A 57,269-nucleotide genomic window follows, 5' to 3' on the forward strand; every position below is an offset into this window, starting at 1 on the left:
CGCAGCACGACGATCTTGCCACCGTCGGGCATCTGCGATGCCATGTATTCGCCCGACACGCGGCCGAAGCCGGGGTTGTCGCCCGCGACGTAGAGATCCTCGATCCCTTCGACCGACAGGCCGCGGTCCACGACCGTGACCCAGGCGCCGCCTTCGGCGACGGCCTGCACCGGTGGGGTCAGCGGATCGGATTCGAAGGGCAGCACCACGAGCGCGTCGATGTTGCGCGTGGCCACCATGTCTTCGATGTCGTTGACCTGCTTGCCGGGATCGGATGCGGTGGCCAGCACGAAGTCGAGGTTGGGATAGACTTGCTCGAGCCGTTCGACGGTTTCCTGCGCGTGGAAGTTCATGCCGCCGGCCCAGCCGTGGGTGGCGGCCGGGATCGACACGCCGATCACCTTGGTTTCGCCGTCCTGCGCCAGCACCGCGCCTGCGGTCAGCGTCAGGGCCGTGCAACCGGCCAGCATCATTTTCATATAGGACATTTTCGTTCCTCCCTTGGGTAAGCGGGGCGTTCAGCCCTTCGCCTTGGCTTCTCGCTGCAGAATCACGGCGAGAATGATGATGACCCCCTGGATCGCGCCATTGAGATAGGGCGACACCAGGTCGGTCAGATTCAGGATGTTGTCGATCATGCTCAGGATCAGGACACCGATCACTGTGCCCCAGACGCGGCCGAAACCGCCCTTGAGGATGGTGCCGCCGATGATCACGGCGGCGATGGCCTCAAGCTCCCACAGCACGCCCGTTGAGGCCGAAGCAGAGCCTAGGCGCGGCACGTACATGATCGTCGCGACGCCGACGAGCATGCCCAGCATGGCGTAGGTCATCAGGCGTGTGCGGTTCACGTTGACGTTGGAATAATGCGCCACGTGTTCGTTCGATCCGGTGGCCGCGCAGTGACGGCCAAAGCGTGCCCGGCTCATCAGGATTTCCCCGACGATGACGGTCAGGCCGAAGACGATGATCGGCCAGCTGATGCCAAGCAGACCATCGAAATAGACCGGTCGGTAAAAGGTGCGCAGCCCGAAATCGAGCGACAGCGTGCCGCCATCGGCAAGCCATGTGACAAGGCTGCGGTAGATGCCCATGGTGCCCAGCGTGACGATGAACGCCTCGATCCCCAGCGTGGTGATCAGGAACCCGTTCAAGAGCCCCGCAAGAATGCCCGCGATCAGCGCGACGGCCATGCCCAGCAGGATGATCGGGATGCCGATGCCCAGCGTTGGCAAGGCGGCGTTCATCACCAGGATCATCAGCCCCGCGATGAAGGCTGCCATGGACCCGACCGACAGGTCCAGCCCGCCCGCGGTGATGACGAAGGTCATGCCCACCGCGATGATCCCGATGAAGGCCGAGCGTGCCAGCACGTTGGTGATGTTCGCCGCACTCAGGAAGTTCGAGTTGAGCAGCGTGCCGATCACCAGCAACACGACCAGCGCGATCACCGGGCCGAGCACGCTCATCGACGGCAGGTTGCGGGATTTCGGCGGGCTCACGGTTTCGGTCGTCATCATGCCACCCTTTCGGTGCTGTCCGCGCCGACGCCCATGGCGTGGCGGACGATTGTATCTTCCGAGATCGCGTCCCCTTCGAGCGTCGCGGCCAGCCGCCCCGTCCGCATGACAAGCACGCGATCCGAAAGCCCGATCACTTCCTGCATCTCGGACGAGATCACGACGATGCCGTGCCCCGCATCGGCCAGCTGGCGCAGGAAGGTATAGATCTGTTGCTTGGTCCCGATGTCGATGCCGCGGGTCGGCTCGTCGACGACCAGGATTTGCGGATCGGACTGCATGACCTTGGCCAGCAGCAGTTTCTGCTGGTTGCCGCCCGACAGGTTGCCGACACGCACAGACCGCTGCCCGGCGCGGATGTCGAAATCCTCGATAGCCTTGTCGAGCGCACGCTCTTCGGCGCCGCGGTCGATCAGCACGCCGCCAAACTTGTGCAGCGCCTGCAGCGTCAGGTTCTCGCGCAGGCCCTTGTCGAGCAAGAGGCCCCGCAACTTGCGATCCTCGGTCAGGTAGCACAGGCCATGCGCCAGCGCGTCGCCGGGTTTGGCGATGGTGACAGGCTGGCCCGCAATCTCGATCCGTTCGGCGTTTGCGGGACGCAGACCGCACAGCCCCTCCATCGCCTCGGTCCGGCCCGAACCGATAAGTCCGGCGATACCAAGGATTTCGCCCCGGTGCAGATCGAACCCTATGCCGCTGGCGTGGCCCGGCACATCGAGGCCCCGCACGCTCAGCATCACCTCGGCCTCTGCCGGGGCGGTCTTGTCCGGGTAAAGGTCGGACACGTCGCGCCCGACCATCGCGGTCGCCATCGCGTCTTCGGAAATCTCGTGCACTGGCCCGTCGTGCACCACCGATCCGTCGCGCAGCACCGTTACGCGGTCCGCGATCTCGGCCACCTCGCCCAGCTTGTGGCTGGTGAACAGGATCGCCGTGCCGCTGTCCTTCATCGCGCGCACCTGTTCGAAAAGCACGCGGGTTTCGGTGCCGGTCAGCACCGCGGTCGGTTCATCCATGATCAGCACCCGCGCGTCGCGGCTCAGCGCCTTGGCGATCTCGACCATCTGTTTGTCCGAATTCGACAGCTTCGACACCAGCGTATCGGGATGCACCTTGCAATTGACCCGGTCCAAATATTCGCGGGTCAACTGCCGCATCCGCGTCTTGTCCAGCAGCCACCCGCGCCGCAACTCGCGACCCAGAAAGATGTTCTGCTCGACCGTCAGCTGTTCGGCCAGGTTGAACTCCTGATGGATCATCACGATCCCGGCCTCTTCGCCTTCGTGCAGGGTGTCGAATGTCACCTCCTTGCCGTCCAGCAGGATGCGCCCCGACGTGGCGGGCTGGTAGCCTGCAAGAATTTTCATCGTTGTGGATTTGCCGGCCCCGTTCTCACCGATCAGGGCCAGAACCTCGCCCGCCCGCAGCTCCAGCGACACGCCGTGAAGCACTTCGACCGGGCCGAAGGATTTCGTGACATCACGCAAGGCCAGGACGGGCGTGGTCGTCATATCGTGGTCCAGGCAGAGTTGTCGCGGGATGAGGCCACGCAGGCGCGTATGAACGACATCCCCTCCATCCCGGCCTTGATCCCCGGCAGCTTGCCCATCACCGCGTCCCGGGCTTCTCCGCCCTGTACCGCGCGGATCGCCGTCGCGGCCTCGGTGTAGATATTGGCGAACCCTTCAAGATAGCCTTCGGGGTGACCGGGCGGGATGCGGCTGACGGCGGTGGCGGGATCGGTCGCCCCGGCGCCGTTGCGGGTAATCCGGCGGGTGGGTTCGCCGTGCGGGGTGAACCACAGATAATTCGGATCTTCCTGCGCCCATTCCAGGCCGCCCTTGTCGCCATAGATGCGCAGGCGCAAGCCGTTTTCGCAGCCGGGGGCCACCTGGCTGCACCAGAGCATGCCGCGCGCGCCGCCTTTGTACCGCAGCATGATATGGGCATTGTCGTCAAGCTGCCGCCCGGCGCCAAAGCTGTGCAGGTCGGCCGCCAGTTCTGCACCCGTCAGACCGGTCACGAAGGACGCGAGGTTGTAGGCATGGGTGCCGATGTCGCCGATGGACCCGCCTGCGCCCGACCGTTCGGGGTCGGTCCGCCATTCGGCCTGCTTCACGCCCTCGGTTTCGACCGCATCGGTCAACCAGTCCTGCGGGTATTCGGCCTGAACGATGCGGATCTTGCCGATGTCGCCACCCGCCACCATCGCCTGCGCCTGCCGGATCATCGGATAGCCGGTGTAGTTGTGGGTCAGCACGAACAGCGCATCCGACGCCGCCACGGCCTGTTCCATTGCCTGGGCATCCTCCAGCGTCGCGGTCAAAGGCTTGTCGCAGATGACGTGGATGCCGCGGTCAAGAAAGGCCTTGGCCGCGGGGAAATGCACGTGATTGGGGGTGACGATGCTCACTGCCTCGATCCCGTCGTCGCGGGCGGCTTCGGCCTCGGCCATCTGCTCGAAACTGCCATAGGAACGCGCGGGATCGAGGCCGAGTGCCTCGCCGCTCGCCTTGGCCTTTTCGGGTGTCGAGGACAGCGCGCCCGCGACCAGGTCGAAATGGTCGTCGATGCGGCTGGCGATCCGGTGCACCGCGCCGATGAACGCGTCGTTGCCGCCGCCGACCATGCCAAGTCTGATTCTGCTCATCCGCCCAACCCCAACAGCTTGCGATTCGTTGCCTCGTCGATATCGCCGCCGGCGAAATCGTCGAAGGCATGCGGCGTGACGCGGATGATGTGATCCTTGACGAACTGCGCGCCTTCGCGGGCGCCGTCCTCGGGGTGCTTGAGCGCGCATTCCCATTCGACCACGGCCCAGCCGTCGAAATCGTTGGCGGCCATCTTGGCAAAGATCGCGCCGAAATCGACCTGCCCGTCCCCGGGGCTGCGGAAGCGGCCCGCGCGGTTCACCCAGGGCTGATAGCCGCCGTAGACGCCCTGACGGCCGGTCGGATTGAACTCTGCATCCTTGACGTGGAACATCTTGATGCGGTCGGCATAGATGTCGATGTTGTCCAGGTAATCGAGGCACTGCAGCACGTAGTGCGACGGATCATAAAGCATGTTGCAGCGCTTGTGCCCGTCCAGCCGTTCCAGGAACATCTCGAACGTGACGCCGTCGTGCAGATCCTCCATCGGGTGGATTTCATAGCAGACATCGACGCCGCAATCCTCGGCATGATCCAGGATCGGCCGCCAGCGGCGGGCGAGTTCGTCAAACCCCATCTCGACCATGCCCTGCGGGCGTTGCGGGAACGGGTAGATGAAGGGCCAGGACAGCCCGCCAGAGAATGTCACATGCTGCGCGATGCCCAGGTTCTTGGACGCGGTCAGCGCCTTTTTCACCTGCTCGATCGCCCAGTCGGTGCGCGCCTCGGGTTTGCCCTGCACCTCGGGGGCGGCAAAGCCATCGACCCAGGCATCATAGGCGGGATGCACGGCGACAAGCTGGCCCAGGATATGGGTCGACAGATCCGTGACCTCGACCCCGTTGTCGCGGGCCTTACCTGCCCATTCGTCACAATAGGTCTGCGAGGTGGCAAGTTTGTCCAGATCGACCAGCCGCGCGTCCCAGACCGGAACCTGCACGCCCTTGTAGCCGCAGTCTGCGGCCCATTTGGTGATCGCCTCCCAGGAATTGAACGGTGCCTCGTCGCCAGCGAACTGTGCCAGGAACAGGCCCGGCCCCTTGATGGTTTTCATGGTATTCCTCCCTCCCGCGTCTCAGACGTATCGATTGACGATATTTTCCAGCTTTTCCTGCTGGCCCGAGCGCGGCTCCGGATTCAGGTTATCCGCCTCAACCCGTGCGGCAACCGTTTCCAGATCACTCGCCAGCATTTTCTTGGCGGCGTCGGTGTCCCATCCGGCGTAGCGGGCGCGGCGCGGCGCCTCGAGCGCATCGTCCTCGAGCATGCGCGCCGCCGCCTTGAGCCCGCGCGCGCAGACGTCCATCGCGCCCGCATGGGCGGCGATGAGGTCGGACGGGTCCAGCGACTGCCGCCGCAGCTTGGCGTCGAAGTTGGTGCCGCCACGCCCGAAACCGCCAGCCTTTAGTACTTCGTAATAGGCCAGCGCCACCTCGGGCACGTTGTTGGGGAACTGGTCGGTGTCCCAACCCGACTGGTAATCGTTGCGGTTCATGTCGATGGACCCGAGGATGCCCAACTCGCGCGCCAGCGCCAGTTCGTGTTCGAACGAATGGCCTGCAAGGATCGCGTGGCCCTGTTCGATGTTGACCTTGACCTCCTGCTCCAGTCCGAACCGCTGAAGGAAACCGAATACCGTCGCGACGTCATAGTCGTACTGGTGCTTCGTCGGCTCCTGCGGTTTCGGTTCGATCAGGATCTGACCCTCAAAGCCGATCTTGTGCTTGTAATCGACGACCATCGACAGGAAGCGGCCCATGTGATCCAGCTCCTGCCCCATGTCGGTGTTCAGCAGCGTCTCGTAGCCTTCGCGGCCCCCCCAGAGCACGTAGTTTTCACCCTTGAGGCGGTGCGTGGCATCCAGACAGTTCTTCACCGTCGCCGCCGACCAGGCATAGACATCCGGGTCGGGGTTGGTCGCGGCGCCCGACATGAAACGACGGTGCGAAAAGAGGTTCGCGGTGCCCCAGAGCAGCCGGGTCTTCGAGCTTTCCATCTTCTGTTCGAAGAGGTCGATGATCTCGTCGAAATTGCGTTTGCTTTCGGCAAAGCTGTCGCCCTCGGGTCGGATGTCGTGGTCGTGCCAGCAGAAGAACGGCACGCCCAGGATGTCGAACATCTCGAACGCGATCTCGGCCTTGAGGCGCGCGCCCTCCATGGTTTCGCCCCACCACGGACGGTCGAAGGTCTGGCCGCCGAACGGGTCGCCGCCGGGCCACGCGAAGCTGTGCCAATAGGCGACGGCAAAGCGCAGGTGATCCTCCATGCGCTTGCCCATGACCGTTTCGTCAGGGTCGTAGTGCCGGAACGCCAGATCTTCGGCGTCGGGGTCGTAGCGCAGCTTGGCGATGCCGTTGAAAAAGTTGCTCATCTCGGCGGCTCTCCTCTTGTCTTATGGTTTGGATTGGGATGACGCGGCCCAGACCAGGCCACGACGCAGGATTTCACGCGCTTGCGGGTGCGACAGCTCGGTCGCCTCGTGCCCCAGCGCAGAATAAAAGACCCGGCCTGCACCGAACCGGCGGGTCCAGACCACCGGCATCACGGTTCCGGCGGTCTCGGGCGCATGTTGGCCCGAAAAGGTCGTTGTCGCCAGCACTTCGTTGCCGGGATCGACATGCATGAAATACTGTTCGGAGTGGTAGTCGAAGCTGTCGATGCCCTGCATCAGCGGGTGATCGGGCTGCGTCACCTCGACCCGGTAGTCGATGAAATCGCCCGGATGCGCGACCCACTGGCCGCCGACCATGAACTGATAGGCGGGCGCATCGCGAAACGCGTCCCCCATGCCGCCGTGAAAGCCGCCCAGCCCCACGCCGCCCCGCACCGCGCTGCACAGCCGGTCGATGCCGTCGCGGTCCGACGCGACCTGCGTGACCATCGGCACGATCAGGCTGTAAGCGCTCAGGTCATCCGATGTCAGCACGCCGGTGCCCTGGACCGAGGTGACCGCCATCCCTTCCTGTTCGAGCAAGGCCGATACGACCGCCGCGCAGGCTTCGGGATCGTGTCCTTCCCAGCCGCCCCAGAAAATAAGCGCGCGCGCATCGGTCATGTCAGCTCCGTTTCCAGCGCCTGCGGCCGTGCGCAGGTGCTTGTGACGTTGATCGTGGTCTTGCTGTCTGCCGCCCGGTGCAGCGCGTCGATGATTTCAAGCACGTGCAGCGCCAGCGCCCCGCTGGCCCGGTGGTCGCGGCTGTCGCGGATTGCGGACGCCATGTCGGCCAGCCCGATGCCGCGCCAGTTGTCGGCGCCATAGGGCCTGTCGGACGCGGGAAGCGCGGTGCCGTCGCCCAGCGTCACCTCGCCATCAAACCGGTTGGGGTCGGGCAGGCGCATCGACCCGCCTATGCCATAAAGCTCAAGCGGGCTGTGCCAGTGCGCTGCGACGTCAAAGCTCATGGCGATCTGCACCAGCGCGCCGGTCTCGAACGCCAGCAGGCCCAGCAGATGGGTGTCTACCTCGACCGGGACGGTCTGCCCGGCGCGGTCCCCGGTGGCGATGCGCCGTTCGCTGCGCGGACGGCCCGACATCGACGCGACCTCGCGCACCGGGCCCAGCAGGTTCACCAGCGCGGTCAGGTAATACGGCCCCATGTCCATCAGCGCGCCGCCGCCCGGATGGCTGTAGTAGAAGTCGGGGTTGGGGTGCCAGCGTTCGTGGCCCGCGACCATCATCGTGGCACTGCCGCCGATGGGGCGCCCGACCCGCCCGGCATCCAGCACCGCGCGCGCCGTCTGGTGGCCACCACCCATAAAGGTGTCGGGCGCGCAACCGATCCGCAGGCCCCTGTCATCCGCCAGCCGCACAAGCGTCTGCGCGTCGCTCAGCGAAGCCGAAAGCGGCTTTTCCAGGTAAAGGTGCTTGCCCGCCTCCAGCACCTGCCGGCCAACCGGCGCATGGGCGGCGGGGATGGTCAGGTTCAGCACGATATCGATGTCATCGCGGGCCAGAAGGTCGTCCACGGACAGGGCGGGCACGCCCCGCACCTTGGCCACAGCCTCTGCCGCCTCGGGCCGCACGTCCGCGACGGCGCGCAGCGACAGGCCGGGCAGGCGGGCGATGTTGTCCAGATAGATGCCGCTGATCACGCCGCAGCCGATGATGCCGATGCCCGTATCGCTCATGCGGCGGGCCTTTCGATCCGGCGTCCGTCCTCATCGAACAGGTGGAAGCGGTCGGGATCGGCGCGCAGCTTCAGATGCTCTCCGTCCTTCAGGCGGATATGCCCCGGCAGGCGCACGGTCATTTCGCCCACGCCGTCGACCCGCACATAGGCGATGGTGTCCGACCCCAAGGTTTCCACCACGCGGGCCCTGGTTTCCCAGCCGTCGCCATCGGTGACCTCGACATCCTCGGGGCGGATGCCCACCGTCGCGATGTCGGGTCTGCCCACGGCCTTGCCGGGCAGAAGGTTCATCTTGGGTGATCCGATAAAACCCGCGACAAAGACCGAGGCGGGCGTGTCGTAAAGGTCCATCGGCGTGCCAATCTGTTCGATGCGGCCCTTGTTCATCACCACGATCTGATCGGCCAGCGTCATCGCCTCGACCTGGTCATGGGTGACGTAGATCATCGTTGAGTCGATGGACTGGTGCAGCTCGGCCAGCTCCACCCGCATCTGGGTGCGCAGCGCCGCATCGAGGTTCGACAGCGGTTCATCGAACAGAAACACCTTGGGGTTGCGCACGATGGACCGCCCGATGGCGACACGCTGGCGCTGACCGCCCGAGAGTTCGGATGGTTTGCGATCCAGGTAGTCCTCAAGCGCCAGGATCCGCGCCGCCTCGGCCAGCCGCCTTTCACGCTCCTCGGTCGGCACGTTCGATATGCGCAGGCCAAAGTCGATGTTCCGCGCGACGGACATATGCGGGTAAAGCGCGTAGGACTGGAACACCATCGAGATGCCGCGCTTCGACGGCTCATCCTCTGTCACGTCGGTCCCGCCGATGCGGACCGTGCCGCTGGTTGGCCGTTCCAGCCCGGCGATGAGCCGCAAGAGCGTGGACTTGCCGCAGCCAGACGGGCCGACCAGCACGGTGAAGGATTTGTCGGGCACGTTCAGCGACAGATCGGGGATGACCGTGAGGCTGCCGAAGGACTTGGTGACGTTCTCAAGACGGACTTCAGCCATGCCGGGCCTCATAGGTAAACGACAGGAAATCGGCGTAGCGGCCCCGGCCCGAGGTATCGTGGGCACAGATGCCGACGAAGGCGCCGGTAAAGTTGTTGCCGGGGCCATTGCCCGCCTCGTCGGAAATCGCGGACTGGTCGAGCGTGACGCCCGCGTCGGTCCAGTCGCCGTCGCCAAGGGCATAGCGGAACCGCAGCGTCGGCCCGTCAACATCGCAGCCCAGCCGGACCGGGCCGATGCCTGGCAGCGGAACCGGGGCGATCGGATAGTCGATCCGCGCGTCGGGCCAATCGGCAGCGCAGCTGTAGATCGTCAGGACCCGTGCGCCATCCTCATCCGCGGTGACGGCAAGGTAATGGAACTTGTTGCGCCCGTACCAGGCGATGAGGCCCGCGAAATGCTGGTAATCGCCGGGCGTCAGCGCGATCTCGGTCTCGGCGGCAAACGCTAGCGCGTCTTGACGGCGGGCGACCAGCGCGTGTTCGAATTGCGAACCTGGGCTTTCGCGCCCGAAGATCCGCAGCGCGCCGGGGCGTTCGGTGGTCGAGAAGAGGCGCGCGTGTTCGGGCGTGCGCAGCCACTGGAATTCGGGCGGCAGGCCGTCCTCGAACGTGCGGTGTGGCGGGATCGTCTCAACCGGCGCTTCGGGAAGGTCGGGGCCATCTATCTCGACCGCGGGTGCCACCCCGCCGTGGGCCAGCCGGGGAAACGCGCCGTCCTCCCACACCAGCCGCTGGATCGCGGTTTCGCGCCCCAGCGGCGACCGGCGCACGTCGTCGGCATGGATGCCCGCGCCTGTCAACTCGGTCCGGGTTTCGGGCAGGGGGCGCGAACACAGGTGGACCATGAAATGCTCACCCGTCTGCGTTTCCACGATGTCGGCATGGCCCGCGCGTTGCAGCAGATGATCGGGGGCGGTGTCCTTCGCCGTCAGCACGTGCTTTGCCGGATCGGTCTCGTAGGGGCCGAAGAGATCGCGCGACCGCGCCATGGTCACCGCATGGTCATAGCCGGTGCCGCCCTCTGCCGTCAGCAGGTAGTACCAGCCGTCGCGGCGATACAGGTGCGGCCCCTCGACCAGCTTGTGATCGGTGCCGCGGTAGATGTTGCGCACCTCGCCCACCAGCCGCTGCGCCGCGACGTCGTATTCCTGGATCACGATCCCGCCGAACCGGTCGCCACCCTGCTTGTTGTGGTTCCAGATCATGTTGAGCAGCCACTTGCGCCCGTCCGCATCGTGAAAGAGCGACGGATCGAAGCCAGAGGAATTGAGGGTGATCCGGTCCGACCAGGGCCCGTCGATCGTGGGCGCGGTGACAAGATAGTTGTGGCTGTCCTTCCACGCGCCGTCGCGGCGTTTCATGTCGGTGTAGATCAGCCAGAACTGCCCGTCCGCATGGCTGAGGCAGGGCGCCCAGACGCCGCCCGAATCCGGATCGCCGCGCATGTCCAACTGGGCCGCGCGGGTCAGCGGGCGGGTCACCAGCCGCCAGTTCTTGAGGTCGCGCGAATGATGGATCTGCACGCCCGGGTACCACTCGAACGTCGAGGTGGCGATGTAGTAGTCATCGCCCACCCGAACGATGGACGGGTCGGGGTTGAAGCCGGGCAGGATGGGATTGGATATTTTCAACGGTCAGCCTTTCACGGCACCGCCGGTCAGACCGGCGACGATGTATTTCTGGGCGGCAAGGAAGAAGACGACCGCGGGCACCAGCGACAGCGTCACGAAGGCCAGCGTCTGGTTCCACTGGGTCACGTATTCGCCGCGGTACTGCATCATGCCCAGGGGCCAGGTGAAGACCTCGCGGCTGTTGAGCACGACCAGCGGCAGCAGGAAGTTGTTCCAGCTTTGCACGAAGACGAAGACGCCGACGGTGGCCAGGATCGGGGTCGAAAGCGGCAGCGTGAACATCACGAAGAACCGCACGTAGCCGCAGCCGTCGATATAGGCGGCTTCGAAAAGTTCGCGCGGCAGCTGCGCAAAGAATGTCCGGAAGAGCAGAATGGCGAGGCTGAGGCCAAAGGCCGTCTGCGGCAGGATGACGGCCCAGTAGGTATCCAGCAGGCCGATGTCGCGAATCTTGATGAAAAGCGGCAGGATCGCGGTGGCAAAGGGGAACATCAGCCCCAGCAGCAGGTAAGAGAACAGGAAGTTCGACCCGAAGAACTTGATCTGCGCAAAGACGTAGGCCGCCGCCGCGCCGACGATCAGCGTCAGGATCACCGCCGCCGACGAGATCAGCATCGAATTGCCCAGGTAGCGCCAGAACGCCGGATCGCTCAGGATCGCTCCGTAGAATTCGGTGTTGAACGCGTCGGGCACCGCAAAGGCCGCCGTCCGGATTTCGGCATTGGTCTTGAACCCGCCCATCACCGTGGCCCAGAGCGGGGCAAGCACGAAGCTTGCCACGATCAGCAGCAGGCTGAGCCGCGCGACGTTGCGCCAGACGTTCGGACCGGTCATGCCGTGCCTTTCTTCATGAAGATGCGCTGGTAGAACACCGCCACCAGCACCGCGACGACGAAGAGCACCACGCCGACCGCGCTGCCGAACCCGATGCGCAGCCGCGTGAGGCCGAATTCGTACAGGTAGGTGACGATGGTATGCGTCTGGTTCGACGGCCCGCCATTGGTGAGCGGGATGATCACGTCAAAGACCTGCAGCGCGCCGATGATGGCAAAGAACGCGCTGACCGCGATGGCCGGTTTGATGTGCGGGATCTGCACGTGCCGCACGATCTGGGTGCGGCTTGCCCCCTCGATCTGCGCCGCCTCGATCTGGTCGTCGGGCACCCCCTGAAGGGCGGCGATGTAGATCATCATGTGAAAGCCGAAATACTTCCAGACGATCACCACCATGATCGCGTAGAAGGCCAGTTCGCGGTCCGCCAGAACAAAGAACCGGTCGATGCCGAGCGATGCGGCGATCGAGGCGGTGACGCCGTAATTGCCGTCAAAGACAAAGCTCCAGATCAGGCCCGCGGCGACCTCGGCCATGATGTAGGGGACAAAGAAGATCAGGCGGAAGACCGCGTTGGTGGGGGTCTTGCGGTAGATCAGAAGGGCCAGCAGCAGCGCCAGAGGCATCTGGACCAGCAGCGAGATGGCGACGATCTTGACCGTGTTCCAGACCGCGACGGAAAATACCGAATGGCCGAACATCTGTTCAAAGTTGCGCAGACCGACATAGTCCTCTGGCGTGCCGTAGCCGTTCCAGTCGTAAAAGGCATAAAGGCCAGACTCGCCCAGCGGCAGGATCACGAAGAGCGTGAACAGGATCAGCGCGGGCGGCAGCAGGATCAGCCCGGCCGTCAGCCGACCGTTCGTCGCGGCGCGGCGCACGCGGTCGCCGAAGGCCTGCCTGCGGTCGGGCGGCAGCATCGTGTCGGACATCGGATCGTTCCCCAAGGCGGATGGTGGCGCGCCCCGGTCGGGACGCGCCGGATCGGATCAGCGGAAGTTCCAGGCCTCCTGGACCCGTTCGGCCGCTTCCTCGGGCGTGGTGGCCCCGGCGATCAGGTCGGCGGATACGTCGTTGACCGTGGCCCCGACAGACGCCCCCAGAAACTGATCAAGGAAGATCTGGTGATAGTCAGAGCCCTTGATGTCCTGCGCGACCCGCTGGAAGAAGGCGTTGGACAGGGCGGCGTCTGCGCCTTCGACGATGGGGATGAAGATCCCGCGCTCGGCGATGGTTTCCTGGTTTTCTTGGTTCAGCATGAAGGACAGGAAATCGACCGCCTGGTCCGAGGCATCTGCCGTCACGGCCCAGCCGTTGATCCCGCCCAGCGTCGCGCCGTCGCCGCCTTCGGTCACAGGGTCCGAGATGGTGGGGAAGGGGATGATGGCCAGCTGGTCATCCGACAGGCCGACGCCGTCAGTGGCCCGGCCACGCATGGGCAGGTAATCCCAGTCGCCCATCAGGTGAAACGCCCCTCCGCCATCGGCGAACATGCCAGAGGCGGTTTCGTAGGTGGTGCCCATCACGCCCGGCTGGAACGGCTCCAGCGCGACAAGCTCTTCCAGATCGCGGCCTGCGGCTACAAAGGCCTCGTTCTCGAACCCGTTGCCCTCACCGGTCATGGCGGTGGTCACGACATCGGGTCCGCCTTCGCGCAGCGCCAGGTAGCTCCAGTAAAAGTGGACGGGCCACTTGTCCTGACCGCCCGCGATGATCGGGGTGACGCCCGCATCCTTAAGCGTCTGCACCGCCGACAGGAAGTCATCCCAGGTTTCGATGGCTGTGTGATCGACGCCGGCCTGTTCGGTCAGGTCGGTGTTGACCCAGAACACCACCTCGGTCGCGTAAAGCGGCAGGCCGACCAGCGATCCGTCCACGGTATAGGCGTTCAGCGCCGCTTCGGGGAAGGTGGCGCGGGTCTCGTCGCTCAGCACATCGTCGATGGCGCGCAGGAAACCGGCTTCGGACTGTTCGCGCAGGGTTTCCCCACCCCAGGAATAAAACACGTCGGGCCGCGCGTTCGACTGCAGCAGTGTCGGCAGCTTGGATTTGTAGGCTTCGTTCGCGATGTATTCGAAAACGACATCCACATCCGGGTTTTCCGCCTCGTAGGCCTGTTCGACCTCGGCATAGAACGCCTGCTCCTCGTCGCTGGGCTGCACGCGAAGGATGTTCACCTCCGTCTGCTGGGCAAGGGCGCTGCCCGCGCCAAGCGCGATGGCAAGCGCCGTGGTTGCGTAAAGTTTCATGTGGTGTCCTCCCGGGTGAAACGATTTCGTTCGTCAGTGTTTTGACTAACGTACGTCAAAAATTGACGAGGTAAAGCGGAATTGCGCGGACCGGGGCGGCCCGCCGGGGTGATCCTGCAATTTCAGATGGTCCGGTTCAGGGCAGGTTGTCGCGCAGGAAAATCTCGATCCCGACGCGATTTTCGTCTTTGTGAAAGGGTTTACCCTGCGCCAGGGCCAATAGCGTGCGGACGGCTGAACGCGCTTCTCTGGCGGGATCCTGCCGAATGACGGCGTCAATCCGACCCGTCAAAAGCCAGCGCCGCGAATGCTCGGTCAGTTCGTGCACCACGACCGTCGGGGTTGTGCGAATCGTGTTCAGCGCCGCAACCACGCCGCGGTTGCCCGCGCCCAGGCTGTAGACCCCCACGATGCCATCGGTCGATGCCAGCAAGGCGGTCAACTGCGCCTCGGCCAGTTCGGCATTGTCGCGCGCCTCAAGCGGCGGCAACGCTTCGAGATGCGGGAAATCCTCGGCCAGCACCTGGCGAAAGCCGGCGTAGCGGGCGGCATGGTCCTGCATCATCAGGGCCCCCGCGACGACCGCGATCTTGCCGGGCGTCGCGGCGCAGAACCGGCCCAGAAGCCGCCCCGCCGTGCGCCCCGCCCAGATATTGTCGATGCCGATGAAATGCGTGCGCAGGTCGGCCGGCAGGTCCGACACCAGCGTGACCACCGGAAGCTCTTTCCCGCGCAAGGTCTTCACCGCGTCGCGGACCTCGGGCGAATCCACCGCGACGAAGGCGACACCGTCAAAGGCGCCGGTGTCCATGGCGTTGAGTTCACCGGACAGCGCTGCCCCGTCGAAGGGCGGCACCATGCGCACCACCACATCGACGCCTTCGGCCACCAGCGGTTCGGCATAGGATGCGACCTCGGCCTCGAGGTTGCGCATGAAACTGTTGGCCCCGCCGGGCAGAAGGAACAGGAACCGCGTGCGCCGCTGCCGCGACAGGTTCGCCGCCGCGGTGTTGCGGACATAGCCCAGGGCGCGCACCGCCTCTTCGACCTTCTCGCGGGTCGAGGCCTTGACGGAGTTGCGCCCGTTGAGGACACGGTCGACGGTGGACAGGCTGACATTTGCGACGCGCGCCACGTCATGAATGGTCGATCTTGTCATCCGGAGCCTTCCGACGCTTTGCCGTTAACGGTAACAGTTTCACACATTTTCCTGAATATGCGCAAATTTGCAGGTCTGTCCCCCCCTTTTGCGGCCGGACGGTCCCGTTTGGGGTGCGATTGCCAAGTCCCGTGCGGTCCGTCCTAGCCCAGCAGTTCCGCGACAAGGGGGTTCGGAAACCGCCGGTCCAATGTCACCACAAAGAACGCCTCTTCGATGCCGTCCAGAAGCGCTGCCTCGGTCAAAATGCCGTCGGACAGTTCGTCCTGCACAACGATGGGCGGGATCACCGCCAGCCCCGCATCCTGTCGCGCTAGCAGGCGCAGCATCGCCATGTCGTCCGCCTCGGCCGCGATCTGCGGGGACACGCCCAAGCGTGACAACAGCGCGTCAAACCCTGTGCGCAGCGCGGTTTCCGGTGTCGGCAGGATCAGCGGTTCGGACGACAGCAGGTCAATGAGGGTGCGGGGCGGCGTGCCGACCCGTGCGGGGGTTCCGATCAGGCTGACCCGCTGTTCGGACAGGCGCTGGACGATGTAGCGGCTGACCGTGTCACGCGCCGGCGACAGGTTCGTCAGCACCATGTCGAGCGCCATCGCCTCGAGCCCGCGCAGCAGGTCGGCCTGGCTGCCCGAGCGCAGCACCACCTCGACGTCGCGGCGGCCGATCAGCGGCTGCAGAAGCTTGATCTGGAAGTTACGAGACAGCGTGGCCAGCGCACCGACCCGAAGCGCGCGCCGCCCGCCGCCGCTTTCGCGCAGGGTGGCGGTCAGATCTTCGGCGGTGCGAAAGATCGATTCGGCGTGATCCAGAGCGATTCGCCCCGCCTCGGTCAGGATCAGGCTGCGGCCCCGACGCTCGAACAAATCCTGGCCCAGCGACGCTTCGAGCGTTCTGATCTGCGTCGACAGGGCCGACTGCGACAGGTTCAGCGTGCGCGCGGCACCGGTCAGGGTGCCATCATGGGCGACCGCCCGGAAAAGCCGCAGATGGTGCAGGTTCAGGTTCGACATGGTTCTATAATATAGAACGTTTTCGTTTAATATAAGTAATTTCTTTATTCATGGCGCAGCGCTAGCTCCTCGTGAAACCCACCAAGAGATGGAGGTGCGCGATGTCGCCCGTTTTGACGATACTGCTTCTGGCCCCACTGGTGCTGCTGTGTGCATCCGCCGCCTATGCCCTGCGCCTGGTCGGCACGACGCAACGGCGCAGCGGTGTGTCCGAAGCGGCGGCCCTTGCCGCCCTGGCCTTTGCGACGGTGTCCGGCCTTCTGATGCTGACCGACGGCCCGGTCACGCTGCAGGCGTCCGCCGCCCCCTGGCTGGCGCTGCGTCTTGATCCGGTGAGCGCCACGATGATGCTTCTGGTCGCCTTCGTCGGCTGGATCGTCATGCGCTATTCCCGGACCTACCTTGACGGGGAGCCGCGCGAGGCGGTGTTCCATGCGCGGATGCTGGCCACGCTGGCGGCGGTGTTGCTGCTGGTGCTGTCGGGCTCGCTTGTCGTGCTCGCGGCGGCCTTCATGCTGGTGGGCATGAGCTTGCGGTCGCTGCTGCTGTTCTACGATGACCGGCCCGAGGCGCGCCGCGCGGCGACCAAGTTCACGCTGGTCTGGGGGTTGGCCGACGTGGCGCTGATCGGCGCAACCGCGCTCTTCTGGCTCGACCAGGGCAGTGTTGTGATTGCCGACATCGCGGCGGGCGCGCAGGACGGCCTGTCCTATGCAGGCTCTGCGGCGGTGGCGCTGCTGGTGCTGGTGGCCGCGCTGAAAACCGCGGCCTTTCCGGTGCACGGCTGGCTGACCGAGGTGATGGAGGCGCCGACGCCGGTGTCTGCCCTTCTGCACGCGGGGATCATCAACTCCGGCGGCTTCGTCCTCATCCGGATGGCCGAGGCGGTGCAGGCCACCCCCGGCGCCATGGCCGCGCTGGTGATGATCGGCGGGTTCACCGCCCTGTTCGGCGCGGTCGTCATGTTGACCCAGAACGCGGTCAAGACGGCGCTGGCCTGGTCCACGATCAGCCAGATGGGTTTCATGCTGCTGCAATGCGGGCTTGGCCTTTGGGCGCTGGCGTTGCTGCACATCGTGGCGCATTCGCTTTACAAGGCGCATGCCTTCCTGAGCTCTGGCTCGGCGATCGGGGCGGTGGCCTCGGTACGGCGGCCCGGGCCGGTGGCGGCCCCGAATTTCAAGGCGGTGGCCAAGGCCTTTGGCATCGCGCTGGTGCTTTACGGCGTGGTCGCCGGGGGCTTTATCGCCCTGATCGGGCCGAAGTCGGCGCAGGCGCTGGCGCTGGGCGTGATTCTGATCTTCGGCGTCGCCTACCTGATCGCGCAGGGTTTGGCGGATGCCGCCCCGGCGGAACTGACCAAGCGCACGACGCTCACGTCGCTGGCCGCGGCGCTGGCCTACTTCGCTTTTCAGCTGGTGGCGAAAGGCCTTTGGGGCGCGTCCCTGCCAGAACCGCCGGTGCCCGGGGCGCTGGAATGGGCGATGATCGTGCTGGCGCTGATGTCCTTCGGGCTGGTGGCGGTGGCGCAGGCGCTTTTTCCGCTGTGGGCGCACCATCCGTCCACGGCGGGCCTGCGGGTGCACATCGCAAACGGGCTTTACCTCAACACCCTGCTCGACCGTCTGATCGGCGGGCTGCGGGTCCAGAAGCATTCTTGATCGAAGGGGAAAACCGATGTTTCTCAAGCATGACAAGATCGAACCGGCGCGGGTCACCAACTTGCTGAAAGCCGCCGAAGCCGCCGCGCGGCAGGTGCCGCCGGCCTTTCCGCTGGACGCCACCGTCGCGGTGAACCCCTTTTTGGGCCAGTCGCACGAGGATCTGGCCCATGCCGCGGCCCGGTTGGGCCGGGTGGCCGGGGCGCGGCTGACGCTGCCCCGCTCGGAATACGCCCGCCTGATCGAAACGGGAGAGATCACCGACGCCGATCTGGCGGCGGCTCTGTTCGACAGCCCTTCGCCATTGAAGCCTGTGGACCTCATGGGACTCAAGGCGCAGCTTCGGCTGCCCGGCAAGGAGCCCGAGGCGCTGCCGACGGTGGCGGACCTTGCGGCCCGGGCCACAGGCACCGACTGGCCCGGCGTGATCCGGCGCAGCGTGGGTCTTTGGGCCGCAGGACATTTCGACCGGGGTCAGGCGCTTTGGACACCGGCGCCGGGGCAAGGCACCTTTGCCGCCTGGCGGGCTTGGGCCACCAATGACCTCACGCCGGAAATCGCCGGGCTGAGCGGGTTCTGCGCCCATGTGGCAGAGGCGCCGGATACGGCAGAGCGGGCGATCCTGCGCGCGTCGGAAACACTGGCCCTGACCGAGGCCGCGGCGGAAACCGCGTTCCACCGGCTTTATGCCGATCTGGGCGGCTGGGCGCAGCATGCCCGCTGGCTTTTGTGGACGGCCGAGTTGGATGGGCGCAGCGATCAGGCGCTGACCGACCTTCTGGCGGTCCGGATGATCTGGGAGGAGGCGCTTTTCCGGCACGTGCCCGGCTTGGCGGACGACTGGGCAAAGGTCGTGGCGTCACATGAGGCACCTGTCGAACCCGACACGGATGAGGTCACCGACGCCATCCTGCAAGAGGCGCGCGAGCGCGGATTCCAGCGGCGGATGGCGGCGGAACTGGCGATCCCCACGGGGAGGACGGACCGGCCCAGCATGCAGGTGGCCTGTTGCATCGATGTCCGTTCGGGCCCGCTGCGGCGGGCGCTGGAAGAGCTTGATCCCGCCATCGACACGATCGGCTTTGCGGGCTTCTTCGGCCTTCCCGTGTCGCACCGGGCGCATGGCACCGACCTGTCGGACCCGCATCTGCCCGCGCTGCTAAGCCCGGCGCTTCACGCCTCCAGCCATCTGGATGCGGCGCCCGAACAGGCGGCGCGCATCCGCGCCCGGACCGTGCGGGCCTGGGGCCGGTTCCGGCAGGCTGCGGTGTCGTCCTTCGCCTTTGTAGAGGCGGCAGGGCCGGTCTACGTGACCAAGCTGGTGCGCGATGCGCTTGGGCTGGGAGGTGAGCCTGCCGAGGCGTCACCGGCGCCGCGCTTCGATGCCGATCTGTCTGCCGAGGACAAGGCCGGGCTGGCGGCAAAGGTCCTGACCGCGATGAGCCTGACAAAGGGCCACGCGCCGCTGGTCGTCCTGCTGGGGCACGGCGCGTCGACCACCAACAATCCGCATGAAAGCGCCTATCACTGTGGGGCCTGCGGCGGGCAGGCGGGGGACGTTTCGGCGCGGCTGCTGGCCGGGCTGCTGAACGACCACGAAACCCGCGCCGGACTGCCTGCGCATGGGATCGACATCCCCGGGGACACGGTGTTCGTTGCGGGCCTGCACGATACCACCACCGACGCCGTCACGCTCTACCCCGATGATGCAGGGCCGGAGCATGTCGAGAAAATTTCCCAAGCCAAACAGGTCTTGCGGCAGGCGGGCCGGGCGGTTGCCACAGGCCGTGCCGAACGGCTGCCCGGGGCCCGGGCCGATACGGTGGTCAAACGGGCGCTCGACTGGGCTGAGGTGCGCCCGGAATGGGGGCTTGCGGGCTGTGCAGCCTTTGTCGCGGCACCGCGCGCGCATCTGGCCAGGAACCAGCAGGACGGACGGACCTTCCTGCACAGCTACGACTGGACGTCGGACAAGGGCTTTGCCACGCTGGAGCTTATCCTGACCGCCCCTGCGGTGGTGGCCAGCTGGATCAGCCTGCAATACTACGGCTCCGCCGTGGCACCTGAGGTCTTTGGCGGCGGCAACAAGCTGATCCACAACGTCACCAGCGGTATCGGGGTGGTCGAAGGCAACGGTGGCGTTCTGCGGGCCGGATTGCCGAAACAGGCGCTGCACGATGGGGAAAAGCCGGTCCACGATCCGCTGCGGCTGTCGGTCCTGATCGAGGCGCCCGAAGAGGCGATCCAGACCGTGCTGGACCAGCACGACGAGGTGCGCGCGCTCTTTGACAACGGCTGGATGCACCTTTTTGCGTTGAAATCCGGACGCCTCCACGCGCGTTATCGGCCTGGCAAAGGCTGGACCTCGCCCGATTGAGCCAAGGGGTGCGCCTGTCCATCGGGCGCACCTTTACGGCTGATGCCAGGCAGATCAGGTGTTGAAGAGGAAGTGCAGAACGTCGCCGTCCTTGACGGTGTAGCCCTTGCCCTCGGCCCGCATCTTGCCCGCGTCCTTGGCGGCCTGTTCGCCGCCGAGCGTCACGAAATCGTCGTAGGCGATCGTTTCCGCGCGGATGAAGCCACGCTCGAAATCGCCGTGGATCACGCCCGCAGCCTGCGGGGCGAGTGTGCCGGTGCGGATGGTCCAGGCGCGCGCCTCTTTCGGGCCGACGGTAAAATACGTCTCGAGGTGCAGCAGGTCGTAGCCCGCACGGATCAGCCGGTCGAGCCCTGGCTCTTCCAGCCCCATTTCCGACAGGAACATCTCGGCCTCGTCGCTATCGAGCTGTGCAATCTCCTCCTCGATCTTGGCGGAAATCACCACATGCGCATTGCCCTGTTCGGCGGCCATCTTCGCCACGGCTGCGGAATGGGCGTTGCCGGTGGCGCTTTCGTCCTCGGCCACGTTGCAGACGTAAAGCACGGGCTTGGTGGTCAGAAGCTGCAGTAGCTTCCAGGCGCGGGCATCCTCGGCATCGACCGCGACGGTGCGTGCGGGTTTGCCGTCTTCCAGCGCCGCCAGGGCAGCCTTCATCAAACGTTCCTGCTGGATTGCCTCCTTGTCGCCGCCGCGCACCTTGCGGGTGATCGTCTGCAGGCGCTTTTCGATGCTCTCGATGTCGGCGATCATCAGCTCGGTTTCGATCGTGTCGGCATCGGCGACCGGATCGACGCGGCCTTCGACATGGGTCACGTCGCCGTTGTCAAAGCAGCGCAGCACATGGGCGATGGCGTCGACCTCGCGGATGTTGGCCAGGAACTGGTTGCCCAGCCCTTCGCCCTTGGAGGCCCCTTTGACCAGACCGGCGATATCGACAAAGGTCATCCGGGTCGGGATGATCTGTTTCGACTTGGCGATTTCGGCCAGCTTGTCCAGGCGCGCGTCGGGCACGGCCACGTCGCCAACGTTGGGCTCGATGGTGCAGAACGGAAAATTCGCGGCCTGCGCGGCGGCGGTCTTGGTGAGCGCGTTGAAGAGCGTCGATTTGCCGACATTCGGCAGACCCACGATACCCATTCTGAAGCCCATCACATTCTCCTTTGCACGGTCGCGCCGCTTCTAGTGTCGTGGCGGCGTCTGCGCAAGGTGGCGTGTGGTCAGGCGGCGCGCAGATCTGGCAGGGCGCGCAACCACAACCGCCACAAGAGCGCCAGCGCCGCCACGGCCAGCCCCATCACAAGCCCCAGCCAGATGCCGACAGCGCCCCACCCCGCGACAAAGCCGAAGATGTAGGAGGCGGGAATGCCGATGCCCCAATAGGCGACGATCGCCATGATCATCGGCACGCGGGTGTCCTGCATTCCGCGCAGCACGCCCAGGGTGACGACCTGTGCGCCGTCCACCAGCTGAAATAGCGCCGCCACCGCCAGCAGGCTCACACCTGCGGTGATAATCGCCCCGCGCGCCGGGTCGGCGGGGTCTATGAACAGCGCCACCAGCGCCTCGGGCAGGGTCAGGAACAGCACGATGGTCGCCGCCGACATCGCCAGAGACAGGCCCAGCACGGTGCGGGCACCCCGCGCCAGATGCTCGGGCGCGCGGCGGCCCAGAGCATTGCCCGCGCGGATCGTGGCGACGTTGCTCAGCCCCATGTGCACCATGAAGGTCGCCGACGCGGTTTGCAGCGCAATGCCATGCGCGGCCAGCGGGATGGTGCCCAGCCAGCCCATCATGATCGCCGTCGCCTCGAACAGCCCGACCTCGGCCAGCACTGTCAGGCCGATGGGCAGGCCCAGCCAGAACACCCGCGCGAACATCTGTGGGTCGGGCCGCCAGAGCCGTTGGAATATCGCGTGTTCCGGCAGGGCCCGCTGGACATAGATCACACAGCCCAGAAGCGCCGTGGCATGCGACAGGATCGCGGCGATGGCGGCCCCGGCAATGCCCAGTTCGGGCGCGCCCCAGTTGCCGAAGATCAGCGCATAATTGCCCAGCCCGTTGGCCAGCGCCGACAACAGCGTCAGCAGCAGCACCACCCGGGTGCGTTCCAGCGCGGCGAGGTAGCTTTTGAGCACCATGACCAGCAGCGCGGGCAACATGCCGAACCCCGCGATCCGCAGATAGGTCTGCGCATCCGCAGACAATTCGGGCGTCTGGCCCAGGGCCAGCAGAACCGGACCCGAGAACCACAGCACCGGCATCACGCACAGCCAGAACAGCGCCGACAGCCAGAGACCCATGCGCGTCACCCTGCGGATCGTCTGCGCGTCCTCTTCGGCCAGGGACTGCGCGACCAGCGGCATCACCGCCCAGGCAAAGCCGCAGCCCATCAGGAACAGCAGGAAAAACAGGGCCGAGGCCAGCGTCAGCGCGGCCAGCGCCTCGGCCCCGTACCAGCCCAGCATGATGGTGTCGGTGAGGGTGATGGAAAATTGCGCCAGATGCCCGCCGATCAGCGGCAGCCCAAGCGTGAGCACGGCACGGATGTGCTGCGGGTATGTCATCCATGTCTGGCCCATGCCCTGCCTTTAGATCCGGGGACCGCGCCGCGCAAGGGACAGCGTGCTGTTCGGAAATTCGCCAACAGACCGCGCCCCGAATTTGGCGCGACCGGAAACCGGGCAGACTGTGCTAGGCTGTCGGGGCATTTCGAGATTCGTTTTTCAACAAGTGAGTTGGAGGGGCGCCATGACCGCGCCGCAGACCCCGAGCGATATCATTCCCGCGGCACGCGCCTTTCTGCGCGATCTGTCCCAGAACAACAGCCGCGACTGGTTCCACGACCACAAGGCACAGTACGATCGCGTGATCAAGCGCCCGGCACTGAGCCTTCTGGACGCGCTGACCCCGCTGCTGACCGACCTGTCGGGCATGGCGGTCAAGCCAAAGCTTTTCCGTCCGCACCGCGACATGCGGTTTTCCGAGGACAAGACGCCCTATCACACCCATATGCACCTGCTCTGGGCCTGCCCGGACGGGCGCGGCTGGTTCTTCGGCCTGGCCGAAGACTATGCCACGGCGGGGGCGGGCATCATGGTTTTCGATCCCGATCAGCTCGAGGTCTACCGCGAAGACGTCGCGGGCGAGGACGGGGCCGAACTGCAAGAGATCCTGGCCAGGATCGCCGGGCGCATGGATCCGCCCGCGCTCAAACGCGTACCGCCGCCACATCCCGCCGATCACCCCCGGGCCGACCTGTTGCGCCGCAAGGGGCTGGTGGTCTGGCGCGATGACCTGGAAAGCGCCGCGCCGAACGACCCCGAGGTGGCTCTGCGCGCGGCTTTCACGGAACTGGCCCCGCTTCAGGAATGGCTCGAGGGGCTTTGACGGGCGCGCTGCCCCGCTATCCCTGCATTTCCTGCCGCCAGCGATGCACCGGGGCGAAACCGACCAGCCGCTTGGCCTTGCTGATGTCGTAGAATGTCTCGTCCTCGCCCATCTCGCGCCGCACCGGCACGCCGTCGTAATAGCGCTTGATGATTTCGGCGCTGGTCAGATCGACCGAGACATCTTCGTTCGCGACGTTGAACACCTCGTAGCCCAGCCCGTCCGTGTCCAGGCAGCACTGCACCATCCGGCCCAGATCACGCGCGTCGATATAGGCAAAGATATTGCGCCGCCGCTGATCGGGGTTGTTGATGAAGTCGGGAAAGAGCTCGGTATATTCGTGCGGTTCGATCACGTTGTTGATCCGCAGCCCGTAGATGTCGATTCCGGTGCGGGCGTGGAAGGACCGCGCGCAAACCTCGTTCGTGACCTTCGACATGGCATAGCTGTCGTGCGGCACGGTCGGATGTTCCTCGTCCACCGGAACATAGTCGGGCTTTTTCTCGCCATCGGCAAAGCAGATGCCGTAGGTGGTTTCCGAACTGGCAAAGATCACCTTTGGAATGCCGAGCTTGGTCGCCGCCTCGAGCACATTGTAGGTGGCCAGCGCGTTGGTGCGGAAAAGCTCGTTGTCGGGCTTGATCAGGATGCGCGGAATGGCGGCGAAATGCACCACGGCATCAAAGCTCGGACGGCCGGTGCCGGGTTCAAGCTCGTCCAGCGCGGCATACGAGGTAAGCGCGTTCCATACCTGGCCGTTTTCGGTCAGATCGACGGTCAGGTTGTCGACGCCCGGATGGTCAAGCGGCACGAGATCGGCGTTGACGACGCGGTGGCCCTGTTCCAGCAGGTAGGGGATGACGTGGCGCCCGGCCTTGCCGCTGCCGCCGGTAAAAAGAAGTCGCATGTCCTGGCTCCGTTCTGATGTCGCTTTGACCGGTACCTAGTGCCGCGCGCCGCCCCGTCACCCGTGCAGATTCCAGACCGCGTCATCGCCACGATTGCGTAACGCACCGGGGCTGCTAGGCTATGGCGCATCGCCGTAGCACGCGGCTGGGGGCGCAGACACATGGCCGGGACCACACCCAACCGCTGGTTCGTGCTGGCCGTTCTGTTCACCGCGCGCGTCACGATGGCGTTTCAGTTCCAGGCTGTGGCGGCGCTGTCGCCGGTTTACATGCAGGTGTTCGGTGTCGGGCTGTCGGATATCGGTTTTCTGATCGGGCTTTATCTGGCGCCGGGTCTGATCATCGCGCTGCCCGGCGGCGCCATCGGGCAACGGTTCGGCGACCGCCGGGTGATCGCCTTTGGCATGGGGCTGATGCTGGCGGGCGCGCTGGTGATGCTGCTGCTGGACAGCTGGGGCGGGCAGATCGCCGGGCGGTTGCTCGCGGGTACCGGCGGCGTGCTGCTGAACGTGCTGATGTCGAAGGTCGTGACCGACTATTTCGCCGGGCGCGAGATTGCGACGGCCATGGGCATATTCGTCAATTCCTGGCCGGTGGGGATCGCCGCCGCGCTGCTGGTGCTGCCGCTGGTTGCGACGGGCGGCGGCCTGGCCCTGGCGCTGGGCGCGGTTCTGGCCAGCACCGCGGCCGGGCTGGCGGTGTTCCTGTGGGGCACGGCGCCGACGGCGGCGGGATCGGCGGGCGCGGCCCCAAAGGAACGGCTGCGCGGTGCGCCGCTGGCGGCGGTCCTGTGCGCAGGCGCGATCTGGGGGCTCTACAACGGCGCGCTGGGCATGGTGTTCGGGTTCGGCCCGGCCATGCTGGTGGGCAAGGGCTGGAGCCTTGCGGCGGCAAGTGCGACCACCAGCGTGACGCTGTGGCTGGTGGCCGTGTCGGTGCCGCTGGGCGGCTATCTTGCCGATCGGACCGGGCAGCGGGACGCGGTGATGGTGGCGGGCTTTGCCGCCTTTGCCGCGCTGCTGATCCTGGCCCCGTCAAGCGGCAACAATGCGCTTTTGGTCTTTGCGCTGCTGGGGCTGAGCGCGGGGCTGTCGGCGGGGCCGATCATGAGCCTGCCCGCGCAGGTGCTGGGTGCCGGCACGCGGGCGGTGGGCATGGGCATCTTCTTTACGCTCTTCTACGTCGGCGTGGTTTTCGCGCCCGTCGTCGCGGGGATCGCGGCGCAGCGCACCGGCCTTGCGGGGGTCGCCTTCTATCAGGGCGCGGTGATGCTGGCGGCCTGCGGCCTTGCGCTTTGGGCGTTTCGCGGGCTGGCGCGGGGGCGTGCGGGATGAGACGCCATTGATTTTCCCCGCCGGTTCCGGCAAGTCGGGCGGAATCATCCTTGAGGGAACAGCCATGACACGTATCGACGACAGGTTCGCGCAGCTTAAAGCCGACGGAAAGAAGGCTTTCGTCGCCTATGTCATGGCAGGCGATCCGGATTTCGACACATCTTTGCAACTGGTCAAGGGCCTGCCCGGCGCGGGCGTGGACATCATCGAACTGGGCCTGCCCTTCACCGACCCGATGGCCGATGGCCCGACCATCCAGCTTGCCGGCCAGCGCGCGCTCGAAGGGGGCATGACGCTCGACCGCACGCTTGAGCTGGCGCGCACTTTCCGCGCAGAGGATGACACCACGCCCATCGTGTTGATGGGCTATTACAACCCAATCTATTCGCGGGGCGTGGGAAAATTTCTAGAACAGGCTAAAGAGGCCGGGATCGACGGGCTGATCATCGTGGACCTGCCGCCGGAAGAGGATGACGAGCTGTGCCTGCCCGCGCAGAAGGCCGGGCTGAACTTCATCCGGCTGGCCACGCCCACCACCGACGACAAGCGGCTGCCCAAGGTGCTGCAGAACACGTCGGGCTTTGTCTATTACGTCTCGATCACCGGGATCACGGGGGCCGCGGCGGCCGAGGCTGCGGACGTCGGGCCCGAGGTGGCGCGGATCAAGTCGCAGACCGATCTGCCGGTGATCGTGGGCTTTGGCATCCGCACGCCGGAGTCGTCGCAGAGCATCGCCGCCATCGCCGACGGCTGCGTGGTCGGATCGGCCATCGTCGGCGAACTGGCCGACGGCAAATCGGTGGACGAGGTGCTAAGCTTTGTGAAATCGCTGGCCGACGGTGCGCACCGGGCCTGATCAGGGCCCGCTATCCGGCGCGGACCCAGCGGTGCATGACATCCGCGCCGACCGCGCGCGTTTCCGACAGGCGGAACCGCGTGGCCGCCGCCAGTTTCGCAATTCCCATTGCGCCCACCGATGGTTGCCCTTCGGCCCCGAGCGCGAGGCCTGCGGTAAAGCCGACAAGTTCGTCCACCAGATCCGCCGCCAGCAGGGTCGCGGCCAGGGTGCCGCCACCTTCGCAAAAGACCCGGGTCAGCCCGGCGGCCCCCAGCGCCTGCAGCACCGATGCGGCATCGACCTGACGCCCCGCCAGTCGACAAGGCAATAGCACCGCGCCCAAGCCCTGCCAGGCCTGTCGCGTCTCGGGCGCGGCGTCGGGGCCGTGGCAGATCCAGACCGGCACCTGCGCCGCGGTGCGGGCAAGTTGCCCCATCAGCGGCAGGTCGATCAGCCGCGATACCACCACGCGCACCGGCTGGCGCACCGTGCCAAAGCCGCGCACGGTCAGGCTTGGGTCGTCGATCCGTGCCGTGCCCGCGCCGACCATCACCGCATCGTGCCGGGCGCGCTGGCCATGCACGATGCGCCGCGCCTCGGGCCCGGTGATCCAGCGGCTTTCGCCTGTGGCGGTGGCGATGCGCCCATCGAAGGACGACGCCAGTTTGAGGGTGACAAAGGGCCGTCCGGCTTCGGTCCGCAGGAAGAACCCGGCGTGATCGCGCGCCGCCTCTTCGGCCAGCACGCCGGTCGTCACGGCGACCCCGGCGGCGCGCAGCCTGTCGAAACCCTGGCCCGACACCCGGGGGTCGCTGTCCTGCAAGGGGGCCACGACCCGCGCGATGCCGGCAGCGATCAGGGCGTCGGCGCAGGGCGGGGTCTGGCCGTGATGGGCGCAGGGTTCGAGCGTGACATAGGCGGTGGCCCCGCGCGCCGCGTCACCGGCCTGCGCCAGCGCCTGCGGTTCGGCATGGGGCCTGCCGCCCGGCGCCGTCACGCCGCGGCCGACGATGCGCCCGTCCTTGACGATGACGCAGCCGACCGCCGGGTTTGGCCAGCATTGGCCCATCCCCCGACGGCCCAGGCTCAACGCATGGGCCATGTGCCGTTGATCGGCGGGGGTCACTTTTCCGGGGCGGCGTCGGGACGCAGTTCGCTGACGAACTTGTCAAAATCGTCCGCCGCCTGAAAGTTCTTGTAAACGCTGGCAAAACGCACATAGGCCACGGTGTCGATGCGGGCCAGCGCCTCCATCACGATCTCGCCGATCTGCTTGGAGGGAATATCCGTCTCGCCCATCGATTCCAGCCGCCGCACGATGCCGGAAATCATCTGATCCATGCGCTCGGGCTCGATGGGCCGTTTCTGAAGCGCGATCCGGATGGAGCGTTCGAGCTTGTCGCGGTCGAAATCCTCGCGGCGGCCATTGGTCTTGATCACCACGAGATCACGCAGCTGCACCCGTTCATAGGTGGTGAAGCGCCCGCCGCAGGCCGGGCAAAAGCGTCGCCGCCGGATGCTGACATGATCCTCGGCGGGCCGTGAATCCTTGACCTGTGTGTCGATGTTTCCGCAAAACGGGCAGCGCATGGCCGTTCCCCTTTGTTGTTCGTCTCTGCCTCGGGATGGGGTTGGTCCCCAATTATCCACAGCCACTATAGGGGGGTCGCCAGAATTTGGGTAGAGGGGATTTCGCGCCGCAAGATGAAGGGCCGGACCGGCCACAGTCGGTCTATCCCGGCAGGTGCCAGTGCCAGCCGCGCGCCGTGTGCACGTATTCCGGCCAGGCGAAATCCAGCGGCGGGGCATAGTCGCACAGCGGCGGGATGTTCCCGGCCTTTTCGCGGCGGCGAACCAGTTCCTCCTGTGCGTCGTGGCGCAGGGGGGCATCCGTCAGCAGCCGCAGCGCGGCGCGGGCCAGCACCCGGGCGGCGGTGCGCACCATCGGGTCGATGGTCTGCGGCATGCCGCCCAGGGCATTCATCGCCCAGCCCGGGTAAGGCCCGCCGCGCAGCGCCGGACGGGCGATATAGAACCGCGCCGTGGGGGTGTGCCAGGTCATGTCGGTGTAGTCGTCCGAAGTGCTGTTCTTCTGCGCGGGGGGCAGATCGCGGCGCAGGATCGTTTCCGCACGTTTCGGCGCAATAAGGCGCGTGCATTCGGGGATCAGCGGATCGTCGGTCGGTTCCGCGCCGCAAGCCTCTTGCACCTTGCGGGCCAGATCAAGCGCAGCGTCGTCCCAGACCGGTGGGCCGACCTCTTGCAGCGCGTCCCAGACCATGCCCGCCATGCCGTGATTGGCCAGACCGGGGCGGGATTTGCTGACCCAGTGCCGTTCGACCCGGCAGCCGGTCATCGCGGCGGCATGATCGGCCAGACGGTCCAGCTGCGCGGTGATCTGTTCGGCCATCGCGACATCCGGCACCCGGATCATGTATTGCAGGTCGGCGCGCGCGGCGGGCAGGTTGTCGGCGGTGGCCTGACCCGCGCCCAGGATCGCCTCGCTCACCGACCAGCCACCGCGATGCGGCAGCATGGAGTCGCGCAGGCTGCGTGCCGACTGGTACATCATCATCAGCGCATCGTTGGCACCGGGCGCGCGGATGTCGGAGTGGCTTTGCGGAATCGGCGCGCCGTCCTTGGCACCCCAGCGTTCGGGCGCGTCGCAACGAAAGCTGTAGATCATCGAAAAGGCCGCGCCGCAGTGGGTGTTCCAGCGAACGGTGTTGCAGAGCGGCAGCATGTAGAACGGATGAAACGACAGCATCCCGTCCAGCCCGTCGTAATACCCCTTCGCGGCATGGATGGGTTTCGAGCCGCGCACCTTTTCGGCGGGTTCGCCGGTAAAGCGCAGGGTGCCCTGGATGCCCAGCGCCGTCATCACCGCCTTTGTCGCCAGTAGCCCGCCCAGCGCCCCCATGCCGAGGCCCGAATGCGGATCGGTGTGACCGGCGGCAAGCGTTCCCAGCCCCGCGCGGGGCGCGCGGTAAGGCACCGGAGCCTGACAATTGCCGGGCACCGCATCGTATTCGGCATACATGCCCACCGTCGGCCCCTTGCCATTGCTCCAATGCGCGCAAAAGGCGGTGGGCATCCCGCCGGAGCCTTCCTCGACATCGAACCCTTCGGAACGCAGTCGGTCCACGTACCACGCGGCGGATCGGTATTCGCGCCAGGCCGGTTCGGCGAAATCGAAAATCTGTGCGCACCAGTCCGACAATTCCGCCTCGCGGGTCGACAGGTAGCGGTCGGCATAGGTATGGGCGCGGTTCATCGTGCTCAGGTCCCCAGATGGGCCAGCACCTCGCGCCGGTGCGGCCGGGTGCGGTGTTCGAAGACGTAGATCCCCTGCCAGGTGCCCAGGCCCAGCCGCCCGCTCGTGACCGGGATTGACAGCGACACAGGCATCATCGCCGCCTTGATATGCGCAGGCATGTCATCGGGGCCTTCGTAGGTATGGGTGAGGTAGGACATCGCCGGATCGCTTGTAGGCGGCACCAGCCGGTCAAAGAAGGCGCGCAGATCGGTCTGCACCTCAGGATCGGCATTTTCCTGGATCAGCAGACTGGCCGAGGTGTGCCGGATGAACAGGGTCAACAATCCGTTGTCGCTGACCCAATCGCGGACCTGCGAAGTGAATTCGTAAAGGCCGGGGCCATCGGTCTGGATCGTGAACGTGGTCTGCCTCACGAAGGGGTCCCTTTCCCGCTGCGTGGCCGCGTATATCGGCAATCATCCGGAGCCACCATGCCCGCTGACGCGTAAGGCGGCAACAACCGTTGGGATGGGACGGACACGGGTTCTTGGAAAAGCGAAAGGCCCGCAGGATTGCGGGCCAGATCGAGTATCATTCAAGGCTTGTCACGTTGAAATGGGCAGTTGGCTTGCGCCTGTCGTGTAGCGCTACTGCGGCGTGCCAAATCACGCTTCGGCGCTGACCACGCATTTGACGGTCGGCAGGTCGCTGGAAAAATCAAAGAACACGGGCGAGCCATTGTCGTGCACGGCGGGCTGCTGCGCGACGGCGCGCAGAGTGTCCTGACATTCGGCCAGTTCGGCGGCGCTCACCTCGATTTCGATCACGGTGGGCTGTTCCGGCACGAGGACCTCGGTCGTCGCCCAAGCTGCGGCGGCAAGACAGGTCATGGCGGCTGCGATGGCATAAGTCTTGGTCATGGTCTTTCCCCTTGGTGTCAGGTCAGTAACCGCCAAACCCCCGGAAAAGTTCCCGAATCGTCGTGTGAGCCAAAAACGCGGGGCAGGCGGGGGGCCTTGCAACCGCCACCGGAGAGGCGCAAAACATCGCCAAGACAGGCGTGCGAAAGGATGGACATGAGACAGGGCAGCATCGACCGGCTGACGGGCCTGCTGCTGGCTGCGATCACCTTTCTGGTCATCCTCAACGAATGGAACGTCCTGACCGCGATCACCCCGGCAAAACCGGTTCTGGTGGTGCTGGTGGTGGCCTTGCTGACCCTGCGCGTGGCCCCGGCGCGGCAGGCCTTTGTCGGGGTGGCGGCTGCGCTGACGCTGGCGCTGGTCATGACCCGGCCGGACTGGTCGGACGTAACGGTCAAGGCGCTGGCGTCCTCGGCCTTCATCGCGGCGTTCTTTACCTCGCTGTCGACCCTGCGCAACGTCGCCCAGACCTCGCCCGCGATCCAGGCGGCGGGCACGTTTCTTTCGGGTCAACCGCCGGGGCGGCGCTATGCGGCGCTGACCGTGGGCGGGCAGATGTTCGCGCTGCTGCTGAATTACGGCGCCATTCAGCTTTTGGGATCGCTGGCGCTGGCCAACGCCAGTTCCGAACCCAATGCCGAGGTGCGCGGCCACCGGATAAGGCGCATGCTGCTGGCGATTCAGCGCGGTTTCATCTCGACCCTGCCGTGGTCGCCACTGTCCTTCGCCATGGCGATTTCCGTCAGCGTCGTGCCCGACACGAGTTGGGCGCGGTCGCTGGTGCCGGGGCTGATCACCGCGGGCCTGCTGGCCGGGATCGGCTGGGCGCTCGACACCGCCTTCAAGCCACGGCTGAGCAAGCCGCCCGGCCCCCGCAGCGCGCCAGAGGGGACCTGGGCCACCATGCTGCCGCTTCTCATGCTCTTGGGCGTGCTGGTGATCGGCGTGGTGGTCCTGCACGAGGTGTCGGATGTGCGCATCGTCGGGCTGGTCGCGGTAATCGTGCCGTCGATCGCGCTGGTCTGGCTGCTGATCCAGTACTGGGGCGACGCGCCGCTGGCCAATACCGCGCGGCGGGCGACCGATTACGTTCTGCGCGAATTGCCGGGCTACCGGGGCGAGCTGACGCTGCTGATGATGGCGGGCTACATCGGCACGGTTGGGTCGGCGCTGCTTGGCCCGCTGATGGCGCGCGCGGGGCTGGACCTGACGGTGCTGCCGACCTGGCTGATCATGGTGTCTTTCGTCTGGATCATTCCGCTGGCGGGCCAGATCGGCATGAACCCGATCCTCGCGGTCACTCTGATCGCGCCGCTGATCCCCGCCGCGTCGGAACTGGGGGTCACGCCGACGGCGCTGATCGTCGCCATCACCTCGGGCTGGGCGCTGAGCGGGGCAAGCTCGCCCTTCACGGCCACCACGCTGCTGATCGGATCGTTCGGGGGGCTCAGCGCCACGCGTGTCGGGCTGGTTTGGAATGGCGTCTACACGGTGCTTTGCGCCACCGTTCTGTCGGCCTGGGTTCTGCTCTATGCCTACGTGCTTTAGGCGGCGTCCGAATTCAGGAGGGTGCCCCGGTTTCAGTCAAATTTGCTCAGTTCCAGGCATCTGAGCGCGGGTATAGCCGGCTACGGCAAGCTCAGAAAACGCAGAAACGGGCAAATCTGGCGAAACCCTTTCAGAGCGCGGCGGATAGGGCGTGATGCGATTGGCTTGAAACTGCCTTGAGCGGACGTGCGAGCCCAGCCCGCGGGCGCGGAATAAAGGCCGAAGGCCGCCGCGCCATCGCAGTCGCGCCCCGACGCGGCTGTGCTTGCTGCATAGCCGGGGTGGCGTGCGAACCTGGCTGGCATAAATCGCTTGAGCGAAGAGGTCGGATCGCCGCCGCGCGGGGTGCGCGACGGCCCGTTTTCGCCTCAGAACACCAGCTTGAAGCCTGCGCGCAGCGCATGATCGCTGCCCTGGTTCGAATAGCTGCCGTCATAGCCGAATTCGGCGGTCAGGCCGTTGCCCATCTCGGCATCGAGCCCCAGCCGCAGGCGCAGGCGGTCACGGCCCAGCTCGGCCCCCGAGGTCATGAACGGCGCGCCGCCCACGGTGGCCAGGGTCGAGGTGGTCGTGGTGTTGAGATCGCCCAGGATATGCTCCCACCCGATGCTGGCGACGGTGCGCAAGCTGCCGCCCCCGGCCATCGCGCTGGTGGCACCCAGGTCGACCCCCAGGCCCAGTGTGGTCTGGCTGTAGGTGTCGTCCTGCACGGCAAGGTTCAGCACCCCGGCGCCGGTTTCGGTGAACCCGTCGATGCTGGCGCTGACGTGCTGCACCTCGGCATAGGGCGCGAAGAAGAACGTCGGGTTTGCCGACATCTGCATCCGCTGCGCAAGGTCGTAGGATGCGCGCAGCGTCGCGGCAAAGCCGTGACCGTCGGTGTCGCCCGATGCCTTGGCGTCGGGTCCGCCGGCGATCGGGATCACCCGATCGAACTCGTAGTCGAGCTTGCCGTAGCTCAGCGCGCCCGACAGGGTCAGCGGGCCGCTGGTGTGGCTGCCGTAGATGCCGATCTGCACCGCGTCGATCTGCGCCGAGGATCGGCCCGACGACACCGAGGTGTCCGAGGTGCCGATGCCGAAGCCCAGCGTCATGCGCCCGCTGCCGGTGTCGAACCGGGTTTCGATCCCCGATGCGATGCCCCAGCTGTCGCTGTCATAGGCGCTGGCACCGCCGCTTGAATCCACGTCATCGCTGGTGCCGTAGAGGCTGATCCAGGTCCGGCGCTGGGACTGACCTGGCGCAATACCCTGGGTCGAGGTGACGGCGCCCGTGTCCAGCATGCCGGCACCGCCCTGGGTCAATCCACGCCCGATCAGCAGCGCGTTGAACGCGCCGGTCTGCCGGGCCGCCACTTGCAGTGTGTTGGGATGCAGCGACTTGTCCGAAAAACCACCGCCCGGGTTCGGGTTGGGGTTCGGATCGGGATCGGGTGTGGGGTCGGGATCGGGTGTGGGGTCCGGATCAGGCGTGGGGTCCGGGTCAGGCGTGGGGTCCGGGTCGGGGTCTGCGGCCCGTTCATAGGACACCACCACGTCGTTGCTGTTGATGGCGACCATCACGTCCACATCCGGCAAGGTATCGGTCACCGTGTCGAAACTGCCCGACACGCCATCGGCGGCCGTCAGCACGGTGTAGCTTTGCGCATTGGGGTAGTTGGTCGGATAGGCCAGCGCGACCACCGCAAGCGTTCCGTCGACCGTGGCGCTGCCACCCACGTCGATAAGGTCGGAATCGCCGTTGGCCGCGATCTCGACCTCGAGCACGCCGGTTTCCCCCATCACGAAGGAGTCGGTGACCGTCAGCGTACCGATCGAATTGCCCGCCGCCACGGTGCCGTTCGCGACCACCGCGCCCACGGTGCCGGTGCCCGACAGGCGACCGCCCTGCTGGACCGTGACGGTGTTGCCCAGCGTGCCGCTCACCCGAAGCTCGCCGCCGCTGATGCGGGTTGTCCCGCCCATCGTGTCGCTGATCGCGGTCAGTTCGGTCAGGCCGGAAATGACGTTGATCGTACCGTCGCCGGTCAGTTCGCTGTCAAAGCTGTAGCCCATGTCGGTGTGGTTGAAGTTCAGCACGGCGTCGCCCAGCCCGAAGGTCAGCACGCCCACATCGAAGGTGCCTGCGCCTGCGGCCATGTCCCCCAACCCGGCACCGATGTTCAGCGTGCCGGCCGATCCCTCTTCGAGCGCCAGCGTCATGCCGCCGGTGCCGGTATGCCGGAAGATCGCCTCGTTGCGGATGGTCAGCGTGCCGGTGCCATCGTCGCCGACCCGCAGGCCGTCGGTGTCGTTGTTGAAAACATTGCCGCTGTCGATGTAGCGGGTGCCGCGCCCTTCGACGATCAGGGTGCCGTTGCCGTCCACCTCGCGGCCGATGCGGGTGCGGTTGGTTTCGACCCGCGCGCGGTCCGATACCGTCGTGACGGCCGTGCCGTCGGCGGCAACGGTGAAGGATTCTGTCGAAACGACCCGGGTGTTCTGGCCCGAGATGGTCGTGGTCGCGACCGTCCCGTCTTCGCTCCCCATGGTCAGGCCGCCAGTATTGATCTGGCCGCCGTTCAGCACGTCAAGCGACGCGGTGCCGTCTTGGTTGAAGCCGATATGCAGCGTCGATTCGACATTGAGCGTCGCGCCCTCGCCATCGACGGTCAGGCTGTGGTCGCCGCCCATCTCGGACCCGACGAAATAAAAATCCGCCACGTTCAGCGTGCCGCCGTCGGTGACGGTGACCGCACTGGTCCCGTCGTCCTGAATCATGAAATCGTTGACGGTGAAGCTGCTGCCTTCGCCCGTCACAGTGAGCGATGTCATGACGTCCGCCGCGTTGCCGAAATAGACGCTGCTGTCGAATGTCGCCGCACCGCCGTTCTGGATGGTCACGTCGGCATTGCCTTCGTCGCCAAGGCGGTTCAGGGGAATGTCGCCGATCTGCGAGAAGGTGGAGCCCGAGCCGCTGACCAGAAGCGTCCCTTCGCTGCCGGCATCGTTGCCCATACCAAGCTCCTGAACCAGCACGGTGCCGCCAGCCCGGACGTTCAGCGTGCCTTGCCCGGCAGAGCCGATCCGCAATTCGTCGCGCACCTCCCAGAGGCTTTGCCGCCCCGTCACGTTGGCCACGCCCACCCCGGTTTCGGTGGAGCCGATCCCGATGGAGTTGAATTCGCCAACGGTGCCGGAAATGATCTGGCCGCCGCCGGTGATGTTCAGGGTCCCGGTGCCCGCGGCGCCGACCCGGAAGCTGTCCGAGATCCCGAGGAAACTGTCGACCCCGTCGACGTTCAGCGTGCCGGTCGACCCTTCGAAACCCCCGATATCGGCGTTGCCGAAGTTGAAGAAGGTGGCGCCGTCTTCGACGTTCATGACACCGGTGCCATTCGCGCCGACGAAAAGCTGCCCCTGGCTCGAGGTGGTGGAGTTGATCCACTCGGTTTCTGACCCGGTGATCGTGAAGACACCGTCGCCGGTCGGGAAAGAGCCGATGTTCAGAAGCGCGGTGCGCCCGCTTCCGCCGTCACTGACGATCATCGTGCCGGTGCCGAGGTTGCCGACAGCGATGTTGGGGGACCGGATTTGCGACCCTTGGCCGGTCACCGTCACGGTGCCCGTCCCCTCTTCAAAGCCGCCGATGGCGACGGGAATGACGGACCCCAGGAACCCGCCGTTGGTGATGTTGATCTCACCCGTGCCACGGTTGCCGACGATGATGAGGTGATCGTCGTCCTCGGGCACGATCACCTGTGATCCCGAACCGTCGATGTTCAGGATGCCAACGGCGGTGGCATCATCACCCAGGCCGACCTGCGTGGTTTGGACCTGCGCGCCCCCCCGGACGTCGAGCGTGCCTGTCCCGGTCTGGCCGACGTTCACGAATTCGGGCGACAGAAGCTGCGTGCCCGCGCCGATGAGGGTCAGTTGTCCGGTCCCGCCATCCGCGGCGACGGTTGTGCCGTCGGTGACATCCAGCACCGCGCCGCCCGACACCGTCAGCCGGCCATTTCCGGTATCGGCGACGAACAGTCGGTCGCTTGCCGCTGTGCCGCCGTTGATCGTTGTGGGGTTCGGTGTCTGCGTGTCGATCACTGTCTCGTCGGTCGCGTCGGGCACCCCTGCGGTCCAGTTGGACGGATCGAACCAGTCGGTGCTGGTGTTGCCGATCCAGTCGGTATCGGCCTGCGCGGCGGTCGTGCTGACCAGGAGCAGTGCCAGAACCGACGTGGTCTGGCGCAGCCGTGATTGGGACAGGGTGGGTCGGGTCATGGGGTGGCTCCCGCGCAAAAAAAATGACGCGCCGGACGCCCCGGCGCAGGGCAACAATAGATCGGCGCCGTCGCTGGGCGGCAGGGCATCGGACAGAAACCGCCGCCGCATCGCCCGGGCATGGCGCGCACAGGGTGACGCTACGAAAGGTTAACAGGCTTGTCAAAAAAGAAAAAAGTTTTCGAACTGAAAATCGAAGGCGGGCAGGACCTGTGTCTATTGCGGCACGGCACCGGGCACAGGATCGTCGGGGTCGTCATAGTGATCGGCATAGGACGCGATCAGCCGGTCGATGGCCGCCCGCGACACCCGGTTGTTGTCTTCCGAAAATCCCAACGTCGCGACCATCTTCCAATGGCCGTACATGAGCGCGACAAACAGATACCCGATTTCGCGGCAGGCGGACTGCGGCAGGGCGGGATTGCTGATCTGCACCTCGTGCGCGATGGTGAACTGTAAGAGCGCGTATTGGTCGTGCAGGTTCTTGCGCACCTTTTCCGACGAGGTCGCAAGCGACAGCATCGCGTCGTAAACCTGATCGTCCGCCGGTTTGGCCAGCCCCTCGGGGGCGAGGAAGTTGAAGTAGAAATCCAGGAACATCGGCAGCCGCTCGGTCTTGCCCGCCGACAGGATGCCCTTCATCAGTGCCTCTTTGTAGGCCGCGGCCAGCCCGTCGCAAACAGACACCATCAGCGCCTCGGGGTCCGGGAAATAGTGCCGGATCAACTGCCGGGACATGCCCGCCTCGTCCGCGATCAGATCGTAGGACGGGGTCGGCAGGCCGTGCTGGCCAATGGTCTTGATCGCCGCCTGGACAATCGCCGGTTTGCGCACTTCGGAAATCGGGGTGACCATGGTCTTTGCACGCCTTTTTTGTGGTTCGGCAGGTTGCATGGGGCCGATGGTGGGGTCAAGGGCACCGGGGTCGCACTGCGCGGTTAGCGGCCAACCGCATAGGCCTGCATCAGCCGTGGCGTGGCGGCGGCACGCAAAAGGCCGTCCGGCGTGCGTGCGGCCGCTGTCAGCCGACCGACGGTCCAGGGCTCCGCCACTTCGAGCGCGTGACCGCGCCTGCGCAGGTCGTCGATCACCGACGTGCCAAAGTTCGGTTCAACCATCAGGTGCCCGGGGCGGGTGCCGCGCGGGTAGAACGACGCCTGCAGATGCGCGGTATTGAAGAGCGGCGCATCGATGGCTTCCTGCAGGTTCAGACCGCCATGGATGAGGCGCAGCAGAAAGATCAGTTGCCATTGGTCCTGCTGGTCGCCGCCGGGGGTGCCAAAGGCCATGCGCGTGCCATCCGGCCCCAGAGCCATCGACGGCGACAGCGTCGTGCGGGGCCGCCGCCCGGGCGCCAGCGAGGTCGGCAAACCCTCGTCGAGCCAGAACATCTGCGCCCGGGAATTGAGCGGCATGCCAAGGCCAGGGATCACCGGCGACGATTGCAGCCAGCCACCCGACGGGGTGGCCGACACGGCGTTGCCCCAGCGGTCGATCACGTCGATATGCACCGTGTCGCCGCGCCGTTCGGTCAGATGCGCCATTGTCGGTTCGCCCGCGCCGGGGCCGGGACCGGTGCCGAAATCCGTGGCGGCACGGGTCACCGCCGCCTGTGCCAGCGCCTCGAGCCCCGCGATCTGGCCGGGCCGCTGCTCGGTCGAGGCGTGGTCACTTAACTGAGCGCGCCGCGCGGCGGCATAGCTGTCGGACAGCAGCGTTTCCATCGGGATCTCGCTGTGAAGCGGGTCGCCGTAATAGGCCTCGCGATCAGCAAAGCTCAGCTTCATCACCTCGGTCACGGTATGGACGAAGGCGGCGCCGTTCAGGTCCATCGCGCCCACGTCCAAGCCCGACAGCACCCGCAGCGATTGCAGCAGTGACGGGCCTTGCGTCCACGGCCCGCCCTTCCAGACGGTCCAGCCGTGGTAATCGGTGGGCACCGGCGGTTCATATCCGGCCTGCCAGCCGGCCATGTCCTGCCCGGTCAGTACGCCCTTGCGGCGGCCACCCGCGGCATCCATCACGCAGGCGTCGCGCAGGTAATCGTCAATCGCCTCGGCAATGAAGCCTTGGGAAAACGCTTTGCACGCGGCGTCGATCTGCGCCGTGCGGGTCGGTGCGGCCTCTGCCTCGGCCAGCAGCCTGTCCCAGGTGTCCGCCAGCGCCGGGTTGCGGAAAAGTGCGCCTGCCTCGGGCACCGCGCCGCCGGGCATCCAGGTGGCGAAGGAAGTGGGCCATTCGTCGCGAAAGAAATCCGCCAGCCCGGCGATGGTGTTCACCACCCGGGGCAGCAGCGGATGGCCGTGGCGGGCGTAATGGATCGCCGGTTCCAGCACGTCGCGCAGCGCCATCGTGCCATGATCGCGCAGCATCAACATCCAGGCGTCGAAGGCCCCGGGGATCACGGTGGCAAGCAGCCCCGACCCGGGGATCAGGGTCAGCCCCTCGCCCCGGTAATGCGCGATTGTGGCGCCTGCGGGGGCAGGCCCCTGGCCGCAGATCATCACCGGCCGGTCGGCGTCGGTAGGCCAGATCAGCGCGGGCATGTCGCCCAAGGGCCCGTTCAGATGCGGTTCGACCACATGCAGCGTGAATCCCATCGCCACAGCCGCATCGAAGGCATTGCCGCCGTGCTCCAGCATCCGCATCCCAACAGCGGAGGCGATCCAGTGGGTCGAGGTCGCGACCCCGAAGGTGCCGGTGATTTCGGGTCGGGTGGTAAAGGTCATGCCGCCGCCTGTCGTTGTGCGCTGCGTCGTAGCAGCAAGGAATAAAAGACCGGCGCGGCGATCAGGGTCAGGACCGTGGCAAAGGCGAGGCCCCCCATGATCGTCACCGCCATGCTGGCAAAGAACGCGTCCGACAGAAGCGGCAGCATGCCAAGGATCGTCGTCGCCGCCGCCAGCAGCACGGGACGCACCCGGCTGACACAGGCCTGCACCACCGCTTCGGTGAATTCGACGCCCTCGGCACGCACCAGGTCGATTTCTTCCACCAGGACGATGCCGTTCTTGATAAGCATGCCCGACAGGCTGAGCAGACCTAGAAGCGCGGTAAATGTGAAGGGTAAACCGGTGCCCAGCAGCCCCAGCGCCACACCGTTGACCGACATCGGCACCAGCAGCCAGATCACCAGCGGCTGGCGCAGCGTCCCGAAGAGGAAGATCGAAATCAGTACCATGACCAGAAAGCTCAGCGGCAGTTGCTGGCCCAGGCTCGATTGCGCTTCGGTCGAGTTTTCGAATTCGCCGCCCCATGCGAAGCCGTATCCGACCGGCAGTTCGATGGCCTCGACCGCGGCGCGGATGGCGCTGTGCACCTCGGCGGCGGTCACATCGGCGGGAATGTCCGCCTCGACGGTGATCGTGGGCAGCCGGTCGCGGCGGTGGATCAGCGTATCCTGAACCTCGTGTCGCAAGCCGTCGATCACCTGTTCCATCGGCACAAAGGCGTTGCCCGCGTCGGAATAGATCACTTGGCTGATCAGGTCGGCCTCGTTGTCCTGTTCGCGCACGATGATCGGGATCAGCCGTTCGCCTTCGCGGTATTCGCCCGCGCGCGTGCCGTCGGTGGCGAACTGCAGCACGGCGGCGATATCCTCGCGCGCGATGCCCGCGGCCTGGGCGCGTTCGGTCGCATAGACCGGACGCAATACCAATTGTGGCTCGCGCCAGTTCGTGCGCAGGTGCATCAGGTTGTCGGACGCAGCCAGCATCGCCTGGGTCGCCTCGGCCGCCAGCTGGCGCAGCACCACAGGGTCCGGTCCGCTGAACCGCGCCGCGATGGGCGCGCCGCCGCCGGGGCCAAAGACCAGCCGTTCGGTCCGGAACAGCCCCTCGGGCAGCGCGTCGGCGGCAAAGGCGATGAGGTCGTCGCGCAGGGCCGGGATGTCTTCGATCGTGTCGGTGCGGATGATCAGCAGGCCGTAGCCGGGGTTCGTCGCCTCGGGCCCGTAGGTCAGCATGAACCGCGTAGCGCCCTGGCCGATGAAGCTGGCCACCGATGATACGTCATCGCGCGCCTTCAGCCACTCTTCGATCCGGGCCAGCTGGTCCGCGGTCGCGTGGATCGGCGCGCCCTGCGGCATGGTCAGATGCGCGTAGAAAAGCGGCGTGTTGGAATTGGGAAAGAACTGTTGCTTGATCTGGCCGAACCCGATGAAGCAGACCACCGTGATCCCGATCAGCGCCGCCACCACCAAAAGCCGCACCCTCAGCGCGCCGCGCAGGATCGACGCATAGGCGCGGAAGAACGCGCCGCCATAGGCATCGTCGTCGCCGCCGCCCGATCCGACGCGGAACAGGTAATGCCCCAAGAGCGGCGTCGCGGTGATTGCCAACACCCAGCTGAGCAGCAGCGAAATGCCGATGACGGCGAAAAGCGAGAACAGGAATTCACCGGTCGCATCGGGGCTGAGGCCGATGCCCGCAAAGGCCATGATGCCGATCACAGTGGCCCCCAGCAGAGGTATTTGCGTCTTGCCGCCGACCTCTTCAGCGGCATCGCGGGATTTCACCCCCTGGCCCATGCGGATCTGCATGCCTTCGGCCACGACGATGGCGTTGTCGACGAGCATCCCCATCGCGATGATCAGAGCGCCCAGCGAAATCCGCTCCATCTCGATCCCGAAGATTGCCATGAAAAAGAGTGTACCGACCACCGTCAGCAACAGCGTCGTGCCCACGACGATGGCCGCGCGCCAGCCCATGGCGACGGCCAGCACCAGCACGACGATGGCCACGGACATCGCGAGATTGACCAGAAAGGCGCTGCTGGCCTCGTCCACAACCACGTGCTGCTGATAGATCGGGTGCAATTGCACGCCTTCTGGAATCTCGTTGCTCAGCTCTGCCAGCCGCGCATCGACGCGGTTGCCGACCTCGACGATGTTTTCGCTGGCAAGGCCTGCGACGCCCAGGGTGAACGCCTCCTCACCGTTTAAGCGGATGATCTGCCGGGGGTAGGCTTCGCGTTCGCGCGACACGCGGGCGATGTCCGACAGGTTCAGGACCTCGCCGCCGACACCGATGGACAGCCCGGCGATATCCTCGACCGAATCCGAACCATAGGGCGCCTGGATCGGCGTGCGGCGCGGACCCCGGTCCAGCGATCCGGCCTGGCTGACGACGTTGGCATTGGCGACCGCCTGGATGATCGCGCCGGGCGGCACCCCAAGGTTGTAGGTCAGTGCAAGCGACGGTTCGACAAAGATCGCCTCGGGCGGCAGGCCCTGTGTTTCCACATCCGCCACCCCGTCCACGGCCAGAAGCTCGCGCCGCAGAAAGGTGGCAAGCGCATGCTTTTCCGCATCGGAAAAGCCCGGCGCGGTGATGGCAAAGAAGATCCCGAACACGTCGCCGAAGGAGTCGTTGACCATCGGTTCGAGTGCGCCGTTCGGCAGATCGCCCGCCGCGTCGCCGACGCGGTTGCGCAGCTTGTTCCAGACCGGGGGAAGCTCATCGCCGCCGATGGTGCTCTTGACCTCGACATTGATGGTGGACACGCCCGGTTCGTTGGTCGACCGGATGGTATCGACCTCGCCCATCTGCTGGATCGCGGATTCCAGCGGTTCGGACACCTCGACCGCGACCTGCGCGGCGGACGCGCCGGGATAGCGGGTGATGACCACCGCCTCCTTGATGGTAAAGGCCGGGTCTTCCAGGCGGCCCACGTCGAAAAAGCCCCAGATGCCGCTCAGCAGGCAGCCGATCATCAGGATCCAGGTCAACAGGGCCTTGTCGATGGCGGCGCGCGCGATTCCCATCGGCTCAGTTCCCGAATCCGGTGAACCGTCTGACCGCCTGTCCGTCCTCAAGGCGGCTGGCCCCGGCGGCGACCACCTCTATCGCGCTGTCGGGCGGCTGTGTCAGGGCCAGCATGCCGTTTTCAAGCGTCTGCAACTCCACCGGCATTTGCCGCACCGTGCCGCTGTCCGCGCCCACCGGCTCAAAAACCATCACGGACGTGCTGCGATCGGGCGCGATGACCACCGCAGACGCGGGCAGGGTCACGACCTGATCGCTCACCGGCTGGCGCGCCACGACCGTGGCCGACGCGCCGGGGATGATCGTCGGATCGACCGCGCCCTGGACCGCCAGCGTCGCGGTATAGGTCTGCCCCACGGCCGAGGTTTCGGCCTGGAATTCGCGGATTTCGAGCGGCAAACGTTCGTCGCGGCCCGGAAAACTCGCCAAAAGCTCGACCGCGTCGGGGTCCTGCGCGCGGCGGAACAGGAGTTCCGGCACCTCGATCTCGATCCGGGTTTCGGACATGTCGTGCAGCCGCACGACCGGGCTGCCCGCGCTTACGGTCGAAAAGTTCGCGACATTGCGTGTGGCCACCAGCGCGTCGAAGGGCGCGGTCAGTTCTGCCAGATCAAGCGCCCGCTGGGCGTCGCGCACCGCGATGTCGGCCAGGTTCGCTGCGGTCTGGGCATCCTCTATGGCGGCCTCGGACACCGCCGCGCTGCTGAGTGCTTGCTGCCGTTCCAACCTGCGGTCGGCCTGTTCCTTTTCCAGCCGGGCCTGATCCAGCCGCAACTGAAACGGTTCCAGGTCAAGCTGCGCGATCAGATCGCCCTCGGACAACCGCGCGCCTTCCTTGACCGGCAGTTCGACGATCTGCCCGGCCACCTGAAAGGCCAGGTCGACCGTCTGGCGGGCGACCACCTGACCAAAGAATTCCCGTTCGATCGCGTTCTGCTGCGGCGACAGGGTGATCAGCTTGACCGGTTTCGGCGCGGCATCCTCCTGCGCGCAGACCGCGCCCGCCAGGGCGATGCAAAGGGTGGCAAGGGCCAGGACGGGTTTCATGAAATCGCATCTCCGGTTGGGACGGAACAGGCCGCTGCTTCGGCGATACCAAACTAATCGGTTTAGCTCAAAAGAAAACAGCGGCACCCGGGGGCCGCTGTCTTGATGCCGCGTCGCGTTTGAGCGGGGGTCAGTCCTGCGGACAGACCGCGCCGGTGTCGATCCAGCTTTGCGTCAGTTCACCGAACGCGGCCTGCGTGCCAGGGGCGGGGGTGCGCCCGGCGCCCGGGTCCCAGCCCCAGCCGACAAGCCCGTCTTCGGCCATGTGTTCGTGAATCTCGGCCAGGTCGCGGTCGCCATTGCGTTCGGGGTCCTTGAGCTGTGCGCAGATTTCTGCGCCGGTCTTGCCGACCCAGGCCATTTCAACCGGGGCCAGCTGCCAGGGGTTGTGTCCGGGGATCGACCCGTCGCCCGTCACGAATTCCACGTTTTCCGAACTGTGACAGGTCGTGCAGTACATGCCCGGCGCGCCGAAATCCGCGACACCGCGCACCACCGGCGGCATGTGCGGGTGCATGTCGTCCCCCTGCAGCGGGCTGTCGCCCGCCGGGTGACAGTTCAGGCAGCGCGGATGCTCGATGACCTTGAGCATCTCTTCGAAGATCGCGACGGACCGCGCCGCCTCGTCCTCTATCCCGGCAAATTCGCTGACCGGTTTCAGATCGCCGTGACCGGCGGCGAAGGCGGGGCTGCCCAGAAGGACAAATACCAGAAGAAACCGCATGATCACACTCCTGCCTTGGTGAAGGGCAGGCGGCGCACCGCCTGGCCGGTCAGCGCGCGCCAGGCATTGGCGACCGCGGGGGCGATGGGCGGGGTGCCCGGCTCTCCGATACCGGTGGGGTCGGCGTCGCTGGCGATGATCTCGACCTCGACCTCGGGCATTTCGTGGATCCGCAGCATCCGGTAAGTGTCGAAGTTGCGTTCCTGCACCACGCCGCCCTCGCCGAGCGTCAGTTCGTTGAAGAGCGCGGAGCCGAGGCCGTAGCCGATGGCGCCTTCGGTCTGCGCGCGGATGACGTTGGGATTGACCGCGACACCGCAATCGACCGCGGACCAGACCTTGTGCACCCGGGGCATGCCGCCATCGTCCGATATCTCGACGATCTGCGCGGTGTAGGTGTTGAAACTTTCGTGCAGCGCCACACCGTAGGCCCGGTCACCCTTGACACGGGTGCCGTCCCAACCGGCCATCTCGGCCACCTTTTCCAGCACCGCGCGGTCGCGTCCTGCGTCGTCCCTGATCAGATCCAGGCGACCCTGAACCGGGTCCTTTCCGGCCTTTTCAAGAAGCTCGTCCAGAAACGTCTCGGTCGCAAAGGCGGTGTGGGTGTGCCCCACCGACCGCCACCAGAGCACCGACATCGGGCTTTCCTGACGCACCCAGTTCACCGTCAGGTCGGGCAGGTCGTAGGGCATCTTGATCGCCCCTTCGTACGAGGTCGGGTCCTTGCCGTCGGACTTGCCCTGATCCATCATCGTGCCCAGCATGATCGACTGGTTCACGATGGTGTTTTCCCAACCGCTGATGTTGCCATCGGCATCGATCCCGCCGCGCAGTTTGTGCACGGTCAGCGGCCGATAGTAGCCGCCGGTCAGATCGTCCTCGCGGGTCCAGATCAGTTTCCAGGCACCGTCGCCGCCCGCGACCTTGGCGATCTGCGCGATCTCAAGCCCGATCTGCGGCGAGGTCTGGGCGCGGCGGCCAAAAGACCCGCCCGCCAGCATGACGTTCAGCCGGACGTTGGCCGGATCCAGCCCCAGTACATTCGCCACGGCGCCCTGATCCACGCCGGGGAACTGCGCCCCCATCCAGATCTCGGCCTCGTCACCGCGCAGTTCGAGCACGGCATCGAGCGGCTCCATCGGCGCGTGGGCGAGGTAGGGGAAGTGATATTCGGCCTCGTGCGTCTGTGCCGCGGCATTGAGCGCCTCGGCGGAATTGCCCGCCTCCTCGACTACCACGCCCGGCTCGCTTGCCGCGGCCGAGAAATCGGCGAAAATCTGGTCGCTTGACCGCGTTTCGGCCTGGCTCGTGTCCCACTCCACCTGCAAAAGCCCGCGCGCCTTGAGCGCGGCGGCGGTCGAGTTGGCGTAAACCGCGACGCCCTGCGGGATCTGCCGCACCGCGACCACGCCCGGCACTTCAAGCGCGGCACTGTCGTCGACGCTGACCACGGTGGCGCCCACGACTTCGGGGTGCTTGATCACGACCGTCTGCATGTTGTCGCGGTAGACATCCATCGTGAAGGTCGCCGTACCGTTCGACTTGGCCTCGGTATCGAGCTTGGGAAGGTCCTTCCCGATCAGCCGGAATTCCGACGGGTTCTTGAGTGCGGGTTCCACCGGAACCTGCTGCATCGCGGCGGCATTGGCCAGCTCACCGAAGCTGGCGGCCTGTTCGCTGCCCGCATGCACGATCTGGCCCTCGACCACGTCGATTTCAGAGGCGTCCACGCCCCACTTCTCGGCCGCGGCGGCGACCAGCATCGCCCGGGCGGCAGCACCCGCCTGCCGCATCTGGGTGTAGGAATTGGCCATCGCGGTCGATCCGCCGGTGCCCTGCAGCCCGAAAAAGAGATTGGCGTAAAGTTCGTTGTTGGCGGGGGCGGAAACCGCACGCATCTGGTCCCATCGGGCGTCCATCTCCTCGGCCACGAGGGTCGCAAGGCCGGTGAACGGGCCCTGCCCGAATTCGATGTGCTTGCAGATCAGCGTCACCGTGTCGTCGTCGCTGACGCGGACAAAGGCGTTGGGGGCAAAGGTGCCTTCGCCCACGTCGTCGCGGGTCAGCACCGCCGCGGCACCGGACTGCGCCCTGGCGCCCCGGGGCAGCATCAGGCCGATCATCAGGCCGGAGCCGGTGGCAAGGAAAGCTCTGCGTGTTTGCATGGTCATGGCTTAACCCTCCAGCATGTCTGCGGCGTCATGGATCGCCTTGCGGATGCGTACGTATGTGGCGCAGCGGCAGACGTTCCCGGCCATGGCATCGTCGATATCGGCATCGGTCGGCTTGGGCACCTCGCGCAGCAGGGCGGTGGCGCTGACCACCTGGCCCGACTGGCACCAGCCGCATTGCGGCACGTCCAGCCCTTCCCATGCGGCCTGAACCGCCTGCGCCTCGGGGCCGTCGAGACCTTCGATGGTCTGGATGTCCGCGCCGTCGACGGTGCCCACGGGGGTCACGCAGGACCGGCGCGGCATGCCGTCGACCATGACGGTGCAGGCCCCGCATTGCGCGATGCCGCAACCGAATTTCGTTCCGGTCAGCCGAAGTTCGTCACGCACCACCCACAAGAGCGGTGTGTCGTCCTCGACATCGACGGAAACGTCCTGTCCATTGATCGTGAAAGCCGTCATGTCATTCCTCCCTCGCGTGTTCGCGCGCGCAGCCAGCAATTCTGCAGTTGTCTTGAGGCTAGAGATAGCCCGCACTTCAGCGCCGCCCATATTTATCTGTTTTCCGCAGCGTGACCCCTCACCCGAAGTTGTGATCGCGAAGGTTTTGGAAATCCTGCGGGGGCTGCGCTAGTCTTTTGGACAGACGCAAGCGGGGCACCATGGCGCGACTGGCACAGCTTATTCTATTCCTGACCCTGATCCTGGGGACACCGGCCACGGCGGGCCGGGCCGAGGTGCTGGAACTGGCGCGGCAGGGCTGGGGATACGAGTTGCGCACGACGATGATCGGGCGTGACATGTCGATCCCCGTCCGCATCCATGGGCGGACGCTTGCCGGGGCGTCGATCTGCCTGGTCGGCGAACGGCCCCACCCCCTGACGGCACAGGTCATCAACCAGTTTCGCAGCCTGCTGGCGACCGTGCATCGCAAGCCGGTGCCGATGCGCTTTGCCGGGCCGACGGCGCGGCTGTGCGGGTCGGGGCGAACGGTCGTGATCCGGCTGTTTTCCGGCCGCCCGCCCAACAGCGCGCTGACCGACGATCTGTTCTGGCTGAACGAGGCCTATCAGCTTGGTCTGCCGCGCAACCGGGTCTACAGCGCCGCGTCGCCGGCGATGGCGCAGACCTTCTTTGGCCGTCTGGGGGCCGGCACGCATGTGATGGTCAAACAGCCCGCCCCGGGCACGCCAAGCGCGCTCGAGGCGGCCTTCTACCGCTCGATCCTGATCGAGGAGTTGTTCCAGACCTTCACCTTCGGCATGGACATCCTGCAATTCGACCGCAAGGCGGCCTTCCGCTCCAAGTTGCAGGAGGTGCCTTATGACCTGCGTCGGCTGCCGTGGGAATCGGAGAGCTACATGCAGCGCTTGCTCAGCTCCAACCCCAAGGGCCTGTGCCCGTTCGATGCCTTCATGCTGCACGCGGTGGCGCTGGCGCCTGTGGAACAGACCACCAGCCCTGATTTCCTGACCTATATCGAACGCCATTTCGACGACCTGATGGTCCGGTCGGCGGCCACCGTGGCCGACAGCCGCTTTGGCCTGCTTTTCGACGCCGATTGCCTGACGCTGGCCGACTGACCGCGACCATAGACTTACGGCGCTATTTGTGGAAACCGGGCGCTGGGCTAGGCTGGCCGAAACCATAAGCCCAAAGCGGCACGCGGGAGGATACATGGACGCAACGACCAACGCGGATGCGGCGGGCATCGCCACGCTCGGCGGGCATCTGGCGCAGGGCCTGATCGGCCACGAGGTGCTGATCGAACGGCTGCTGATCGGGGTGCTGGCGGGGGGGCATCTGCTGATCGAGGGCGCGCCGGGGCTGGCCAAGACCCGCGCGGTCAAGCGGCTGGCCGAGGCGATGACAGGCGGGTTCGCCCGCATCCAGTGCACGCCCGACCTGATGCCGTCGGACCTGACCGGCACGCCGGTCTTTCGTCCGCAGACCGGAGAATTCGAATTTGTGCCCGGCCCGGTCTTTCACAACCTCGTGCTGGTGGACGAGATCAACCGCGCGCCGCCCAAGGTGCAGTCGGCGCTTTTGGAAGCGATGGCCGAAGGGCAGGTGACCAGCGGCAACCAGACCATGCCGCTGCCTGATCCGTTTCTGGTGGTCGCGACGCAGAACCCCATCGAACACGACGGCACTTTTCCCCTGCCCGAAGCCCAGCTTGACCGGTTCCTGATGCATGTTGTGCTGGGCCTGCCCGATGCGGGGACCGAACGGCGCATCCTCGATCTGGTCGAGGCCGAGGGGCAGACCGTGGGCACGATCCCCACGCGCGTCACACCGGAGGATGTGCGCGCGGCGCGCAAGGCGGCGATGGCGGTGCATCTGTCCTCGCCCTTGCGCGACTATATCGTGCGGCTGGTCACGGCGACACGGGCCGATCCTTTCGCGCAGGATATCGACCATCCGGTTAGCCCGCGCGGATCGCTGGCGCTGGCCGCGGCGGCCAAGGCGCGGGCGTTTCTGAAGGGCCGGGATTTCGCGCTGCCCGAGGATGTGGCCGAGGTGGCGCCCGACGCGCTGGCCCACCGCATCGTCATGACCTGGCGCGCGGTGGCCGAGGGGCGCAACGCGAGGATGCTGATCGCCGACGTGCTTGAAACCGTGGAGGCGCTGTGAGCGCTGCGCTCGACGCTCCGGGTGTGGCGCTTCGGGCCGAGGCGCTGATCGCGCTGCGCGGTCTGGCGACGGCGCGCGGGGCCGAGGCCACTCTCTCCGCACTGCCGGGCGGCTTCGTGACCAAACGGCGCGGCCATGGGCAGGAAGTGGCGGATGTGCGCGAATATGTCGAAGGCGACGATATCCGCCATCTTGATCGCGGCAGCACCGCCCGCACCGGCACCCTGCACGTGCGCCGCTTTCAGGAAGAGCGTGACCGCGTCACCCTGCTGGTTCTCGATGTCCGGCCCGCGATGCATTGGGGCACACGCCGGGCCTTTCGGTCCGTCGCCGCGGCCGAGGCGCTGGCCCTTATCGGCTGGCGGGTGATCGAAGAGGGCGGGCGCGTCGGGTTGCTGGCGCTGGGCGCCGGCCCGCCCGTCGCGGTGCCGGTCCGAGGACGGGCCAAGGGGATGCTGGGCGTCATCGGTGGCATGGTCCGCGCCCATGACGCGGCGTTGCAGTTGGCGCTGGCCGGGGAACGCGACGACCCGGCGCTGGATGCAGGGCTGTCGCGGCTGGCCCGTATCGCCCCGGCGGGGGCCGAACTGGTCATCGCGTCGGGCTTTGACACGCCGGGTGACGGCCTGCCGGACAGGCTCATGGAGTTGGCTCAGCGGCGGGTGCCGCGTCTGGTTCTGATCCGGGACAATGTGGCCGCCAACCTTCCGCCCGGCAGCTATCCGATCCGCCTGCCCGGCGGCAGGCGGGCCCGCGCCCGCATCGGTGACGGCGCGCGCCCCGCAGCCGCCACGGATGAACGGATCGCCGGGTTTCCGGCGCTCGCCCTCGACAGCGGAGCCGCGCCGGCCGACACCGCGCGCCTGCTGCAGGCCGCGTTTCCCCCCGACAGGGAGCCCTGAGCCATGGCCGACCGCGCATTGACCGAAGAGGCGATGCTGGCCGGGCTGCGCGACATCCGCCTGCCGTCCGAGGCCGCGGGCGGTCTGTTGGGCGAGCTGCTGACCGCGCTGGCGCTCGGGCTGCTGCTCGCTGCCCTGTTGGGATGCGCGGCGCGGTGGGTGACGTCGGCCCGAACGAGCGATAGACGGCGCGCGGCAGCCCTTGCGGACCTGCCGGAAGAGGATCAGCGGCTGGCGCTGCTGCACCGGCTCAAGACCGCCGCGCCCGCGCGCTATGCCGAGATCGCCGCGCGGCTCTACCAGCCCGGCGGCCTGCCCGACCTCGACACGCTGCGGGCCGAGGTCGACCGCCATGCTTGAGCTTGCCGCGCCGCTTTTTCTGCTTTTGCTGCCGCTGCCGTGGTTGGTCATCCGGCTTTTGCCGCCGCAGCCGTCGCAGGGGGCGGCCCTGTTCGTGCCCGACCGCATCGGGCAGGGCATCCTGGCGGGTGCGGGCGCGGCGCAGGCCCCGGTCTGGCGCCGACGCGCGCTGCCCTGGGGCATCTGGGTGCTGCTGATCGTGGCACTGGCGGGGCCGCGACAGCTGGAACCCATCCCGGCGCTCAAGGTATCGGGGCGCGACCTCGCCATCGCGCTTGATCTGTCAGGCTCGATGGTGCGCGACGATTTCTTTCTCGACGGTGAGGCCATCACTCGGCTGGAGGCGGTGCAGCGCGTCGGCGCGGATTTCGCCCGGCGCCGCGCCGGCGACCGGGTCGCGCTGATCGTCTTTGGGTCCGAGGCCTATTATGCCGCGCCGTTTTCCTTCGATACCGAGGCCATCGCCCGGCGCATCGAGGAATCGGTGATCGGCATTTCCGGCCGGGCCACCAACATGTCTGACGCGCTGGGACTGGCGCTCAAACGGATGCAGGACAGCGACGCCGCCAGCAAGGTGGTGATCCTGCTGTCTGACGGGATCAACAACGCCGGGGCCACCAATCCGCGCGGGGTGGCGGGGCTGGCCGCGACCCTGGGCGTGCGGGTGCACACCATCGCGCTGGGTCCCAAGGACCTCACCGATTCCGCCCCCGGCGAAAACGGCGTCGTCGACGCCGCCACGCTGCGCGCGATTTCCGAGCTCAGCGGCGGGCAGAGCTTTCGCGTGCGCACGACCGAGGATCTGCAGCGGGTGGCCGACGCCCTCGATCAGCTCGAGGCGACGGACAGCGATGGGCTGGCCGCGGAGGTCTTTGCCGAGTTCTGGATCTGGCCCGCCGCGCTGGCGGCGGTGCTGTGCATGTGGCTGGCCTGGAGGGAGGAATGAGCCTTCCCGATCTCGCCTTGCTGCGGCCCGTCTGGCTGGTGCTGCTGCCCGCGCTGGTGCTGCTGGGGGTCGTCTTGCGGCGTAGACAGGCGGGGCTGGGCGATTGGAACAAGGTGGTCGATCCGGCGATGATGCGGGCCCTGCGCGCCCTGGGCCGTGTCGATGCGCAAAGCGCCGCGCGCCGCGGGCTGACGGCGCTGGTGGCGGCGGGGCTGATCGCGCTGGCGCTGATCGGCCCGGCGGTGGAACGGCGGGATGCCGCGGCGTTCCGCAACCTTGATGGGGTGGTCTTTGTGCTGGATGCCTCGCCCTCGATGCTCGAGTCCGAGCGCTGGCCCGCCTTGCAGACCATGGGCCGCTTTGGCATCGCGGCGCTGGGGTCGCGGCCTGCGGGCCTCGTGGTGTTTGGCGGCGATGCCTATGTGGCGACCGACATGACCGGGGACACCGATCAGCTTGGCCTGACCTTTTCGCTGATCGACGGCGACACCCTGCCCAACCCCGGCAGCCGCCCGGAACGTGGGCTGGAGCTTGCCGCGCGGATGCTGCGCGATGCCGATGTGCTCGCCGGTGATGTCGTGCTGATCAGCGACGGCGGCGGGCTGGGACCTGCGGCGCTGGAGCAGGCGGCGGCCATCGCGGCACAGGGCGCCCGCCTTTCGGTGGTCAGCGCCGCACCCGGCGACACGGTCGCGGTGCTGGCCCGGACCGGCGGCGGACAGGTCTTTGACACCGACCAGACCGACGATCTGGCGGCGTTCCTGCGCCAGTCGGGGCGCGAGCGGCTGGAACAGCAGGATTACCCGTTGCTGTTCTGGGCCGATTACGGGCGCTATGTCCTGCTGCTGGCGCTGATCCCGGTGCTGATGCTGTTCCGGCGGCGGGGGCTGGCATGAGGGTGCGGTGGCTGATCCTGGCCGCGGCTGTCTGCCTTGGGGCGTCGGCCCTGCTGGGCGGCAGCGCGCCACTGGGCCGCGCCTTGCTGGGGGCGGGACTGCCGCGGCTGGCAAGCCCGTTCCTGTCTGACCCCGCATGGCGCGGCGTGGCGCTTTACCGGGCGGGCGACTGGACCGGGGCCGAGGCGGCGTTTCGCGCGGCGGGGCAGATGTTCAACGCCGGAAACGCCCGGGCGCACAAGCGCGACTATGCCGCCGCGCTCGAGGCCTATGACATGGCGCGGCTGTCGGGCGACCCCGCGGCCTCGGCGAATTTCGACCTGCTGTCGGCCTATTACGCGGGTCTGGCGCTTGACCCCGAAACGCCGCTTGCGTGGTTCACCGAAAAGGATGGCGATGGCGAGGATGTTCTGGCCTCGGTCGCGCAGGGGAATGCGCGGGCGGCCGGGGGCGGATCTGAAAGCACCAATGCCGGTGCGCTGATCGGCCTGCCCGAACTCAGGAGCCGGGGTCGGCTGGGCATCCGCCGGGTCTTTGACGACAAGTTCATGGTGGCGAACGAACGCTGGCTGGCAACTCTGTCGGACGTGCCCGGCGACTATCTGGCGGCGCGCATCACCCATGAATTCAAGCGCCGCCGCGATCTTGGCCTGTTGCCGCCCGACCCCGAGGATCCAAGATGAGACTGTTTCTCGCCACTCTGTTTCTGATGATCGCCGCCGCGACGTCACAGGCGCAAACGCGCGAGGTGTTCCCGGGCGAGCTGAGCCTGACTGTCACCGTCGCGAACGCCGACGTGGTGCCTTACACGCAAGAGATGATCCTGATCACGATCCACGGACAGTACCGCCGTCACGTGACGCTGGAAAGCCTGGAGCAGCCCGATCTTGCCGATTTCAACTGGATGCAACTGGGCGAGGATCACTGGTACGACACGCAGGTGAACGGGCTCAAGGTCAAGAACCTCAAGCGGCGCATGGCGCTTTATCCCGAAAAGGCGGGGCGTCTGACCATCGGCCCCTTCGTGCACCATCTGACCCTGACGGATGAAGGCGACGACTGGTTCGAACACGACATCCGGTCCGATCCGATCACGATCGAGGTCGCCCCGGCACCGGCGACAGACGACTGGTGGTTCCCGGTGCGCCAGTTGCGGGTGTCTGACCGCTGGTCCAACGCGCCCGATCAGCTGCGCGCGGGGGAAGGCGTGCTGCGCATCATCCGGGTCGAGGCGGTGGGCGTCGGCCCCGACATGATCCCGCCCATGCCCGAGCTCAACTCGCCCTCGGCGATGATTTTTGCGCATCCCGAACAGCGGCTGGTCGAACTGTCGCCCGAAGGCCCGGTGTCCGTGGCCTTCTGGCGCTGGACCATCCGGCCCACCAACGACACCTCGGCGATCATCGAACCGCTAGCGTTCAACTTTTTCGACACCCGCAACCGGGTGCCGCGCACCGTCACGATCTCGGCCCAGCGGGTGGCGATGAACGAGGCGGACCTGCCCGCCGCGAGCAGACCGCCAGAGCCCGCTCAGCTTCATCCCTGGGTGATCGGCCTGGCCTTTGCCCTGGCGCTGGCGGGTGGTCTGGTGGCGATCCTGCTGGGGCGGCGGTTCGAGGGTTGGCAGGCGTTGCAAAGACTACCGCCCTTCGATCCGCTGCGTCGCGCCCTTTGGCGGGCCGCGCGGCGGGACGACCTGACCGCCCTGCGTCGGGCGGCACAGGGGCTTGGACGTCGCGACGGGATGGGTGCGATGCGCCGGGGCTTGCTGGACCGGCTGGACCGTGCAATCTTTTCCCCCGGGCGGCCCAAGTTCGACGCGCGCGATTTCGCGGGTCGCTTTGCCGCCGCCGGGCGCAAGGGCGCGTCCAACACCGATACCATCGGTTAAATTGTCAGGGCGGCGGGGGCTGGGCAGTCTGTGTCTGCCGCGCCGATAATACGAATAACCACGGCCAGCGGCCAAGGGAGGTACTTTCCATGGGACTTTTATCCAACCTATTCGGCGGCGGTGACGACAGTTCGGACACCCGCCCGCCGCAATTCGACGGCGTGCACATCCACCCGGCGGTCGACAGGGGCGTGCAGCCGGGATCGTCCAGCTTTGGCGGCGGCGAGCTGAAATGCCATTGCCCCAGCGAAAAGGTCGTCGTGGCGATCAGCGCGCAGACCGCGCACAACCACGTCTGTGGCTGTTCGAAGTGCTGGAAGCCCGAGGGCGCGCCCTTCAGCCAGGTCGCTGTCGTGTCGCGCGACAGGGTGTCGGTCACCGAAAACGGCCGCAAGCTGGACCGGGTCGATCCGCATGCCGCGATCCAGCGCTATGCCTGCAAGGGCTGCGGCGTGCACATGTACGGCCGGATCGAGGACACGGGCCATCCGTTCCACGGGCTGGATTTCGTGCATACGGAGCTGTCGGATGCTTCGGGCTGGTCCGCCCCGGAATTCGCCGCCTTCGTGTCGTCGATCATCGAGCAGGGCTATGACCCCAGCCGCATGGACGCGGTGCGCGGCCGTCTGACGGAACTGGGCCTGCCGCCGTACGATTGCCTGTCGCCGGCGCTGATGGATGCCATCGCGACCCATATCGGCAAAGCCAACGGCAAGCTCAAGGCCTGACGGGCCAGCGGCCCGGGCAACGGCAGGGGTGGCTGGCAAACGCGATCGTGCACGCGTTGCAGTTGCCTCGTGCCGCCGCGCTTGCTAGCCTTCGCGTCGGGAGGAGACAGCCATGAAACATGAACCGGTGGCGCAGCCAGCGGGCCGCATCAGGTCCGTGATCATTGTCGATGATCATCCGCTTTACGGCGATGCACTGGCATCCGCGATGCGGCATGTGTTCAAGGATTGCGAGATCGAGACAGCGAAATCTCTGGGCGAGTCATTGAAACTGCTGGATGACGGGGTCGAACCCGATCTGGTGATGTTCGACCTCAAGCTGCCGGACGTGACCGGCATCAGCGGGTTCCAGTCCTTGCGCGACCGCATCCCCGACACGCCGATCCTTGTCATCTCTTCGCTGACGTCGGTCGATATCGTGCATGCGGTGATGGATGCGGGGGCGGCGGGTTTCCTGCCCAAGGATGCGTCGGCGCAGGTGCTGCGGCAGGTGCTGTCGGACGTCAGCGCCGGGCGCAAATACCTGCCCAAGGAATACCAGAAGACCGGCGGGACCGAGGCGCGGCCGCTCAACTGCGATGGCGGCAACCAGCGGCTGGCCGATCTGACGCCGCAGCAGACCAAGATCATGAAGCTGATCTGTGCGGGCAAGCCCAACAAGCAGATCGCCTATGAGCTCAACCTCGCCGAGGCGACGGTCAAGGCGCATATCACCGCGCTTCTGCGGCGGCTGGGGGTGCAGAACCGCACCCAGGCGGCGGTGCTGGTGGAAAGCGCCAATGCCGACAACGGCGCGGTCATGGGGGACGCGGACGCCCGCGCCTTCCTCAGCCAGTAGGAACCACAGCGCCAGACGGGGGCCGCAATGCTGCAAAGCCTTTCCAGACCGGCATCCGTGGGGGTCGCCGTGTCCTACGAACGCGACGCCGATGCGGCGGTGCAGGACGCGGTGTCGCAACTGGACACCGGCGACATCTGTTTTGCACTGGTGCTGATCCCCGACGGGCTGCACCTTGACCGGTTGGCCCACGCGCTGGACCGCGACTTGGAGGGCACGCCGGTCTTCGGATGCACGACCGCCGGCCAGATCACGCCCGCGGGCTACGACACCGAAGCGTTGCTGATCATCACCTTCCCGAAGCGGCATTTCCGCTGCGCGTCGCTGCTGATCGACCCGCTGAAACCGATGTCGATCCAGCAGATCGCGGCAGATGCCCGGCGCACCGCGACGCAGTTCCGCAAGACCGCCGACTGGAGCCGCCTGGCGCTGATCTTTGCCGACGGCCTGTCCAAGCAGGAAGACATGCTTGTGATGGCGCTGGAAATGGGGCTGGACGAGATGCCGGTGTTTGGCGGATCGGCGGGCAACGGTCTGCATTTCCGCGAAACCTTCGTGCTGCAGGGCGGGGCGTTTCACACCAACGCCGCGCTTTTGCTGATCCTCGAGACGGACCTGGAATTCACCGGTCTGGGCTTCGATCACTTCCTGCCGACCGAAAAGCAGATGGTCGTTACCCATGCGGTGCCCGAGGAACGTCTCGTGCTTGAGCTGAACGGCGCGCCCGCCGCGCCGGAATACGCACGGCTGGTGGGGGTCGGGGTCGACGATCTGTCGCCGCAGGTCTTTGCGGAAAACCCGATCCTGGTGCGCAACAACATGAACTACCACGTTCGCGCCATCCAGGAGGCGCCCGGCGCGCACGCCCTGTCGTTCCTGTCGGCCATCGACGACGGGCTTCTGCTGACGCTGGGCCGGGGCAAGGAAATCCTTCGGACGCTCGAGGCCGGGCTCGATGTCAAAAGCAGCCAGGGCCGCCCGCCGGATTTCATCCTTGGCTTCGACTGCGTGCTGCGCAAACTCGAGATCGAGCAGAAACAGCTGAGCGGCGAGGTGTCCGAGATCTTTCGCAATCACAAGGTTCTGGGCTTCAACACCTACGGCGAACAGACCTGCGGCGTGCATGTGAACCAGACCTTCGTGGGCGTGGCCTTCTTCGAGCCGAAGAAAAGGGATCTGCATTGATCGACCCCAGCGAACCCCTGGACGTGCAGGTCGCGCGGCAGGCCAAGATCATCGACGCGCTGGTGCGCCGTTCGAACCATCAGCACGATGTCGGACAGTCGGCCTATGCGGCGTTCCAGTCGGCCATCGCCCTGCAAGGGCAGGTCTGGGCCAAGACCCGCGATCTGGAGCGCGCGTCCAACGCGCTGGAGCTTGAACGGACCGACCGCGAGCGCGCGCAGAAGAACCTGACCGATGCGCTGTCGGCGATGGAAGGGGGCTTTGCCCTTTTCAGCGATGGCGAGTTGATGGTCTGCAACGACCTTTTCCGCACGCTGCTGCCGGATATCGCCGCCGAGATCGAAAGCGGTCTGCGGATCGAGCGGTATTTCGACCTCATGCAAGGGTCGCGCGATCTGGCCGACAGCGAAGACCGCCTGCGCCGCGATCTGACCGAAGCGCGCAAGGCGCTGGGGACCTCGGCGCATGTGTCTTTCGTCGTGGACCTGTCCGAC

Annotated in this window: 49 protein-coding genes (2 of these 49 only partly in view); 18 read left to right on the top strand and 31 right to left on the bottom strand. The window is 66.3% G+C overall.

Features of this window, described 5'->3' with window-relative positions; all coding sequences use genetic code 11:
* The 15 genes from ACOXXX_RS12060 to ACOXXX_RS12130 form a co-directional block, all read right to left on the bottom strand.
* Window positions 1-479, bottom strand: partial view of an ABC transporter substrate-binding protein gene (locus ACOXXX_RS12060; RefSeq protein WP_422826896.1) — the 5' portion only. Its footprint begins 469 nt before the window's first position; the window shows 479 of its 948 coding nt (coding positions 1-479); the start codon lies at window positions 477-479; its stop codon lies beyond the left edge, outside the window.
* 39 nt (window positions 480-518) lie between these two features.
* Window positions 519-1,517 (bottom strand): ABC transporter permease, encoded by a 999-nt coding sequence (locus tag ACOXXX_RS12065; protein WP_422826897.1) that lies wholly within the window; start codon window positions 1,515-1,517, stop codon window positions 519-521.
* The gene (locus ACOXXX_RS12070) at window positions 1,517-3,031 is read right to left on the bottom strand and encodes a sugar ABC transporter ATP-binding protein (protein ID WP_422826837.1); all 1,515 of its coding nucleotides are present in this window, start codon (window positions 3,029-3,031) and stop codon (window positions 1,517-1,519) included. Before ACOXXX_RS12070 ends, ACOXXX_RS12065 begins: the two co-directional genes overlap by 1 nt.
* The gene (locus ACOXXX_RS12075; RefSeq protein WP_422826838.1) at window positions 3,028-4,170 is read right to left on the bottom strand and encodes a Gfo/Idh/MocA family protein; all 1,143 of its coding nucleotides are present in this window, start codon (window positions 4,168-4,170) and stop codon (window positions 3,028-3,030) included. Before ACOXXX_RS12075 ends, ACOXXX_RS12070 begins: the two co-directional genes overlap by 4 nt.
* Complete coding sequence (locus ACOXXX_RS12080) at window positions 4,167-5,225, bottom strand: sugar phosphate isomerase/epimerase family protein (RefSeq protein ID WP_422826839.1); 1,059 nt, start codon at window positions 5,223-5,225, stop codon at window positions 4,167-4,169. Before ACOXXX_RS12080 ends, ACOXXX_RS12075 begins: the two co-directional genes overlap by 4 nt.
* Before the next feature lie 21 nt (window positions 5,226-5,246).
* The gene (gene xylA, locus ACOXXX_RS12085) at window positions 5,247-6,542 is read right to left on the bottom strand and encodes a xylose isomerase (protein ID WP_422826840.1); all 1,296 of its coding nucleotides are present in this window, start codon (window positions 6,540-6,542) and stop codon (window positions 5,247-5,249) included.
* 21 nt (window positions 6,543-6,563) lie between these two features.
* A complete protein-coding gene (locus ACOXXX_RS12090; protein ID WP_422826841.1) occupies window positions 6,564-7,226 on the bottom strand; it encodes a ThuA domain-containing protein in 663 nt (220 codons plus the stop codon).
* Window positions 7,223-8,299 carry a Gfo/Idh/MocA family protein gene (locus ACOXXX_RS12095; RefSeq protein ID WP_422826842.1) on the bottom strand — a complete coding sequence of 359 codons (1,077 nt, stop codon included), beginning with the start codon at window positions 8,297-8,299 and terminating at the stop codon, window positions 7,223-7,225. Before ACOXXX_RS12095 ends, ACOXXX_RS12090 begins: the two co-directional genes overlap by 4 nt.
* Window positions 8,296-9,306 (bottom strand): ABC transporter ATP-binding protein, encoded by a 1,011-nt coding sequence (locus ACOXXX_RS12100; protein WP_422826843.1) that lies wholly within the window; start codon window positions 9,304-9,306, stop codon window positions 8,296-8,298. The genes ACOXXX_RS12095 and ACOXXX_RS12100 overlap by 4 nt, the downstream gene beginning before the upstream one ends.
* Window positions 9,299-10,939, bottom strand: coding sequence for a glycoside hydrolase family 43 protein (locus ACOXXX_RS12105; protein ID WP_422826844.1), 1,641 nt, complete (start codon window positions 10,937-10,939; stop codon window positions 9,299-9,301). Before ACOXXX_RS12105 ends, ACOXXX_RS12100 begins: the two co-directional genes overlap by 8 nt.
* Before the next feature lie 3 nt (window positions 10,940-10,942).
* Window positions 10,943-11,773, bottom strand: a complete 831-nt coding sequence (locus tag ACOXXX_RS12110) for a carbohydrate ABC transporter permease (protein ID WP_422826845.1) — start codon at window positions 11,771-11,773, stop codon at window positions 10,943-10,945.
* Entirely contained in the window at window positions 11,770-12,702 is a 933-nt protein-coding gene (locus tag ACOXXX_RS12115) for a carbohydrate ABC transporter permease (protein WP_422826846.1), read from the bottom strand. The genes ACOXXX_RS12110 and ACOXXX_RS12115 overlap by 4 nt, the downstream gene beginning before the upstream one ends.
* 57 nt (window positions 12,703-12,759) lie before the next feature.
* The gene (locus ACOXXX_RS12120; protein ID WP_422826847.1) at window positions 12,760-14,019 is read right to left on the bottom strand and encodes an ABC transporter substrate-binding protein; all 1,260 of its coding nucleotides are present in this window, start codon (window positions 14,017-14,019) and stop codon (window positions 12,760-12,762) included.
* A 136-nt stretch (window positions 14,020-14,155) separates the two neighbouring features.
* On the bottom strand, window positions 14,156-15,178 hold the full coding sequence (locus ACOXXX_RS12125) for a LacI family DNA-binding transcriptional regulator (protein ID WP_422826848.1): 1,023 nt from the start codon (window positions 15,176-15,178) through the stop codon (window positions 14,156-14,158).
* Between the two features lie 143 nt (window positions 15,179-15,321).
* Window positions 15,322-16,191 (bottom strand): LysR family transcriptional regulator, encoded by an 870-nt coding sequence (locus ACOXXX_RS12130; protein WP_422826849.1) that lies wholly within the window; start codon window positions 16,189-16,191, stop codon window positions 15,322-15,324.
* 101 nt (window positions 16,192-16,292) lie between these two features.
* Here ACOXXX_RS12130 and ACOXXX_RS12135 point away from each other — a divergent pair, with 101 nt between their 5' ends.
* Window positions 16,293-17,852 (top strand): proton-conducting transporter membrane subunit, encoded by a 1,560-nt coding sequence (locus ACOXXX_RS12135; RefSeq protein ID WP_422826850.1) that lies wholly within the window; start codon window positions 16,293-16,295, stop codon window positions 17,850-17,852.
* A gap of 16 nt (window positions 17,853-17,868) precedes the next feature.
* The gene (locus ACOXXX_RS12140) at window positions 17,869-20,229 is read left to right on the top strand and encodes a YbcC family protein (RefSeq protein ID WP_422826851.1); all 2,361 of its coding nucleotides are present in this window, start codon (window positions 17,869-17,871) and stop codon (window positions 20,227-20,229) included.
* 54 nt (window positions 20,230-20,283) lie between these two features.
* Here ACOXXX_RS12140 and ychF read toward each other — a convergent pair whose 3' ends face one another.
* Both ychF and ACOXXX_RS12150 read right to left on the bottom strand, forming a co-directional pair.
* Window positions 20,284-21,381 carry a redox-regulated ATPase YchF gene (ychF, locus tag ACOXXX_RS12145; RefSeq protein WP_422826852.1) on the bottom strand — a complete coding sequence of 366 codons (1,098 nt, stop codon included), beginning with the start codon at window positions 21,379-21,381 and terminating at the stop codon, window positions 20,284-20,286.
* 68 nt (window positions 21,382-21,449) lie between these two features.
* Window positions 21,450-22,811, bottom strand: a complete 1,362-nt coding sequence (locus ACOXXX_RS12150; RefSeq protein WP_422826853.1) for an MATE family efflux transporter — start codon at window positions 22,809-22,811, stop codon at window positions 21,450-21,452.
* 169 nt (window positions 22,812-22,980) lie between these two features.
* Here ACOXXX_RS12150 and ACOXXX_RS12155 point away from each other — a divergent pair, with 169 nt between their 5' ends.
* On the top strand, window positions 22,981-23,619 hold the full coding sequence (locus tag ACOXXX_RS12155; protein ID WP_422826854.1) for a DUF2461 domain-containing protein: 639 nt from the start codon (window positions 22,981-22,983) through the stop codon (window positions 23,617-23,619).
* Between the two features lie 16 nt (window positions 23,620-23,635).
* On the opposite strand, the gene ACOXXX_RS12160 is transcribed toward ACOXXX_RS12155, so the two are convergent.
* Window positions 23,636-24,526, bottom strand: coding sequence for an NAD-dependent epimerase/dehydratase family protein (locus ACOXXX_RS12160; protein WP_422826855.1), 891 nt, complete (start codon window positions 24,524-24,526; stop codon window positions 23,636-23,638).
* Window positions 24,527-24,688: 162 nt separating this feature from the next.
* Here ACOXXX_RS12160 and ACOXXX_RS12165 point away from each other — a divergent pair, with 162 nt between their 5' ends.
* Together ACOXXX_RS12165 and trpA are read left to right on the top strand one after the other, a co-directional pair.
* Window positions 24,689-25,861, top strand: a complete 1,173-nt coding sequence (locus tag ACOXXX_RS12165) for a CynX/NimT family MFS transporter (protein ID WP_422826856.1) — start codon at window positions 24,689-24,691, stop codon at window positions 25,859-25,861.
* 64 nt (window positions 25,862-25,925) lie between these two features.
* Window positions 25,926-26,717 carry a tryptophan synthase subunit alpha gene (trpA, locus tag ACOXXX_RS12170; protein WP_422826857.1) on the top strand — a complete coding sequence of 264 codons (792 nt, stop codon included), beginning with the start codon at window positions 25,926-25,928 and terminating at the stop codon, window positions 26,715-26,717.
* A gap of 10 nt (window positions 26,718-26,727) precedes the next feature.
* Here the strand turns inward: trpA and ribD are convergent, their stop codons facing one another.
* From ribD to ACOXXX_RS12195, 5 genes are all read right to left on the bottom strand, one after another.
* Window positions 26,728-27,801, bottom strand: a complete 1,074-nt coding sequence (gene ribD, locus ACOXXX_RS12175; RefSeq protein WP_422826858.1) for a bifunctional diaminohydroxyphosphoribosylaminopyrimidine deaminase/5-amino-6-(5-phosphoribosylamino)uracil reductase RibD — start codon at window positions 27,799-27,801, stop codon at window positions 26,728-26,730.
* A gap of 20 nt (window positions 27,802-27,821) precedes the next feature.
* On the bottom strand, window positions 27,822-28,289 hold the full coding sequence (nrdR, locus tag ACOXXX_RS12180) for a transcriptional regulator NrdR (protein ID WP_422826859.1): 468 nt from the start codon (window positions 28,287-28,289) through the stop codon (window positions 27,822-27,824).
* 142 nt (window positions 28,290-28,431) lie between these two features.
* On the bottom strand, window positions 28,432-29,973 hold the full coding sequence (locus ACOXXX_RS12185) for an amidohydrolase (RefSeq protein WP_422826860.1): 1,542 nt from the start codon (window positions 29,971-29,973) through the stop codon (window positions 28,432-28,434).
* Between the two features lie 5 nt (window positions 29,974-29,978).
* A complete protein-coding gene (locus ACOXXX_RS12190) occupies window positions 29,979-30,389 on the bottom strand; it encodes a secondary thiamine-phosphate synthase enzyme YjbQ (protein WP_422826861.1) in 411 nt (136 codons plus the stop codon).
* A gap of 231 nt (window positions 30,390-30,620) precedes the next feature.
* Window positions 30,621-30,875 (bottom strand): hypothetical protein, encoded by a 255-nt coding sequence (locus tag ACOXXX_RS12195; protein WP_422826862.1) that lies wholly within the window; start codon window positions 30,873-30,875, stop codon window positions 30,621-30,623.
* Between the two features lie 156 nt (window positions 30,876-31,031).
* Here ACOXXX_RS12195 and ACOXXX_RS12200 point away from each other — a divergent pair, with 156 nt between their 5' ends.
* On the top strand, window positions 31,032-32,426 hold the full coding sequence (locus ACOXXX_RS12200; protein ID WP_422826863.1) for a hypothetical protein: 1,395 nt from the start codon (window positions 31,032-31,034) through the stop codon (window positions 32,424-32,426).
* Between the two features lie 368 nt (window positions 32,427-32,794).
* Here ACOXXX_RS12200 and ACOXXX_RS12205 read toward each other — a convergent pair whose 3' ends face one another.
* The 8 genes from ACOXXX_RS12205 to ACOXXX_RS12240 form a co-directional block, all read right to left on the bottom strand.
* Window positions 32,795-36,685, bottom strand: coding sequence for an autotransporter domain-containing protein (locus ACOXXX_RS12205; RefSeq protein WP_422826864.1), 3,891 nt, complete (start codon window positions 36,683-36,685; stop codon window positions 32,795-32,797).
* A 216-nt stretch (window positions 36,686-36,901) separates the two neighbouring features.
* Window positions 36,902-37,540: a TetR/AcrR family transcriptional regulator gene (locus tag ACOXXX_RS12210; RefSeq protein WP_422826865.1), complete on the bottom strand. Its 639-nt coding sequence runs from the start codon at window positions 37,538-37,540 to the stop codon at window positions 36,902-36,904.
* An 83-nt stretch (window positions 37,541-37,623) separates the two neighbouring features.
* Complete coding sequence (locus ACOXXX_RS12215; protein ID WP_422826866.1) at window positions 37,624-39,414, bottom strand: gamma-glutamyltransferase family protein; 1,791 nt, start codon at window positions 39,412-39,414, stop codon at window positions 37,624-37,626.
* The gene (locus ACOXXX_RS12220) at window positions 39,411-42,449 is read right to left on the bottom strand and encodes an efflux RND transporter permease subunit (RefSeq protein ID WP_422826867.1); all 3,039 of its coding nucleotides are present in this window, start codon (window positions 42,447-42,449) and stop codon (window positions 39,411-39,413) included. The genes ACOXXX_RS12215 and ACOXXX_RS12220 overlap by 4 nt, the downstream gene beginning before the upstream one ends.
* A gap of 4 nt (window positions 42,450-42,453) precedes the next feature.
* Complete coding sequence (locus ACOXXX_RS12225) at window positions 42,454-43,497, bottom strand: efflux RND transporter periplasmic adaptor subunit (RefSeq protein ID WP_422826868.1); 1,044 nt, start codon at window positions 43,495-43,497, stop codon at window positions 42,454-42,456.
* 130 nt (window positions 43,498-43,627) lie between these two features.
* Window positions 43,628-44,227, bottom strand: coding sequence for an Isoquinoline 1-oxidoreductase subunit (locus ACOXXX_RS12230; RefSeq protein WP_422826869.1), 600 nt, complete (start codon window positions 44,225-44,227; stop codon window positions 43,628-43,630).
* On the bottom strand, window positions 44,224-46,395 hold the full coding sequence (locus tag ACOXXX_RS12235; protein WP_422826870.1) for a molybdopterin cofactor-binding domain-containing protein: 2,172 nt from the start codon (window positions 46,393-46,395) through the stop codon (window positions 44,224-44,226). The genes ACOXXX_RS12230 and ACOXXX_RS12235 overlap by 4 nt, the downstream gene beginning before the upstream one ends.
* Window positions 46,396-46,398: 3 nt before the next feature.
* Window positions 46,399-46,857 (bottom strand): (2Fe-2S)-binding protein, encoded by a 459-nt coding sequence (locus tag ACOXXX_RS12240; protein WP_422826871.1) that lies wholly within the window; start codon window positions 46,855-46,857, stop codon window positions 46,399-46,401.
* A 200-nt stretch (window positions 46,858-47,057) separates the two neighbouring features.
* Here ACOXXX_RS12240 and ACOXXX_RS12245 point away from each other — a divergent pair, with 200 nt between their 5' ends.
* The 12 genes from ACOXXX_RS12245 to ACOXXX_RS12300 all read left to right on the top strand — a co-directional run.
* Window positions 47,058-47,978 carry a hypothetical protein gene (locus ACOXXX_RS12245; RefSeq protein WP_422826872.1) on the top strand — a complete coding sequence of 307 codons (921 nt, stop codon included), beginning with the start codon at window positions 47,058-47,060 and terminating at the stop codon, window positions 47,976-47,978.
* Between the two features lie 94 nt (window positions 47,979-48,072).
* On the top strand, window positions 48,073-49,029 hold the full coding sequence (locus ACOXXX_RS12250; RefSeq protein ID WP_422826873.1) for an AAA family ATPase: 957 nt from the start codon (window positions 48,073-48,075) through the stop codon (window positions 49,027-49,029).
* A complete protein-coding gene (locus ACOXXX_RS12255; protein WP_422826874.1) occupies window positions 49,026-49,931 on the top strand; it encodes a DUF58 domain-containing protein in 906 nt (301 codons plus the stop codon). The genes ACOXXX_RS12250 and ACOXXX_RS12255 overlap by 4 nt, the downstream gene beginning before the upstream one ends.
* Window positions 49,932-49,934: 3 nt before the next feature.
* On the top strand, window positions 49,935-50,291 hold the full coding sequence (locus ACOXXX_RS12260) for a hypothetical protein (RefSeq protein WP_422826875.1): 357 nt from the start codon (window positions 49,935-49,937) through the stop codon (window positions 50,289-50,291).
* Window positions 50,284-51,237, top strand: a complete 954-nt coding sequence (locus tag ACOXXX_RS12265; RefSeq protein WP_422826876.1) for a VWA domain-containing protein — start codon at window positions 50,284-50,286, stop codon at window positions 51,235-51,237. The genes ACOXXX_RS12260 and ACOXXX_RS12265 overlap by 8 nt, the downstream gene beginning before the upstream one ends.
* Window positions 51,234-52,133: a VWA domain-containing protein gene (locus ACOXXX_RS12270; protein WP_422826877.1), complete on the top strand. Its 900-nt coding sequence runs from the start codon at window positions 51,234-51,236 to the stop codon at window positions 52,131-52,133. The genes ACOXXX_RS12265 and ACOXXX_RS12270 overlap by 4 nt, the downstream gene beginning before the upstream one ends.
* Window positions 52,130-52,816, top strand: coding sequence for a hypothetical protein (locus ACOXXX_RS12275; RefSeq protein ID WP_422826878.1), 687 nt, complete (start codon window positions 52,130-52,132; stop codon window positions 52,814-52,816). The genes ACOXXX_RS12270 and ACOXXX_RS12275 overlap by 4 nt, the downstream gene beginning before the upstream one ends.
* On the top strand, window positions 52,813-54,024 hold the full coding sequence (locus ACOXXX_RS12280; RefSeq protein WP_422826879.1) for a hypothetical protein: 1,212 nt from the start codon (window positions 52,813-52,815) through the stop codon (window positions 54,022-54,024). Before ACOXXX_RS12275 ends, ACOXXX_RS12280 begins: the two co-directional genes overlap by 4 nt.
* A gap of 89 nt (window positions 54,025-54,113) precedes the next feature.
* The gene (gene gfa / locus ACOXXX_RS12285) at window positions 54,114-54,752 is read left to right on the top strand and encodes an S-(hydroxymethyl)glutathione synthase (RefSeq protein ID WP_422826880.1); all 639 of its coding nucleotides are present in this window, start codon (window positions 54,114-54,116) and stop codon (window positions 54,750-54,752) included.
* A gap of 112 nt (window positions 54,753-54,864) precedes the next feature.
* A complete protein-coding gene (locus ACOXXX_RS12290) occupies window positions 54,865-55,590 on the top strand; it encodes a response regulator (RefSeq protein ID WP_422826881.1) in 726 nt (241 codons plus the stop codon).
* 27 nt (window positions 55,591-55,617) lie between these two features.
* Complete coding sequence (locus ACOXXX_RS12295) at window positions 55,618-56,775, top strand: FIST N-terminal domain-containing protein (RefSeq protein WP_422826882.1); 1,158 nt, start codon at window positions 55,618-55,620, stop codon at window positions 56,773-56,775.
* A protein-coding gene (locus ACOXXX_RS12300) for a PAS-domain containing protein (protein WP_422826883.1) crosses the window boundary here: on the top strand, window positions 56,772-57,269 show its start. 1,758 nt of this gene lie beyond the right edge of the window; only the first 498 of its 2,256 coding nucleotides appear in the window; it begins with the start codon at window positions 56,772-56,774; the stop codon falls past the right edge of the window. Before ACOXXX_RS12295 ends, ACOXXX_RS12300 begins: the two co-directional genes overlap by 4 nt.

It is taken from the genome of Thalassococcus sp. BH17M4-6 (assembly GCF_049323015.1).
In the GTDB taxonomy this organism is placed as follows: domain Bacteria; phylum Pseudomonadota; class Alphaproteobacteria; order Rhodobacterales; family Rhodobacteraceae; genus Puniceibacterium.

Bases quoted from the DNA above. Each gene is read 5' to 3' on its own strand.
- ACOXXX_RS12185 (WP_422826860.1), bottom strand. From the start codon at position 29,973: ATGAACCGCGCCCATACCTATGCCGACCGCTACCTGTCGACCCGCGAG.
- xylA (WP_422826840.1), bottom strand. From the start codon at position 6,542: ATGAGCAACTTTTTCAACGGCATCGCCAAGCTGCGCTACGACCCCGAC.
- ACOXXX_RS12265 (WP_422826876.1), top strand. From the start codon at position 50,284: ATGCTTGAGCTTGCCGCGCCGCTTTTTCTGCTTTTGCTGCCGCTGCCG.
- ACOXXX_RS12205 (WP_422826864.1), bottom strand. From the start codon at position 36,685: ATGACCCGACCCACCCTGTCCCAATCACGGCTGCGCCAGACCACGTCG.
- ACOXXX_RS12100 (WP_422826843.1), bottom strand. From the start codon at position 9,306: ATGGCTGAAGTCCGTCTTGAGAACGTCACCAAGTCCTTCGGCAGCCTC.
- ACOXXX_RS12095 (WP_422826842.1), bottom strand. From the start codon at position 8,299: ATGAGCGATACGGGCATCGGCATCATCGGCTGCGGCGTGATCAGCGGC.
- ACOXXX_RS12110 (WP_422826845.1), bottom strand. From the start codon at position 11,773: ATGACCGGTCCGAACGTCTGGCGCAACGTCGCGCGGCTCAGCCTGCTG.
- ACOXXX_RS12275 (WP_422826878.1), top strand. From the start codon at position 52,130: ATGAGGGTGCGGTGGCTGATCCTGGCCGCGGCTGTCTGCCTTGGGGCG.
- gfa (WP_422826880.1), top strand. From the start codon at position 54,114: ATGGGACTTTTATCCAACCTATTCGGCGGCGGTGACGACAGTTCGGAC.
- ACOXXX_RS12245 (WP_422826872.1), top strand. From the start codon at position 47,058: ATGGCGCGACTGGCACAGCTTATTCTATTCCTGACCCTGATCCTGGGG.
- ACOXXX_RS12235 (WP_422826870.1), bottom strand. From the start codon at position 46,395: ATGACCATGCAAACACGCAGAGCTTTCCTTGCCACCGGCTCCGGCCTG.
- ACOXXX_RS12200 (WP_422826863.1), top strand. From the start codon at position 31,032: ATGAGACAGGGCAGCATCGACCGGCTGACGGGCCTGCTGCTGGCTGCG.
- ACOXXX_RS12135 (WP_422826850.1), top strand. From the start codon at position 16,293: ATGTCGCCCGTTTTGACGATACTGCTTCTGGCCCCACTGGTGCTGCTG.
- ribD (WP_422826858.1), bottom strand. From the start codon at position 27,801: ATGGCCCATGCGTTGAGCCTGGGCCGTCGGGGGATGGGCCAATGCTGG.
- ACOXXX_RS12165 (WP_422826856.1), top strand. From the start codon at position 24,689: ATGGCCGGGACCACACCCAACCGCTGGTTCGTGCTGGCCGTTCTGTTC.
- ACOXXX_RS12195 (WP_422826862.1), bottom strand. From the start codon at position 30,875: ATGACCAAGACTTATGCCATCGCAGCCGCCATGACCTGTCTTGCCGCC.
- nrdR (WP_422826859.1), bottom strand. From the start codon at position 28,289: ATGCGCTGCCCGTTTTGCGGAAACATCGACACACAGGTCAAGGATTCA.
- ACOXXX_RS12270 (WP_422826877.1), top strand. From the start codon at position 51,234: ATGAGCCTTCCCGATCTCGCCTTGCTGCGGCCCGTCTGGCTGGTGCTG.
- ACOXXX_RS12090 (WP_422826841.1), bottom strand. From the start codon at position 7,226: ATGACCGATGCGCGCGCGCTTATTTTCTGGGGCGGCTGGGAAGGACAC.
- ACOXXX_RS12260 (WP_422826875.1), top strand. From the start codon at position 49,935: ATGGCCGACCGCGCATTGACCGAAGAGGCGATGCTGGCCGGGCTGCGC.
- ACOXXX_RS12065 (WP_422826897.1), bottom strand. From the start codon at position 1,517: ATGACGACCGAAACCGTGAGCCCGCCGAAATCCCGCAACCTGCCGTCG.
- ACOXXX_RS12140 (WP_422826851.1), top strand. From the start codon at position 17,869: ATGTTTCTCAAGCATGACAAGATCGAACCGGCGCGGGTCACCAACTTG.
- ACOXXX_RS12080 (WP_422826839.1), bottom strand. From the start codon at position 5,225: ATGAAAACCATCAAGGGGCCGGGCCTGTTCCTGGCACAGTTCGCTGGC.
- ACOXXX_RS12075 (WP_422826838.1), bottom strand. From the start codon at position 4,170: ATGAGCAGAATCAGACTTGGCATGGTCGGCGGCGGCAACGACGCGTTC.
- ACOXXX_RS12240 (WP_422826871.1), bottom strand. From the start codon at position 46,857: ATGACGGCTTTCACGATCAATGGACAGGACGTTTCCGTCGATGTCGAG.
- ACOXXX_RS12125 (WP_422826848.1), bottom strand. From the start codon at position 15,178: ATGACAAGATCGACCATTCATGACGTGGCGCGCGTCGCAAATGTCAGC.
- ACOXXX_RS12215 (WP_422826866.1), bottom strand. From the start codon at position 39,414: ATGACCTTTACCACCCGACCCGAAATCACCGGCACCTTCGGGGTCGCG.
- trpA (WP_422826857.1), top strand. From the start codon at position 25,926: ATGACACGTATCGACGACAGGTTCGCGCAGCTTAAAGCCGACGGAAAG.
- ACOXXX_RS12160 (WP_422826855.1), bottom strand. From the start codon at position 24,526: ATGCGACTTCTTTTTACCGGCGGCAGCGGCAAGGCCGGGCGCCACGTC.
- ACOXXX_RS12070 (WP_422826837.1), bottom strand. From the start codon at position 3,031: ATGACGACCACGCCCGTCCTGGCCTTGCGTGATGTCACGAAATCCTTC.
- ACOXXX_RS12120 (WP_422826847.1), bottom strand. From the start codon at position 14,019: ATGAAACTTTACGCAACCACGGCGCTTGCCATCGCGCTTGGCGCGGGC.
- ACOXXX_RS12295 (WP_422826882.1), top strand. From the start codon at position 55,618: ATGCTGCAAAGCCTTTCCAGACCGGCATCCGTGGGGGTCGCCGTGTCC.
- ACOXXX_RS12250 (WP_422826873.1), top strand. From the start codon at position 48,073: ATGGACGCAACGACCAACGCGGATGCGGCGGGCATCGCCACGCTCGGC.
- ACOXXX_RS12150 (WP_422826853.1), bottom strand. From the start codon at position 22,811: ATGGGCCAGACATGGATGACATACCCGCAGCACATCCGTGCCGTGCTC.
- ACOXXX_RS12155 (WP_422826854.1), top strand. From the start codon at position 22,981: ATGACCGCGCCGCAGACCCCGAGCGATATCATTCCCGCGGCACGCGCC.
- ACOXXX_RS12115 (WP_422826846.1), bottom strand. From the start codon at position 12,702: ATGTCCGACACGATGCTGCCGCCCGACCGCAGGCAGGCCTTCGGCGAC.
- ACOXXX_RS12280 (WP_422826879.1), top strand. From the start codon at position 52,813: ATGAGACTGTTTCTCGCCACTCTGTTTCTGATGATCGCCGCCGCGACG.
- ACOXXX_RS12220 (WP_422826867.1), bottom strand. From the start codon at position 42,449: ATGGGAATCGCGCGCGCCGCCATCGACAAGGCCCTGTTGACCTGGATC.
- ACOXXX_RS12225 (WP_422826868.1), bottom strand. From the start codon at position 43,497: ATGAAACCCGTCCTGGCCCTTGCCACCCTTTGCATCGCCCTGGCGGGC.
- ACOXXX_RS12290 (WP_422826881.1), top strand. From the start codon at position 54,865: ATGAAACATGAACCGGTGGCGCAGCCAGCGGGCCGCATCAGGTCCGTG.
- ACOXXX_RS12130 (WP_422826849.1), bottom strand. From the start codon at position 16,191: ATGTCGAACCTGAACCTGCACCATCTGCGGCTTTTCCGGGCGGTCGCC.
- ychF (WP_422826852.1), bottom strand. From the start codon at position 21,381: ATGGGCTTCAGAATGGGTATCGTGGGTCTGCCGAATGTCGGCAAATCG.
- ACOXXX_RS12210 (WP_422826865.1), bottom strand. From the start codon at position 37,540: ATGGTCACCCCGATTTCCGAAGTGCGCAAACCGGCGATTGTCCAGGCG.